At 67.4% G+C, this 55,627-nt stretch carries 57 protein-coding genes (1 of these 57 cut by a window edge); 26 read left to right on the forward strand and 31 right to left on the reverse strand.

Features of this window, described 5'->3' with window-relative positions:
- On the reverse strand, positions 1-249 hold a 249-nt coding region (locus tag QOJ24_RS11675), incomplete at its 3' end, for a methyltransferase domain-containing protein (protein ID WP_526261265.1).
- 23 nt (positions 250-272) lie between these two features.
- Between QOJ24_RS11675 and QOJ24_RS11680 the strand changes: the two genes are divergently transcribed.
- From QOJ24_RS11680 to QOJ24_RS11690, 3 genes are read left to right on the forward strand one after another with little or no spacing between them, the layout of a single operon-like run.
- A complete protein-coding gene (locus QOJ24_RS11680) occupies positions 273-1,004 on the forward strand; it encodes a YqjF family protein (protein WP_526261267.1) in 732 nt (243 codons plus the stop codon).
- Positions 1,005-1,049: 45 nt separating this feature from the next.
- Positions 1,050-2,597: an aldehyde dehydrogenase family protein gene (locus tag QOJ24_RS11685; protein ID WP_526261269.1), complete on the forward strand. Its 1,548-nt coding sequence runs from the start codon at positions 1,050-1,052 to the stop codon at positions 2,595-2,597.
- Positions 2,594-3,757, forward strand: coding sequence for an NDMA-dependent alcohol dehydrogenase (locus QOJ24_RS11690; protein ID WP_526261271.1), 1,164 nt, complete (start codon positions 2,594-2,596; stop codon positions 3,755-3,757). Before QOJ24_RS11685 ends, QOJ24_RS11690 begins: the two co-directional genes overlap by 4 nt.
- Here QOJ24_RS11690 and QOJ24_RS11695 read toward each other — a convergent pair.
- Both QOJ24_RS11695 and QOJ24_RS11700 read right to left on the reverse strand, forming a co-directional pair.
- Positions 3,754-4,680 (reverse strand): HTTM domain-containing protein, encoded by a 927-nt coding sequence (locus QOJ24_RS11695; protein ID WP_526261273.1) that lies wholly within the window; start codon positions 4,678-4,680, stop codon positions 3,754-3,756. The two genes, QOJ24_RS11690 and QOJ24_RS11695, sit on opposite strands and share 4 nt — an antisense overlap.
- Positions 4,677-5,201, reverse strand: coding sequence for a hypothetical protein (locus QOJ24_RS11700; RefSeq protein ID WP_526261275.1), 525 nt, complete (start codon positions 5,199-5,201; stop codon positions 4,677-4,679). The genes QOJ24_RS11695 and QOJ24_RS11700 overlap by 4 nt, the downstream gene beginning before the upstream one ends.
- A gap of 136 nt (positions 5,202-5,337) precedes the next feature.
- On the opposite strand from QOJ24_RS11700, the gene QOJ24_RS11705 reads away from it, so the two are divergent.
- A complete protein-coding gene (locus QOJ24_RS11705) occupies positions 5,338-6,369 on the forward strand; it encodes a hypothetical protein (RefSeq protein WP_526261277.1) in 1,032 nt (343 codons plus the stop codon).
- Here QOJ24_RS11705 and QOJ24_RS11710 read toward each other — a convergent pair whose 3' ends face one another.
- The gene (locus tag QOJ24_RS11710; protein ID WP_526261278.1) at positions 6,370-7,218 is read right to left on the reverse strand and encodes an SDR family oxidoreductase; all 849 of its coding nucleotides are present in this window, start codon (positions 7,216-7,218) and stop codon (positions 6,370-6,372) included.
- An 81-nt stretch (positions 7,219-7,299) separates the two neighbouring features.
- Entirely contained in the window at positions 7,300-7,794 is a 495-nt protein-coding gene (ybaK, locus tag QOJ24_RS11715) for a Cys-tRNA(Pro) deacylase (RefSeq protein ID WP_526261280.1), read from the reverse strand.
- Between the two features lie 252 nt (positions 7,795-8,046).
- Here ybaK and QOJ24_RS11720 point away from each other — a divergent pair, with 252 nt between their 5' ends.
- Positions 8,047-8,709 (forward strand): sigma-70 family RNA polymerase sigma factor, encoded by a 663-nt coding sequence (locus QOJ24_RS11720; RefSeq protein ID WP_526261406.1) that lies wholly within the window; start codon positions 8,047-8,049, stop codon positions 8,707-8,709.
- Positions 8,706-9,008: a mycothiol system anti-sigma-R factor gene (rsrA, locus tag QOJ24_RS11725; RefSeq protein ID WP_526261282.1), complete on the forward strand. Its 303-nt coding sequence runs from the start codon at positions 8,706-8,708 to the stop codon at positions 9,006-9,008. Before QOJ24_RS11720 ends, rsrA begins: the two co-directional genes overlap by 4 nt.
- Here the strand turns inward: rsrA and QOJ24_RS11730 are convergent.
- Positions 9,005-9,097, reverse strand: a complete 93-nt coding sequence (locus QOJ24_RS11730; RefSeq protein WP_003882799.1) for a 50S ribosomal protein bL37 — start codon at positions 9,095-9,097, stop codon at positions 9,005-9,007. The genes rsrA and QOJ24_RS11730 overlap by 4 nt on opposite strands.
- A gap of 146 nt (positions 9,098-9,243) precedes the next feature.
- Between QOJ24_RS11730 and QOJ24_RS11735 the strand changes: the two genes are divergently transcribed.
- Together QOJ24_RS11735 and pdtaS are read left to right on the forward strand one after the other, a co-directional pair.
- Positions 9,244-9,459 (forward strand): biotin/lipoyl-binding carrier protein, encoded by a 216-nt coding sequence (locus tag QOJ24_RS11735; RefSeq protein ID WP_066978033.1) that lies wholly within the window; start codon positions 9,244-9,246, stop codon positions 9,457-9,459.
- 24 nt (positions 9,460-9,483) lie between these two features.
- Complete coding sequence (gene pdtaS / locus QOJ24_RS11740; protein ID WP_526261284.1) at positions 9,484-10,980, forward strand: two-component system sensor histidine kinase PdtaS; 1,497 nt, start codon at positions 9,484-9,486, stop codon at positions 10,978-10,980.
- A gap of 111 nt (positions 10,981-11,091) precedes the next feature.
- Here pdtaS and whiB1 read toward each other — a convergent pair whose 3' ends face one another.
- The 11 genes from whiB1 to QOJ24_RS11795 all read right to left on the reverse strand — a co-directional run bounded on the left by whiB1 (position 11,092) and on the right by QOJ24_RS11795 (position 20,633).
- On the reverse strand, positions 11,092-11,346 hold the full coding sequence (gene whiB1 / locus QOJ24_RS11745) for a transcriptional regulator WhiB1 (protein WP_003882795.1): 255 nt from the start codon (positions 11,344-11,346) through the stop codon (positions 11,092-11,094).
- Between the two features lie 249 nt (positions 11,347-11,595).
- Positions 11,596-12,555 (reverse strand): diacylglycerol/lipid kinase family protein, encoded by a 960-nt coding sequence (locus QOJ24_RS11750; RefSeq protein WP_526261286.1) that lies wholly within the window; start codon positions 12,553-12,555, stop codon positions 11,596-11,598.
- A gap of 37 nt (positions 12,556-12,592) precedes the next feature.
- Positions 12,593-13,264: a 3-oxoacid CoA-transferase subunit B gene (locus QOJ24_RS11755; protein ID WP_526261288.1), complete on the reverse strand. Its 672-nt coding sequence runs from the start codon at positions 13,262-13,264 to the stop codon at positions 12,593-12,595.
- Positions 13,261-13,929 (reverse strand): 3-oxoacid CoA-transferase subunit A, encoded by a 669-nt coding sequence (locus QOJ24_RS11760; protein WP_526261290.1) that lies wholly within the window; start codon positions 13,927-13,929, stop codon positions 13,261-13,263. The genes QOJ24_RS11755 and QOJ24_RS11760 overlap by 4 nt, the downstream gene beginning before the upstream one ends.
- On the reverse strand, positions 13,926-15,092 hold the full coding sequence (gene pcaDC / locus QOJ24_RS11765; protein ID WP_526261292.1) for a bifunctional 3-oxoadipate enol-lactonase/4-carboxymuconolactone decarboxylase PcaDC: 1,167 nt from the start codon (positions 15,090-15,092) through the stop codon (positions 13,926-13,928). Before pcaDC ends, QOJ24_RS11760 begins: the two co-directional genes overlap by 4 nt.
- Positions 15,089-16,291 (reverse strand): 3-carboxy-cis,cis-muconate cycloisomerase, encoded by a 1,203-nt coding sequence (gene pcaB / locus QOJ24_RS11770; RefSeq protein ID WP_526261294.1) that lies wholly within the window; start codon positions 16,289-16,291, stop codon positions 15,089-15,091. Before pcaB ends, pcaDC begins: the two co-directional genes overlap by 4 nt.
- Positions 16,288-16,857: a protocatechuate 3,4-dioxygenase subunit alpha gene (gene pcaG, locus QOJ24_RS11775; RefSeq protein WP_526261296.1), complete on the reverse strand. Its 570-nt coding sequence runs from the start codon at positions 16,855-16,857 to the stop codon at positions 16,288-16,290. The genes pcaB and pcaG overlap by 4 nt, the downstream gene beginning before the upstream one ends.
- Positions 16,857-17,645: a protocatechuate 3,4-dioxygenase subunit beta gene (gene pcaH, locus QOJ24_RS11780; protein ID WP_526261298.1), complete on the reverse strand. Its 789-nt coding sequence runs from the start codon at positions 17,643-17,645 to the stop codon at positions 16,857-16,859. Before pcaH ends, pcaG begins: the two co-directional genes overlap by 1 nt.
- Entirely contained in the window at positions 17,642-19,000 is a 1,359-nt protein-coding gene (locus tag QOJ24_RS11785) for an MFS transporter (protein ID WP_526261300.1), read from the reverse strand. The genes pcaH and QOJ24_RS11785 overlap by 4 nt, the downstream gene beginning before the upstream one ends.
- A gap of 34 nt (positions 19,001-19,034) precedes the next feature.
- Positions 19,035-19,892, reverse strand: a complete 858-nt coding sequence (locus QOJ24_RS11790) for a shikimate dehydrogenase family protein (protein WP_526261302.1) — start codon at positions 19,890-19,892, stop codon at positions 19,035-19,037.
- Positions 19,893-19,988: 96 nt separating this feature from the next.
- Entirely contained in the window at positions 19,989-20,633 is a 645-nt protein-coding gene (locus QOJ24_RS11795; RefSeq protein ID WP_526261304.1) for a TetR/AcrR family transcriptional regulator, read from the reverse strand.
- Positions 20,634-20,709: 76 nt separating this feature from the next.
- Here QOJ24_RS11795 and QOJ24_RS11800 point away from each other — a divergent pair, with 76 nt between their 5' ends.
- From QOJ24_RS11800 to QOJ24_RS11810, 3 genes are read left to right on the forward strand one after another with little or no spacing between them, the layout of a single operon-like run.
- Entirely contained in the window at positions 20,710-22,518 is a 1,809-nt protein-coding gene (locus QOJ24_RS11800) for a bifunctional sugar phosphate isomerase/epimerase/4-hydroxyphenylpyruvate dioxygenase family protein (RefSeq protein ID WP_526261306.1), read from the forward strand.
- Positions 22,515-22,961: a type II 3-dehydroquinate dehydratase gene (gene aroQ, locus QOJ24_RS11805; RefSeq protein ID WP_526261308.1), complete on the forward strand. Its 447-nt coding sequence runs from the start codon at positions 22,515-22,517 to the stop codon at positions 22,959-22,961. Before QOJ24_RS11800 ends, aroQ begins: the two co-directional genes overlap by 4 nt.
- The gene (locus QOJ24_RS11810; protein ID WP_526261309.1) at positions 22,958-23,389 is read left to right on the forward strand and encodes a hypothetical protein; all 432 of its coding nucleotides are present in this window, start codon (positions 22,958-22,960) and stop codon (positions 23,387-23,389) included. Before aroQ ends, QOJ24_RS11810 begins: the two co-directional genes overlap by 4 nt.
- Here the strand turns inward: QOJ24_RS11810 and QOJ24_RS11815 are convergent.
- The 3 genes from QOJ24_RS11815 to QOJ24_RS11825 are packed head-to-tail and all read right to left on the reverse strand — an operon-like array spanning position 23,335 to position 25,528.
- Complete coding sequence (locus QOJ24_RS11815; RefSeq protein WP_526261311.1) at positions 23,335-23,817, reverse strand: GNAT family N-acetyltransferase; 483 nt, start codon at positions 23,815-23,817, stop codon at positions 23,335-23,337. The genes QOJ24_RS11810 and QOJ24_RS11815 overlap by 55 nt on opposite strands.
- The gene (locus tag QOJ24_RS11820) at positions 23,814-24,911 is read right to left on the reverse strand and encodes an isochorismate synthase (RefSeq protein WP_526261313.1); all 1,098 of its coding nucleotides are present in this window, start codon (positions 24,909-24,911) and stop codon (positions 23,814-23,816) included. The genes QOJ24_RS11815 and QOJ24_RS11820 overlap by 4 nt, the downstream gene beginning before the upstream one ends.
- A complete protein-coding gene (locus tag QOJ24_RS11825) occupies positions 24,908-25,528 on the reverse strand; it encodes an acid phosphatase (RefSeq protein ID WP_526261315.1) in 621 nt (206 codons plus the stop codon). Before QOJ24_RS11825 ends, QOJ24_RS11820 begins: the two co-directional genes overlap by 4 nt.
- A gap of 52 nt (positions 25,529-25,580) precedes the next feature.
- Here QOJ24_RS11825 and QOJ24_RS11830 point away from each other — a divergent pair, with 52 nt between their 5' ends.
- On the forward strand, positions 25,581-26,384 hold the full coding sequence (locus QOJ24_RS11830; protein WP_526261317.1) for a ParA family protein: 804 nt from the start codon (positions 25,581-25,583) through the stop codon (positions 26,382-26,384).
- On the opposite strand, the gene QOJ24_RS11835 is transcribed toward QOJ24_RS11830, so the two are convergent.
- Positions 26,381-27,595, reverse strand: coding sequence for an Rv3212 family protein (locus tag QOJ24_RS11835; protein ID WP_526261319.1), 1,215 nt, complete (start codon positions 27,593-27,595; stop codon positions 26,381-26,383). The genes QOJ24_RS11830 and QOJ24_RS11835 overlap by 4 nt on opposite strands.
- A 16-nt stretch (positions 27,596-27,611) precedes the next feature.
- Positions 27,612-29,075 (reverse strand): DEAD/DEAH box helicase, encoded by a 1,464-nt coding sequence (locus QOJ24_RS11840; RefSeq protein ID WP_526261321.1) that lies wholly within the window; start codon positions 29,073-29,075, stop codon positions 27,612-27,614.
- 287 nt (positions 29,076-29,362) lie between these two features.
- Between QOJ24_RS11840 and QOJ24_RS11845 the strand changes: the two genes are divergently transcribed.
- The gene (locus QOJ24_RS11845; RefSeq protein ID WP_526261323.1) at positions 29,363-30,067 is read left to right on the forward strand and encodes a ferritin-like fold-containing protein; all 705 of its coding nucleotides are present in this window, start codon (positions 29,363-29,365) and stop codon (positions 30,065-30,067) included.
- A 7-nt stretch (positions 30,068-30,074) separates the two neighbouring features.
- Here QOJ24_RS11845 and QOJ24_RS11850 read toward each other — a convergent pair whose 3' ends face one another.
- On the reverse strand, positions 30,075-30,797 hold the full coding sequence (locus tag QOJ24_RS11850; protein ID WP_526261325.1) for a hypothetical protein: 723 nt from the start codon (positions 30,795-30,797) through the stop codon (positions 30,075-30,077).
- Positions 30,798-30,974: 177 nt separating this feature from the next.
- Here QOJ24_RS11850 and QOJ24_RS11855 point away from each other — a divergent pair, with 177 nt between their 5' ends.
- A complete protein-coding gene (locus tag QOJ24_RS11855) occupies positions 30,975-31,232 on the forward strand; it encodes a DUF3107 family protein (RefSeq protein WP_526261327.1) in 258 nt (85 codons plus the stop codon).
- On the opposite strand, the gene fasR is transcribed toward QOJ24_RS11855, so the two are convergent.
- Complete coding sequence (gene fasR, locus QOJ24_RS11860) at positions 31,219-31,872, reverse strand: HTH-type transcriptional activator FasR (protein WP_526261329.1); 654 nt, start codon at positions 31,870-31,872, stop codon at positions 31,219-31,221. The genes QOJ24_RS11855 and fasR overlap by 14 nt on opposite strands.
- Positions 31,873-31,984: 112 nt before the next feature.
- Between fasR and QOJ24_RS11865 the strand changes: the two genes are divergently transcribed.
- From QOJ24_RS11865 to QOJ24_RS11875, 3 genes are all read left to right on the forward strand, one after another.
- Positions 31,985-33,055 carry a DUF3152 domain-containing protein gene (locus QOJ24_RS11865; protein ID WP_526261331.1) on the forward strand — a complete coding sequence of 357 codons (1,071 nt, stop codon included), beginning with the start codon at positions 31,985-31,987 and terminating at the stop codon, positions 33,053-33,055.
- Between the two features lie 113 nt (positions 33,056-33,168).
- Complete coding sequence (gene moeZ / locus QOJ24_RS11870; protein ID WP_526261333.1) at positions 33,169-34,362, forward strand: adenylyltransferase/sulfurtransferase MoeZ; 1,194 nt, start codon at positions 33,169-33,171, stop codon at positions 34,360-34,362.
- 71 nt (positions 34,363-34,433) lie between these two features.
- Positions 34,434-35,288 (forward strand): TIGR02569 family protein, encoded by an 855-nt coding sequence (locus tag QOJ24_RS11875; protein WP_526261335.1) that lies wholly within the window; start codon positions 34,434-34,436, stop codon positions 35,286-35,288.
- A 71-nt stretch (positions 35,289-35,359) separates the two neighbouring features.
- On the opposite strand, the gene QOJ24_RS11880 is transcribed toward QOJ24_RS11875, so the two are convergent.
- Both QOJ24_RS11880 and QOJ24_RS11885 read right to left on the reverse strand, forming a co-directional pair.
- Complete coding sequence (locus tag QOJ24_RS11880) at positions 35,360-35,656, reverse strand: MGMT family protein (protein ID WP_526261337.1); 297 nt, start codon at positions 35,654-35,656, stop codon at positions 35,360-35,362.
- Positions 35,657-35,658: 2 nt separating this feature from the next.
- Positions 35,659-36,456, reverse strand: coding sequence for an alpha/beta fold hydrolase (locus QOJ24_RS11885; RefSeq protein ID WP_526261339.1), 798 nt, complete (start codon positions 36,454-36,456; stop codon positions 35,659-35,661).
- A 63-nt stretch (positions 36,457-36,519) separates the two neighbouring features.
- On the opposite strand from QOJ24_RS11885, the gene QOJ24_RS11890 reads away from it, so the two are divergent.
- Both QOJ24_RS11890 and QOJ24_RS11895 read left to right on the forward strand, forming a co-directional pair.
- On the forward strand, positions 36,520-39,657 hold the full coding sequence (locus tag QOJ24_RS11890; RefSeq protein ID WP_526261341.1) for an ATP-dependent helicase: 3,138 nt from the start codon (positions 36,520-36,522) through the stop codon (positions 39,655-39,657).
- On the forward strand, positions 39,642-42,905 hold the full coding sequence (locus QOJ24_RS11895) for an ATP-dependent helicase (RefSeq protein WP_526261408.1): 3,264 nt from the start codon (positions 39,642-39,644) through the stop codon (positions 42,903-42,905). The genes QOJ24_RS11890 and QOJ24_RS11895 overlap by 16 nt, the downstream gene beginning before the upstream one ends.
- Here QOJ24_RS11895 and QOJ24_RS11900 read toward each other — a convergent pair.
- Entirely contained in the window at positions 42,902-43,297 is a 396-nt protein-coding gene (locus tag QOJ24_RS11900) for a DoxX-related protein (RefSeq protein ID WP_526261342.1), read from the reverse strand. The genes QOJ24_RS11895 and QOJ24_RS11900 overlap by 4 nt on opposite strands.
- Before the next feature lie 48 nt (positions 43,298-43,345).
- Between QOJ24_RS11900 and QOJ24_RS11905 the strand changes: the two genes are divergently transcribed.
- Positions 43,346-44,440 carry a potassium channel family protein gene (locus QOJ24_RS11905; RefSeq protein WP_526261344.1) on the forward strand — a complete coding sequence of 365 codons (1,095 nt, stop codon included), beginning with the start codon at positions 43,346-43,348 and terminating at the stop codon, positions 44,438-44,440.
- The gene (gene nudC, locus QOJ24_RS11910) at positions 44,437-45,375 is read left to right on the forward strand and encodes an NAD(+) diphosphatase (protein ID WP_526261346.1); all 939 of its coding nucleotides are present in this window, start codon (positions 44,437-44,439) and stop codon (positions 45,373-45,375) included. The genes QOJ24_RS11905 and nudC overlap by 4 nt, the downstream gene beginning before the upstream one ends.
- Here nudC and mrx1 read toward each other — a convergent pair whose 3' ends face one another.
- Positions 45,376-45,624 carry a mycoredoxin Mrx1 gene (mrx1, locus tag QOJ24_RS11915; RefSeq protein ID WP_526261348.1) on the reverse strand — a complete coding sequence of 83 codons (249 nt, stop codon included), beginning with the start codon at positions 45,622-45,624 and terminating at the stop codon, positions 45,376-45,378.
- 99 nt (positions 45,625-45,723) lie between these two features.
- Here mrx1 and QOJ24_RS11920 point away from each other — a divergent pair, with 99 nt between their 5' ends.
- The 3 genes from QOJ24_RS11920 (at position 45,724) to QOJ24_RS11930 (ending at position 48,584) form a co-directional block, all read left to right on the forward strand.
- Positions 45,724-47,856: a UvrD-helicase domain-containing protein gene (locus QOJ24_RS11920; RefSeq protein WP_526261350.1), complete on the forward strand. Its 2,133-nt coding sequence runs from the start codon at positions 45,724-45,726 to the stop codon at positions 47,854-47,856.
- 102 nt (positions 47,857-47,958) lie between these two features.
- Positions 47,959-48,132, forward strand: a complete 174-nt coding sequence (locus QOJ24_RS11925; RefSeq protein ID WP_526261352.1) for a hypothetical protein — start codon at positions 47,959-47,961, stop codon at positions 48,130-48,132.
- 143 nt (positions 48,133-48,275) lie between these two features.
- Entirely contained in the window at positions 48,276-48,584 is a 309-nt protein-coding gene (locus tag QOJ24_RS11930) for a WhiB family transcriptional regulator (protein WP_526261354.1), read from the forward strand.
- A gap of 16 nt (positions 48,585-48,600) precedes the next feature.
- Here QOJ24_RS11930 and QOJ24_RS11935 read toward each other — a convergent pair whose 3' ends face one another.
- The 3 genes from QOJ24_RS11935 to QOJ24_RS11945 are packed head-to-tail and all read right to left on the reverse strand — an operon-like array spanning position 48,601 to position 52,206.
- Positions 48,601-49,935, reverse strand: coding sequence for a macrolide-binding ATPase MABP-1 (locus tag QOJ24_RS11935; RefSeq protein ID WP_526261356.1), 1,335 nt, complete (start codon positions 49,933-49,935; stop codon positions 48,601-48,603).
- Positions 49,928-50,791, reverse strand: coding sequence for a bacteriocin biosynthesis cyclodehydratase domain-containing protein (locus tag QOJ24_RS11940; protein ID WP_526261358.1), 864 nt, complete (start codon positions 50,789-50,791; stop codon positions 49,928-49,930). Before QOJ24_RS11940 ends, QOJ24_RS11935 begins: the two co-directional genes overlap by 8 nt.
- Positions 50,792-50,847: 56 nt before the next feature.
- Positions 50,848-52,206 (reverse strand): zinc-dependent metalloprotease, encoded by a 1,359-nt coding sequence (locus QOJ24_RS11945; RefSeq protein ID WP_526261360.1) that lies wholly within the window; start codon positions 52,204-52,206, stop codon positions 50,848-50,850.
- Positions 52,207-52,299: 93 nt separating this feature from the next.
- Here QOJ24_RS11945 and QOJ24_RS11950 point away from each other — a divergent pair, with 93 nt between their 5' ends.
- Positions 52,300-53,322, forward strand: coding sequence for a YlbL family protein (locus QOJ24_RS11950; RefSeq protein ID WP_526261362.1), 1,023 nt, complete (start codon positions 52,300-52,302; stop codon positions 53,320-53,322).
- 79 nt (positions 53,323-53,401) lie between these two features.
- Positions 53,402-55,627: the 5' portion of a UPF0182 family membrane protein gene (locus QOJ24_RS11955; RefSeq protein WP_526261364.1), read on the forward strand. 786 nt of this gene lie beyond the right edge of the window; 2,226 of the gene's 3,012 nt are visible here — the first part of the coding sequence; its start codon is at positions 53,402-53,404; the stop codon falls past the right edge of the window.

Raw genomic sequence — 55,627 nt, forward strand, 5'->3', positions numbered from 1 at the left:
GCCCGACGCCGTCGCCTTCTCCGCGGCGAGTGCGATCAGTTCGGGGGTGATGTCGACGCCCGTCACCAGTGCGCCCGCTGCGCTCGCGGCCAGCGCGACGCTGCCGGTGCCGCAGGCGAGGTCGACAACCGCGGCGCCATCCAGCGGCAACAGACGCGAGACCGCCGAGACCACGTCGGCGCCGATCGTCGCGATGTGATCACCGATCGCGTCGTAGCGGCCGGACGACCACGAGGTGGGGGAGGACACGACGCTCAGCGTGTCACGATGGGGTGGTGACGTGGTTGTCCGGCTATCCCGTGACGGCGCCGCCGCTGCCGCCGCCCGTCGTCTTCCGGCAGTTCTGGGCGGACCTGACGTTCATCCACTGGCCGGTGCGGCCCGAGGACGTCGCGCACCTGCTTCCGCCGGGCACTCGCCCGGACGTGTTCGACGGCAAGACGTATGCCGGGCTGATTCCATTCAGGATGCGGGAGACAGCGGTGGGCACCGCGCTTCGGCTGCCGTACTTCGGCACGTTTCACGAGACGAACGTCCGGCTGTATTCGATCGACGACGCGGGCCGCCGCGGCGTGGTGTTCCGATCGTTGGAGACCGCGCGCCTCGCGGTGGTGCCCGTCGTCCGCGCCACGATGGGCGTCCCCTACACGTGGGCTCGAATGCGCGTCACCAGATCCGCCGATGAGATCTGTTACGAGAGCAGACGCCGATGGCCGCGACGGGGACTGCGCAGCAGGATGACGGTCCGTATCGGCCCCGAGGTGGCGGCGACGGACCTGGAGATCTGGCTGACCGCTCGGTGGGGTGCGCACACCCGCAAGGCCGGACGGACGTGGTGGATGCCCAACGAGCACGTCACGTGGCCGTTGCGGTCGGCCGAGATCCTGGAACTGGACGACGAACTCGTGGCCGCCGCGGGCGTCGAAGTGGCAGGCGATCGCATGCGGGCGCTGTTCACGGGGGGCGTGCAAGCGAGCTTCGGTCGCCCATCGCTGGTTAAGTAGTCGATTACTCAGTCAAAGCCGTCTCTGCTGGGGGACGCTGTGCACATGACCGATCTGCACGCCAAACCGCAGCTCACCGCTATCGACGTACGCAAACCCGCCGATGGCTCCGTCATCGGCTCCGTTTCGACCGACACCGGAGAAGCCGTTGCCATCAAGGCCCGCGAACTGCGACTGTTCCAGCCCGAATGGGAGGCGATGGGCGCAAACGGGCGCAAGGACTGGCTGCTGAAGTTCCAGGACTGGATCCTCGACAACACCGAACGCATCACCGACCTGGTGCAGGCGGAGTCGGGCAAGGCGATGGCCGAGGCGTCCATGGAGCCGATGATGTCGGCCGACATCGTCGGGTACTGGGCGCGCAATGCGGCCGCCTTCCTGGCCGACGGCCATCCCAAGCCGCACAGCCCGCTGATGAAGGTCAAGCGGTTGACGACGATGCACCGTCCGTATCCCCTTGTGGGCCTCATCATTCCGTGGAACTTCCCGTTCATGAATGTCGTCGTCGACGGGATACCGGCGCTGGCAGCCGGCGCGGCACTACTCGTCAAGCCGTCGGAGGTGACACCGCTGTCGGCCGCCGAGTTCGCCCGCGGTTGGGCCGAGATCGGGGCGCCGCCGGTGCTGGAGCTGGTCAACGGCTACGCAGATGTCGGTGCCGCGGTGATCGCCAACTCGGACTACGTGCAGTTCACCGGTTCGACGGCGACCGGACGCAAGGTCGCGGTGGCCTGTGCGCAGCGGCTGATCCCCTACAGCCTCGAGATGGGCGGAAAAGACCCGGCGGTCGTGCTGGCCGATGCGGACCTCGAACGCGCCGCGAACGGCATCGCATGGGCGGGCATGCTCAACTCGGGCCAGGCCTGCGTTTCCGTTGAGCGGGTCTACGTCGAGGCACCCGTGTACGACGAGTTCGTCGCCAAGCTCACCGACAAGGTCAGCCGGCTGCGGCAGGGTGACGACGACCATCGCTTCCGCGTTGATGTCGGCGCCATGGCCACCGAGGTCCAACGCGACAAGGTGGCGCGCCACGTCGACGAGGCAGTCGCCGCGGGCGCGCGGGTCACCACGGGTGGTAAGCCCGGCACGGCGGGCACCTTCTACGAGCCGACCGTGCTCGTCGACGTCGACCAGTCGATGACCTGCATGACGGAGGAAACCTTCGGGCCGACGCTGCCGGTGGTCAAGGTGGCCGACGAGGACGAGGCGATCCGGCTGGCCAACGACTCGGACTATGGGCTGTCGGCGACGGTGTGGACGAGGGACGTCGCGCGTGGGGAACGGGTGGCGCGTCGACTCGAAGCAGGCGCGGTGAACGTCAACGACGCGATGGCCAACGGGTTCAGCTTCGCGCTTCCGATGGGAGGGTGGAAGCACTCCGGGATCGGGGCGCGTAACGGCGCCGCATACGGCCTGCTCAAATATTGCCGCACACAGGCGATTACGGCTCCCCGCATCGCAACCCAATCCCGGGAACTGCTGTGGTTCCCCTACAAGCGACGTACCTACCGGGCGACGATGGCGGTCATCAGAGGATTCGCGGCACGCGGAACGCGACGATTCGGCATCAAGCCAAAGGGAGGTCCGCGATGAAGTGTCGGGGCGCGGTGATGCGAGGCATCGGCGGTGACTGGGAAGTGCAGGAGATCACGCTGGACCCGCCCCGGGACGGCGAGGTGTTGGTGAAGATGGCGGTGGCCGGCATCTGCCACTCCGACGATCACTACTCGAGCGGCGACGGCGTCATGTCCGAGTCGCTCGGCGCGATGATCGAGGCGATGGGCGGTACCGTTCCGGACTTGTTTCCGATGCTCGGCGGCCACGAAGGCGCAGGCACCGTCGAGGAAGTCGGCCCGGGTGTTCGGTCGCTGCGGCCGGGCGACCGTGTCTCGTTCTCGTTCATTCCGGCCTGCGGTAGGTGCCGGTGGTGTGTGTCGGGCATGACGTATCTGTGCGACAACGGCGCCATGATCCTCGACAAGAACATGGTCACGGACGGCACCGCGCGTCGTCACCTCGGCAGCGAGGACCTGACCGCGATGACACAACTCGGCACGTTCGCCGAGTACGCAGTGCTTGCGGAGGAATCGGTCATCAAGATCGACGATTCGATTCCGTTCGAGGCCGCCTCGCTGGTGTCGTGCGGCGTGACGACGGGTTGGGGATCGGCGACGGTCGGGGTCGGGACGCAACCAGGCGACACGGTCGTGATCATCGGCACCGGAGGGGTGGGAATCAATGCGGTGCAGGGTGCCCGCGCGGCCGGCGCGAGAGCCGTCGTCGCGGTGGATCCCGTTGAATTCAAGCGAGATTCGGCCAAGTTCTTCGGCGCCACCGAGACGGCCGCTTCGGCGGAGGAGGCCATCCCCATGGTGCAGGAGATGACCGCCGGGGTGATGGCCGACCGGGTGGTGCTGACGCCGAGCGTGCTTCCCGCCGAACTGCTGGCACCTGCGATGATGCTGACACGCAAGGGCGGCACCTGTTTGATGACCGCGATTCCGAAAATCGACGTGAACATCGTGCCGCTTGTTCTCGCCGACTTCATCCAGTCCAGCAAGACGCTCAAGGGCCTGCTGTACGGCGGGATGAACCCGCGCGCCAGCATGCCGATGCTGTTGTCGATGTACCGCAACGGCAATCTCAAGCTCGACGAGCTGATCACCAACCGCTACCGGCTCGATCAGATCAACGATGCCTTCACGGATATGCGAGAGGGCCGAAACATCCGCGGCATCATCGAATTCGACTAGGGGTCGTCACGCCGCCTCAGTCGTTCCATTCTGTCGGGAAGGGCCTTCACGGTCTCCGGCGACAGCCATGCGAGGTAGAGCACGAACATCGCATAGCTGAAGATGCCGATTCCGATGGTCAGGTCGATCGTCAGATGCATCAGCACGCCCGCGGCCAGCACCCATGGGCGAAACCGGGGGAACCACACCAGGATTCCCACCGCCAACTCGGTCGCGAGCACACTCCAGGTCATCGCGTTCATCACGGGGGCGTTCATCGTCAGCCATTGCGGTACCGGAATCCGTTTCATGTCCTCGATCCGAAGCACATAGGAAACCGCGGTTCCGTCAAGCCATGGCTGACCCGCCAACTTCGATTGCACCGCAGCGAGATAGACGATCGACAGCTGAATCTGAAGCAGCCGTATTGGCCAGTTCGGCCGCGTCTGAGCCGCCCAGAACGATCCCGAACGACGCCGCTCGTCGAGCGACAACGCCGCCCCACATGGTGCTATCGCGAGCAGAAACGCCTCGATCCTGATCAAGGCGTCGCCGGAGTTGAACACCCACGGGCTGCGGCGCTCGAAGGACACGACGAGGACAAACACGATGACGGCCGCGATTCTGCTGTGCCAGCCGACGAGCAACGCGATGGCGGCGACCATAAGGACGGCGATGCCGATCAGGATCGCTTCGTCGCTGTTCCATACTGCGAAGAGCCCCCAGGTGTCCGGGATGGACGGCTGCGCGGTGCTGATGCCGTCGGGACCGAGCAGCGCCTTGCGAACCGGGAGCAGCCACAGAGTCCACACGATGACAAGGGCGCTGAACGCGATGCGCACAAAACCCAGCGTGTACATCTGCTGCGGCTGAAACCAGAACGCCCGCCACGTTTCCCAGCCCGTCGACAGCCCCCTGGCAACGGCGCTGGTGGCCTCGGTCATCGGGGACCCGCCAGGTCCTCGCTGTAGAGCGTCTCGACCCCGGGCTGACCCGTTTCGTCGCTGCCCGGTGGCGGTATGCCGACGGTTCGAAGGATCATTTCGACGTGCACGGCGCGGTCACCGGACGGGGTGAGTGTGCGAACCGCCCAGTGCGCGAAGTCCGGGCGCAGAGTCGGCGTCGTGACAAGGGTCTCCTTGAGCTTGCGCCAGCGGTGGGACGTCGGTACGCCGAACACCGGGTTGGCCCTCGGCAACGTCCACGTCCGCGTGACACCGCTTGCCATCGTGACGTTGACCTCGACGTTGTCCTGGCGGCTCGGCGGCCTCGGGGCGAACACCGCCCAGTTCTGATCGAGCCCGAGGGGCAGCGCGATGGCGTTGACCACCGGCGCCGCGGCTCGGGTGATGGCGCTCGCAGGCAGGTTGAACAGCACAACGACGGCGAGGAGCACGACGATCATCGCGCTTGTCGCGATTTCGCGTACGCGTGACGGTGTTTGCGGCGTTTCGCCTACCTGCACAGAAGGAAATATAGGGAAATACCTCATATCTTGGCGGTGCGTTGTTTGATTAGCTGACTGCGTCGGGGACGGCCTCGCCGTGAGCACGGGCAATCCCGGGTACGCGCGGTGATGAGGATTCAGCGAGGAAAGACCAATGACAGGACCAAGGCCTCCGTATGGCGGCAACCAAGACGATCCGACGATGCGTGGCTACTCGCAGAATCCCGCGGATGCGACAAGGCGGGCGGACCTAGGCGATATTCCGACCGGCAAGGCCGATGCCCTGGCGTGGTCCCACGAAGGCCAACAGCCCAGTGAGGCGCCTACTCAGAACTACGGCGATGCCTACCAGCAGTACCCGCCGTATGGGCAACCGCAATACGACCAGCCGCAGTACCAGCAACCGCAGTACGGGCAGCCGCAATACGGCCAGCAACCGCAGTACGCGCAACAACCGCCTGCGGCACCGGCCAACAAGTTGCCCATGGGCACGATCGCCATCGCAGGCGCGGTGGTCGTCGTGGCGTTGCTCGGCGGAGGACTGGCCTACACGTTGACTGGAAGCAGCGAGCAGGAGCAGGCGCCGCAGCAGGTGCCGCAGACGCTGGTGCCCCAGCAGGCGCCTGCGCCCGCGGCGCCTCCGTCGGTGGCGCCGCCGCCGGCTCCCGCTCCGGCACCTGCCCCGCGCAGCAACGGTTCGTCAGGCGGGTCGAACACCGGTCGCACCACCACCGGCTCGACGACCGGCCGTACCTCGGGCTCGACCACCACGGGGGCCCTTCCAGGCGCGACAACGGGAACTGTCCCCGGGGGAAGTAACGGCGCCACGACCGGCACACCCGCGACGACCACGGGCACGACGACGGGGACCACGACCGGAACCGAGGGCACGACTACCGGAACCGAGGGCACCACGACCGGAACCGAGGGCACGACGACCGGTACAACGACAGGGACCGAGGGCACGACGACCGGCACGACGACGGGCACGACGACCGGGGCCACGACGGGCACGACGACGGGCACGACGGGCACGACGACAGGGGCCACGACGGGCACGACGACAGGCACCACGACAGGCACCACGACAGGCACCACGACAGGTGGCGCCCCGGGGTCGGGGACGTCCAGTACCGACGGGTCGACGACCGGCACGCTCTGCCACCCCGCTCCGCCGCCCTGCTGATCAGGCCGGCGTGTAACCCGGCGGATTTGGAGTGTCGACCCAGAGGTCGACGCCGAGGTCCGAGCCCGGGACGCAGTCGTACACCGACAGGTCGGTGACGCCCGACTCCAGAAGCACGTCTTCACATAGCAGCGCGTTGCCGGTGTACTCGCGCGACGGCTTGTTGAGGACCGCGTACGCCGCGTCGGCGTACACGGCGGGCTTGCGGGCCCGACCCATTGCCTCGTCGCCGCCGAGCAGGTTCTGTACCGCCGCCGTCGCCACAAGGGTGCGCGGCCACAGCGTGTTCGACGCGATTCCCTCACCGCGAAGCTCCTCGGCCAACGCCAAGGCGCACAACGACATTCCGTACTTGGCCATCATGTAGGCGGTGGGCTTCAGCCACTGCGGCTCCAGCCGGATCGGCGGTGACAACGTCAGGATGTGTGGGTTGTCCCTGCCTATCATGTGCGGGATGCATGCCTGGCACACCGCATAGGTGCCCCGCACCTGGATGCCGTTCATCAGATCGAACCGCTTCAACGGCACCTCGGTCGTCGAACCGAGGTTGATCGCCGAGGCGTTGTTCACGCAGATGTCGATGCCGCCGAATTGCTCGACGGCCTTGGCCACCGCGTCGGCCACCGAGTCGCCGTCGCGGATGTCGCCGACGATCGGCAGCGCCTGTCCGCCGGCCACCTCGATCTCCTTGGCCGCGGTGAAAACGGTGCCGTCCAGCTTGGGGTGCGGTTCTGCGGTCTTGGCGACCAGCGCGATGTTGGCGCCGTCGGCGGCCGCCTTCTTGGCGATCGCGAGCCCGATGCCTCGGCTGGCACCGGAGATGAACATGGTTTTGCCGGCAAGCGTCATGGGGCCACCCTATTCGCCGCGAAACGGAATTCCAGCACCCACTTACTCGCACTTTTGGTGCCGGAATTCCGTTTCGGCGGGTCAGGACGCGCGGATGTCGGCGGTCACCGCATCGGTGAGCGCAATCAGGTCCTTCGGGTGCAGCGCCACATCCCAGCCGCGCTTGCCCGCGCTGCACAGCACCCGGTCCCACTGCAATGCAGAGCTGTCGACCACGGTGGGCAGGCGCTTGCGCTGGCCCAACGGGGATATCCCGCCGATCACATAGCCCGACGACCGCTCGGCTGCCGCCCTGTCGGCCATGGTGGCCTTGGCAACGCCGAGGGTCGCGGCGGCGGCCTTGAGGGACAGCTGAAACGGCACCGGCAGCACCGCGACGGCCAGCCCGTTATTCGGCAACGCGACGACCAGCGTCTTGAAGACCTGCTGCGGGTCGACACCACCCACCCCCGCGAGCCGGTTGACGGCCTCATCACCGAATGACTCGTTGTCCGGGTCGTGCTCGTATCGCAGCACCTCATGGGGAATCTCGGCAGCCAGAAGGGCCTTGATCGCCGGGGTAGCCGCACGCGCCACGGATCCAGCCTAGAACCGGCGCGAAGGCCGCCGGCGCCGGTGTGGCGGGGAACAAGTGTGGCCATCGGTGCTGTTGATGGGGTGGTGAAGGCCTTGCGCCATGCCAGCGAAGAAAAGATGTCGACCTCAACCTCTAGGATCAACGAAGGGGGTACTCAGGTGCCAACCTTGGCCATAGACGGCCCAGTGCGTCAGGTGCAGTTACTCGACGTGATTGGTGGCGCCTCGACGGAAGGGACGGTGTTCCCCAAGATGACCGACATCGACGCTTCGGGGCAAGACTCAGCGCCGGAGACGTCGGCGCCCGTGAGAGCCGAAGAGAGCGACGCCGAGCTGACCGCGCGCTTCGAGCGCGACGCGATTCCGCTGCTCGACCAGCTCTACGGCGGTGCGCTTCGGATGACGCGCAACCCGGCCGACGCCGAGGACCTGCTGCAGGAAACCATGGTCAAGGCGTACGCGGGCTTCCGGTCGTTCCGCGAAGGAACGAATCTGAAGGCCTGGCTGTACCGCATCCTGACCAACACCTACATCAACAGCTACCGCAAGAAGCAGCGCCAGCCCGCGGAGTATCCGACCGAGGAGATCACCGACTGGCAGTTGGCGGCCAACGCCGAACACACCTCGACCGGCTTGCGATCGGCCGAGGTCGAGGCGCTGGAGTTACTGCCGGACAGCGAGATCAAGGAAGCCCTGCAGGCGCTGCCCGAGGATTTCCGGATGGCGGTGTACTACGCCGACGTCGAAGGCTTCCCGTACAAGGAGATCGCCGAGATCATGGACACGCCCATCGGCACGGTGATGTCCCGGTTGCACCGGGGCAGGCGCCAACTGCGCGAGTTGCTGGCCGACGTGGCCAAGGAACGTGGTTTCATTCGGGGACAGCTCGACACCCCCGAGGAGGTGTCGTCATGAGTAACCGTGACGATGACGCGCGCTGGTCCCCACCGTTAGGCCCGGTAGATCCCGAGCACCCCGAGTGTGCAGCGGTGATCGCCGAGGTGTGGACGCTGCTCGACGGCGAATGCACCGCAGAAAGCCGCGACAAGCTCAAACATCACCTCGAGGAGTGCCCGGCATGCCTCCGGCACTACGGCGTGGAGGAGCGTGTCAAGCGGCTGATCGCCACCAAATGCAGCGGTGAGAAGGCTCCCGAAGGCCTGCGTGCGCGGCTGCAGATCCAGATCAGCCGCACGACGATCACCCGCGGCTAGCGCACCGACTTCGAGCCGGCGTTGGGCCGCTTGCCGTGGTTGGCCTTCGAATGCTTACGGTCACGCTTCTTGCGGCCACGCTTGGCCATGGTGCTACCTCCGTGTGATCAGGGGAAGTGTGCGTCCGCATCCTGCGGGCACGTTTGATCCATTCTCTCATGAGCCGGTGAGCACGCTGCCCCCATGTGGTTGTGGTTCGATAGAGCGGCAGGCAGCCGAAGTGAATGAGGTGAAGATGGCCGAGGATGTTCGCGCCGAGATCGTGGCCAGTGTGCTCGAGGTCGTGGTGAACGAGGGCGATCAGATCGGTGAGGGCGACACCCTGGTGCTGCTGGAGTCGATGAAGATGGAGATCCCGGTGATCGCCGAGGTGGCCGGGACGGTCAGCAAGGTGAGCGTGTCCGTCGGCGACGTCATCCAGGCCGGCGACCTCATCGCAGTGATCAGCTAGCGCTGATCCTCCTCTCGAGCCCCGATGTCCACTCTCGGTGATCTGCTCGCCGAGCACACGATGCTGCCCGGCAACGCCGTCGATCATCTGCACGCCGTGGTCGGGGAGTGGCAGCTGCTGGCGGACCTGTCGTTCGCCGACTACCTGATGTGGGTGCGCCGCGACGACGGCGCCCTGGTTTGCGTGGCGCAGTGCCGGCCCAACACCGCACCCACCGTGCTGTTGGCCGACGCCGTCGGGACTCTGGCCGGACCCACCGAGATGCCGTTGGTCACCGCGGCCTTCAAATCCGGCACAATCGGACGCGAAAGCGAAGAGGGACAACGTGATTCAGTGGGGTCGGACTGCATCTCGATCGAGGCCGTGCCGATTCGCCACGACAATCACATCGTTGCGGTTCTGACGCACCAGACTGCGTTCGCCGCACGTAAGGCGAGTCCGCTGGAGCGCGCCTATCTCGACTGCGCGGGCGATCTGCTGCACATGCTCTCCGAAGGCACCTTTCCCAACGTCGGCGACCTGTCGATATCCCGGTCCAGCCCTCGCGTCGGTGACGGGTTCATCCGGCTGGACGTGACGGGTGTGGTGGTGTTCGCCAGCCCGAACGCGCTGTCGGCCTATCACCGCATGGGCCTGACCGCCGAACTCGAGGGGCAGAACCTGGTGGCGGTGACCAGGCCGCTGATCTCCGACCCGTTCGAGGCGCAGGAAATGGCCGACCACGTGCGGGACTCACTGGTCGGCGGTTCCAGCATGCGGATGGAGGTCGACGCGGGGGGTGCGGCCGTCCTGCTGCGCACCATGCCGCTGGTGGTGCACGCCGAAGCGGTGGGAGCGGCGATGCTCATCCGCGACGTCACCGAGATCAAGCGTCGCGACCGTGCGCTTTTGTCCAAGGACGCCACGATCCGCGAGATCCACCACCGGGTGAAGAACAACCTGCAGACCGTCGCGTCGCTGCTGCGGCTTCAAGCCAGGCGCACCAACAACGCCGAGGGCAGGGAGGCGCTTATCGAGTCCGTGCGGCGGGTGTCATCCATTGCGCTGGTGCACGATGCGCTGTCGATGTCGGTCGACGAGGAGGTCAACCTCGACGGTGTGGTGGACCGGATCCTGCCGATGATGAATGACGTTGCCACCGTTGACACTCCGATCCGCATCAGCAAGACGGGCGACTTCGGGGTGCTCGACGCGGACCGCGCGACCGCCTTGGTGATGGTGATCACGGAGCTGGTGCAGAACGCCATCGAGCATGCTTTCGACGGCACGGCCGAGGCCGGCGAAGTGACCATCCATGCGGAGCGGTCAGCGCGGTGGCTCGACGTCGTCGTGCACGACGACGGACGCGGCCTGCCTGAGGGCTTCAGTCTGGAGAAGGCCGACCGGTTGGGGCTGCAGATCGTCCGGACGCTGGTGTCGGCCGAACTCGACGGTTCGCTGGGGATGCATGCCTCGGCCGCCGGCGGCACCGACGTGGTGCTGCGCGTTCCGATCGGCAGGCGCGCGCGACTGGCACAGTAGAGCCGCCGTTTACGCGAAATGGCTAACGTTGCGCAAAACGGACAATTGCAATTTCACACAGTTACGGCCCCGACATTTCGCCGGGGCCGCCTCCGTGGGATTTCGGTGTGGCTAGACGCCGGTGCGGGCCTTCGTGCGGGCGTTGCGTCGCTTGAGTGCGCGACGCTCGTCTTCGCTCATTCCGCCCCACACGCCTGCATCCTGGCCGGAGTCCAATGCCCAGGTCAGGCACTCGGTCGTGACCGGGCAGCGGTTGCACACGAGCTTCGCGTCAGCAATCTGGGCAAGTGCCGGGCCGCTGTTCCCCACCGGGAAGAACAGTTCCGGATCCTCGTCGCGACAGACCGCCTTGTGGCGCCAATCCATGGTTCAACTCTCCTCACTATGTGCGCAGCGGGGCGCACGAGCTTTTCTTCGGCTGTTAACGCATGCGAACAAATTGTTTCTGCACTGTTGCTTACTTCGATGCTCCCACACGCTGAACAGGTGTCAATACCGTTCGGTAACTCGTGGGGTATCTCACTAAGGCAATCTGTTCGCAATCGCCTCACTCGTTTGTACTACACTCAACCCACTTGCGCTCTCGAAGCGCCGCCCCCCTGGTATCTCTGCAGATCAGAGGCGTATTACCGGTGGCGCGACCACGCCGAGAGCCTCCGGCACCGCCCGGAACGTCATGTCTTGCCGCAATCCGAGGTAATCCCCGTCGATCTGGCAGGCCACCGGGATGTCACTGGTCACCCTCACCCACGCGAGGTCGTCGTCGCGGATCAGGTGCTTGGCGCGGATCTTGGGCTTCTTCGACAGCATCTGCCGGACCAGCCACAGGTTGGCCCAGACGTTCATGCTGGTCGTCGCGAAAAGGCCGAGGCCGGTCTCGAATGTGGTGTTCGGGTTAGTCCACACCGGCCTGGTGTTGGCATAGGTCCACGGGCTGGAGTTGGACACGAACGCGAAGTGCACGCCGGCCACCGGGTCACGATCGGGCAGGTGCAGCGTCAGCGAGGGCTCCCTGCGGGCATGGGCCAGCATTTCGCGCGTTGCCACCCGAATGTAGCGCGACGCGGTGACGTTGCGCCCCTTGTCCCGCTGCGCCTCGACGGCCGCCACCACGTCGCCGTCCACGCCGAGGCCCGCGGTGAAGACGCCCCAGCGCTCGCCGCAGTCCATCAGGCCGATGCGGCGCCACGACTTGGTCCGCTTGTGAGCGCCCAGCAGGTCGATCAGCTGGTTGGTGGCCGCGATCGGGTCGGGACTGATGCCGAGCGCGCGGGCGAACACGTTCGCCGAACCGCCGGGCACCACTGCGACAGCGGGCGCTTCTGGATGCGGGCTCCTGCCGCAGTCCCCGAGGACGCCGTTGACGACCTCGTTCACGGTTCCGTCGCCGCCGTGCACGATCAACAGGTCGATGCCGTCACGGGCCGCGTCGCGGCCGATCTCGATGGCGTGGCCGCGGTGGTCCGTATGCGCGATGCTCAGCTTGACCCGGCTCTCGAGCGCGTGGGCCAGCAGGTCGCGAGTGGCTGCCGTGGTCGACGTTGCATTGGGGTTGACGATCAGCACGGCGCGCACGAGCCAAGAGCCTATCCGGCGGGAGCGGCCTGTCGGTTCAGCTCAGCTCGATGGTCATCCGCTCACGCAGATCGGTGACCGAGATGCCGAAGGTGTCCCTGACACGTACGGCGTCGGCGTCGATGTCGAAGACGGCGTGCTCGGTGTAGACGCGCCGTACGCAGCGCAGCCCGGTCAGGGGATAGGTGCAGGTCGGCACGATCTTTGCGGAGCCGTCCTTGGCGAAGAGGTTCATCATCACGAAGACGCTCTTCGCCCCGATCGCCAGGTCCATCGCGCCGCCGACGGCGGGAATGGCATCCGGTGCGCCGGTGTGCCAGTTGGCCAGATCGCCGTCCCTGCTGACCTGGAACGCGCCGAGTACGCACACGTCGAGGTGCCCCCCGCGCATCATCGCGAACGAGTCGGCGTGATGAAAGTAGGACGCTCCCGGCGGTTCGGTGACCGGCACCTTGCCCGCGTTGATCAGGTCGGGGTCGACATCGTCGCCGGACGCCGCGCCGCCCATGCCGAGCATGCCGTTCTCGGTGTGCAGCACCACGCCGGCCTCGGGTGCCAGGTGGTCGGCGACCAGGGTGGGTTGGCCGATCCCGAGGTTGACGTACGAGCCGGCCGGAATGTCGCGTGCGATGACGGCGGCCAACTCGTTTCGGTCAAGCGGGCCGCGGTCGAGGTGCTCGACGGTCCGGTGGCCGGTGGTGGCGGTCACGGCTTCACCTCGAGGATGCGGTCGACGTAGATGCCGGGTGTCACGACGGTTTCCGGATCGATGTCGCCGATGTCGACGACCCGCGACACCTCGGCGATGGTGAGCCTCGCGGCGGTGGCCATCACGGGCCCGAAGTTGCGAGCGGTCTTGCGATACACCAGGTTTCCCGCCCGGTCGCCGATATGCGCGCCGATCAACGCGACGTCGCCGCGGATTGGGTATTCCAGCAAGTAGTCGCTGCCGTCGATGGTGCGGACCTCCTTGCCGTCGGCCAGGGGTGTGCCGACACCGGTGGGACAGAAGAACGCCCCGATGCCCGCGCCTGCTGCGCGCATCCGTTCGGCCAGGTTTCCCTGCGGCACGACCTCGAGGGCGATCTTGTCCGCACGGTAGAGCCCGTCGAACACATAGGAATCGGACTGACGTGGGAACGAGCAGATGACCTTGCGCACCCGTCCTGCTGCGAGCAGCGCGGCAAGGCCGGTGTCACCATTGCCTGCGTTGTTGCTGACGATGGTCAGGTCGGTCGCGCCCTGGTCGATGAGCGCGTCGATCAGACGGGTGGGCATGCCTGCCATGCCGAATCCGCCAACGAGAACCGTTGCACCATCGCCGATTCCGGCGACCGCTTCGGCGGCGTCATCGCAGATCGCCGTGCGGCTCATAGGTTCTCCTCCGCCGAGTCGTATTCCATCAGCACCTTGTTCGCGATGCGGAATGCGGAATTGGCCTCCGGCACACCGCAATAGATGGCGGTTTGCAACAACAGCTCCTTGATCTCGTCGATGGTCACACCGTTGCGGCGAGCCGCCCGCACGTGCATCGCCAGCTCTTCATGGTGCCCGCGCGCCACAAGCGCGGTGAGGGTGATCAGTGATCGGCTGCGCCGGTCGAGTCCTGGCCGCGTCCAGATGGATCCCCATGCGTAACGAGTGATCAGTTCCTGGAAGTCGGCGGTGAACTCGTTGGTTGCCGCGAGGGCGCGGTCCACGTGGCTGTCGCCGAGCACCTCGCGGCGCACCGCCATGCCTGCCTCGTACAGGTGATCCGACTGATTGCGCGCCAGCTGGCCCGCGATGAGGTCGGCCACCCGGTCGGGAGCTTCGGCAGGGGCGAGATGTCCGACACCGTCCAGCACGATCAGCCGCCCGTCACTGACCCCGGATGCGATCTGCGCCAACCCTTCCGGCGGCGTCGGGATGTCCTGGGCGCCCGCGATCGCCAACACCGGCGTAGTGATCTGCGGCAGCCTGTCGACGACGTCGAACACGGCCAGTGCCTCGCATACCAGCGCGTAGCACTCGGCGTTCGTGTCACGCAGCGCGTCGAGGAGGGCCGCGGCGACGGCGGGCTCACGGTCTGCGAACCCGGCCGCAAACCAGCGCTCGGCGGACAACAGGACCACCGACTCGGTCCCCGATTCCCGCACGGTCGCTGCGCGAACACGCCACAGCTCGGGATCGCCGATGACTGCGCCGGTGCAGAGCAGCGCAGCCGACGCCACGCGTTCGGGCGCGTCCAACAGCAGCTGCAGCCCGACCGCACCGCCGACGGAATCGCCTGCGTAGGAGAACCTCTGCCCCGGTGCGATGTCGTCGGCGAGCGCCAGCACGGCGGCGGCCAGCTCCGACATGCGAAACGGACCGGATGCCGGGCTTCGGCCGTGCCCGGGCAGGTCCCAGGCCACTACGCGGGCGCGCTCGGCAAGGCGTTCGGCGACTGGTTTCCACAGGGTCGCGGCCGATGTGCCAAGGGATGGCCCGAGCAGCAGCAGCCCCGCGCCCGGGGGCCCACCGAAGTCGGTGCCGACTATGCGTGGCGTGGTCATGTCACCGCCTTGAGGTGATGGCGGGCGCGTTGGAGAACGGCGTCGACGAGGTGCTCAATTGCCCCGAGATAGTCGGATCGCGGCGGCAGGCCCGTCAACTCGGCCATCGTCTGCTGTTCGGCGAGTACGTCATCCGCCGCGGACAGATTGGCCTGTGCGCGCTCGGCGTCGACCTCGAGGGCGGCGATCAGTTCCGTCGTCTCGGCGGCAGCCACCACGGTGTGCCGCGTCAGGGTGCGCAGGGTGGCCCATTCGGCGTGCCAACCACCGTCGGAGCGCTCGTCCACTCCGGCCGCCGACGCCGTGTGCAGCGTCGCGCCGAGCGCAGGCGCGGTGAGAGCGGCGCGGCGAATCAGGATGGACAGCACGGGATTCGCCTTGTGCGGCATCGTTGACGAGCGACCCGTTGCGCCCTCGGTCATCTCGCCGATCTCGGTCCTGCTGCCGGTCGCGACGTCGTTGGCGATGTGGCCCCACGCGTCGCAGCAACTGACCATCGCATCGCCTCCCCTGGTGATGACCGACCGCGTGGTGTGCCACGGGGTGGCGGCCGTGAGACCGACGGCCGACGCGAACGCGTCGCACAGGCTGAGTGCGGCATCGGCCGAACCGGTCAGTTCGGTTGCGGCGGCGAGTGTTCCGGCCGCACCGCCGGCCTGCACGGGCAGGGGACCCACGGCGGCAAGGATATCTGCGGCGTCAAGCACACCCGAGAGCCAATTGGCCATCCTCGCTCCGATGGTGCTCGGCAGCGCCGCCTGCGTCAGTGTGCGGGCCAGCATCGGCGAGTGCTGGTTGGCCTCGACCAATGTGGCCAGCGAGCGCACCTGCGCGGCGAGTTCGCCTCGAATTTTTGACATCCCGTCGCGCAGGCACAGCATCAACGCGGTGTCGACGACGTCCTGGCTCGTCAATCCGCGGTGCAACCACCTGCCGGTTTCGCCACCCGTCCGGTCCCGCAACAGCGCGACGAGGCCCAGCACCGGGTTGCCGTCGGCCTCTGCGCCCGCGGCGATCGCCTCGATATCATCCGCGGACACCACCGCGGCCAGGTCGGTTCGGGCGGCTGGCGGTGCCACCCCTGACTCGACAAGCGCTGCAAGCCAGGCAGTTTCAATGTCGACCATCGCGGAGAAAAGCGCTGAGTCGCTCATCACGTCGGCCGCCCTGTGATCTCCTGGCCAGAACAGATCGGTCATGCTCGGTGGCCCGGGTAACGCAGGAACACCGTCTCGGGGACGCCGTCGGTGCCCGCCTGCAGACGGATGTCGAATCGCATGCCGTTCTCGTCGCGCACGGCAACCAGCGTGTTTCGCCACTCGGCGGGCAACGAGCCCAGCAGCCGGTCTGCGCCCAGTCGCTCGCCCGGCACGTAGGCCCTGGTGAAGAGCCGGTTCAACAAGCCCCGACCGAACACCGTCACTGCGAAGAACGGCGCCGTATCGTCGCTCGTCGCAGCGGGTTCGACCGTCGTGAAGCTGTAGTTGCCCTTGAGATCGGTGCCTGCCCGACCCCAACCGGTGAACGTCGCGCCGTCGCGCCGCAACGATCCGGTGGCCGACGGGACGGCGCCGTCGGCGCCCGCCTGCCAGATCTCCAGCAGGGCATCGGGCACGGGTGCGCCCGCACCGTCGGTGACGGTGCCGTGCAGCCGGATGGCACCTGGTGATCCCGGTGCGACCAGTTCGTTGGACCGCTCGAACGGCAGCGCGTAGCCGAAGAACGGGCCGATGGTCTGGCCGGGGGTCGGTGTCAGCGTGCTCATCAGGACTGCTCGCTTTTCTCGAAGGGAGTTTCGTGGCTGCCGGTCAGCACGACGTCCCACCGGTAGCCGGTGGCCCACTCATGGGTCGTCACGCCGTGGTCGTAGCTCGCGACGAGCCGGTCGCGGGCCTTCTGGTCGGTGATGGACTGGTAGATCGGGTCCAGGTCGAACAGCGGGTCGCCGGGGAAGTACATCTGGGTGATCATCCTCTGCGTGAATTCGGTTCCGAACAACGAGAAGTGGATGTGCGCGGGCCGCCACGCGTTGTAGTGATTCTTCCACGGGTACGGCCCGGGCTTGATGGTCGTGAAGCGGTAGGTGCCGTCGTCGTCGGTCAGGCACCGGCCCACTCCGGTGAAGTTCGGATCAAGCGGGGCGGGATGCTGGTCGCGCTGATGCGCGTAGCGGCCGCTCGCGTTGGCCTGCCAGATCTCGACCAGCTGACGGCGCACCGGGCGGCCGTCGCCGTCGACCACGCGGCCCGTCACCACCATGCGCTCGCCGATCGGCTCGCCACCGTGGCCGGCCGTCAGATCCGCTTCCTGCGCTGCGACGTCGCGCTCGCCGAAGCACGGCGTCCAGAGCTCCACTCCTTCAGGATCTGCATGCTGCAGATCCTTTGTGGGGTGGCGAAGCAGGCTGCTGCGGTAGGGCGAGTAGTCCAACCGCGGCTGGGTCTCCTCGATCCCGCTGGCCTGGTAGTCGGACTCGATGGCCGCGATCTCGTCGCTGATCTGGGCCTGGGTGGCCGCTGCGGCGTCGGGGTTGGTGTCGATCGGTGTTTTCATCGTCGGCCGTTCACCATCACCTTCTGCGAATCGACCATGTGCCCGAGCAGTGCGGTGGGCACGTCCTTGGTCTCGCGTGCGGTCAGTGCGGACACCGTCGCGATGACGCAGACCACCGCGGTGAAGATGCTGATGACGACCCAGCCGCCCTCGCGGACGCCGCCGAGCGCGGTCACGATCGACGGCGCGAAGCCTGCGACGAGGAAGCCGAGCTGGGTGCCGATCGCCATGCCGGAGAACCGCACCTGGGTGCTGAACATCTCGCCGTAGAAGGACGGCCAGACCGCGTTCGCGGCGCCGTATCCGAAGGCGAACGTGAGGACGGCCAGCGCGAAGGTGAGCACAGTGTTGTCGCCGCTCATGGACAGCAGGTAGAAGGGCAACATGATCGCCGACGACAACGCGCCGTAGATGAAGACCGGCTTGCGCCCGATCCGGTCGGCGAGCATGCCGAACAGCGGTTGGGTGCCCAGCGCGAAGACATTGGCGGCCACGACCAGCCAGACCGTGATGGCCGAATCCAGGCCGATCTTCTTGCCGTAGGCGATGGCCAGAGTCGTGATGACTGTCGAGACAGCAGCGATGAACGCGCAAAAGAACACCCGCAGCACGTCTTTCCAGTGGTTCTGCAGCAACGGCTTGAGCGGCATGCGTGCGATCGCGCCGGTGGCCTTCGCCTCGTCGAACTCGGGTGTTTCATGCAGGCGCCGACGAATGAAGAATGCCACCACGACGACGATTGCACTGAGCCAGAACGGGACTCGCCAGCCCCAGGACAGCTCGGCGTCGTCGGGCAGCGACACGAACGGAATCATCACCAGCGAGGCCAGGATCAGGCCGCCCTGCGTGCCGGTCAGCGTCCATGACGTGAAGTAGGAGCGGCGGTGATCCGGGGCGTGTTCGAGGGTCAACGAGCTGGCGCCGGCCTGCTCACCCGCGGCAGAGAAGCCCTGCAGCAGCCGACAGAGGACCAGAAGCACAGGCGCGAGCCAGCCGACGGCGCCGTAGGTGGGCAGGCAGCCGATCGCGAAGGTCGACACCCCCATCAAGACCAGCGTGAACATCAGCACGTTGCGCCTGCCGATGCGATCGCCGAAATGGCCGAGGACGAACGCGCCGACCGGGCGTGCGACGTACGCGACACCGAACGTCGCGAACGACAGCACCTGTGACGCTTCGTTGCCCGACGGGAAGAACACCTTCGGGAAGATCAGCGCCGCTGCAGTGCCGAAGAGGAAGAAGTCGTAGTATTCGACGGCGCTGCCCATGAAGCTGGCCAGCGCGGCACGCCCGGGGGTTCGCCGTTGCGAATCACCGCTTGTGCCATCGGGTTTGGTGGTCTCGATGCCGCTCATGATTCTCCTGTTTCTTCTCTCGGTGGTTGTTCGTTCAGCCGACGAGGCGGCGGAATTGACGGGACATGCGTTCGGCATCGGGGGTGATGCCGGTGATCAAGGCGAATGCCTCGGTGGCCTGATGCACGGCCATGTGGCCGCCGTCGCAGACGCGGCATCCCGCCGCGAGTGCCGCATGCAGCAGCTCGGTGTCCAGCGGCCGGTAGACGATGTCGGTCACCCAGAGGCCGGGGTGCAGCAGCTCGGGGTCCAGCGGCATGCCCGGGTGGTCGGCCATGCCCGTCGGGGTGCAGTGCACTACGCCGTCGCTGGCGGGCAGCAGCACGGCCAGCTTCTCCGGGGACGAGGCATCGACGCGGGCCTCGGGACGCATGGCGGCGAGTTCATTGGCGAGCGCGGTGGCCCGTTCGACGTCGACGTCCACGACGGTGAGGTGGTCGGCACCAAGGCGCAGCAGCGCGTCACCGACGGCGGCTCCGGCACCGCCCGCACCGATCAGCACCACGTTGTCGGTGGCCGCACCGGGCAATCCCTCGGTGAATCCGAGCGCGAAACCTGTCGTGTCGGTGTTGTAGCCGACCGCACGAGGCCCATCGAAGATCACGGTGTTCACCGCGCCGAGCTCGGCGGCCACGTCGTCGACCTCGTCGAGGTGCTCGATCACCAGGCGCTTGCACGGATAGGTGATGTTCAGGGCGTCGAAGCCGAGGGTGCGGGCCCAGTCGAGCACCTCGCCGATGCGCTCGGGCGCCACGCCGGCCGCGGTCAGGTCAATGGTCCGGTACAGGTACTCCAGACCCTGGGCGCTCGCCTCGGCCATGTGCAGCGCCGGGGTGAGCGACGGGCCGACGCCCGTGCCGACCAGCCCGACCAGGAAGGGGCGATGCGTCATGGAACTCCGCTCAGTAATGTACTAACTAGTACGTACGTGAAGTCCAACACAGTAATGCGGGCAGCGTCAAGGGCTGAATGTGATCCGGGTCGCGGTCTATTGCTTGGACGTCAGCCAGCCGACGACCACGTCGCCGAGCATCCGCCGCAGATGGGCGTGCGTGTCGCGTTCGGTGAAGTCCACGTCGAATAGGTGGCCGAAGGTGTACCGGTTGGCCACCTGGAACACGCAGTACGAGCTGATAAGGATGTGCACGTCGAGCGCATCCACGTCCTCGCGGAAAACGCTCAGCTCACGGCCCTGGTCAAGGATCTGTCCCAGCAGCGACGTTGCCGGCGCACCCAGCGTGCGCAGCGTCTCGAGGCGGGCGATGAACTGTCCGCGGTGAATGTTCTCGATCGCCACCAGCCGGATGAAGTCCTGATGGGCGATGTGGTGGTCGAAGGTCATCTCGGCCACCGCTCGGATGGCGTCGACCGGGTCGACATGGTCGACCTGCAATCGCTGCTCGGCCTCGCGGATGCCGCGGTAGGCGTTCTCGAGCACCGCCAGATAGAGCTGTTCCTTGCCGCCGAAGTAGTAGTAGATCATCCGCTTGGTGGTTCGCGTCCGCTCAGCGATCTCGTCGACGCGGGCGCCGGAGTAGCCCAGTTCGGCGAACACGGCGGTGGCCACTTCAATGAGCTCGGAGCGCGTGCGCACGGCGTCGCGCAACGGTTCGGGACGCGGCTCGGCGGTCACACCGGGCAGCCTACCGCGTACCCTTGTGATGTAACTAACCATTCCGTACATTAATCTCGTCGGAAGGTTGAGCCCAATGAAGACGTCCATCGCCACGGTCTCGCTGAGCGGGTCGCTCATCGAGAAGCTGCACGCCTGCGCGGCCGCCGGATTCGACGGGGTGGAGCTGTTCGAACCGGACCTGATCGCCAATGACCACAGCCCGGAAGAGATCCGGGCACTGAGCAGGCGGCTCGGGCTGTCGCTGGACCTCTATCAACCGTTGCGCGACATCGAGGGCGTCGACGAGGAGATGTTCGGCGAGAACCTGCGCCGCGCCGCCGCCACGTTCACCACCGCGCAGCGCCTCGGCATCGGCCTCGTCCTGGTGTGCAGCAACGTGGCGACCGCGACCGTGGACTCCGATGAGGTATCGGTCGACCAACTGCGTCGCCTCGGCGACCTCGCCGCGCGATACGACATCAGGGTCGCCTTCGAGGCGCTGGCATGGGGCAGGTTCGTCGACGACTACCGGCGCGCATGGCGCATCGCCGACCTCGCTGACCACCCGAACGTCGGCGTCTGCCTCGATAGTTTCCACGTGCTGTCCCGCGGCCACGACCCGTCTGCGATCGAGAACATCCCCGCCGACAAGATCTTCTTCCTGCAACTCGCCGACGCGCCCGCGCTGAGCATGGACGTGCTTTCGTGGAGCCGCCACCATCGGCTGTTCCCCGGCGAGGGCGCCTTCGACCTTCCTCGTTTCCTCTCCCATGTCCTGGCCACCGGCTATGACGGGCCCCTGTCACTCGAGGTGTTCAACGACACCTTCCGGCAAACCGATCCCGAGCGCACCGCCGTGCACGCCCTGCGCTCACTGCTGTGGTTGCAGGACAGAACCGCCGCGCTCGCCCCCGAGGGCTGGCGTCGCGACCTGGCCACCCTCACCGAGACCAAGGCGCCGACCGGGTTCGACTTCGTCGAAATCAAGGCCGAGGACACCAGCGAAGTCGAGGTGCTGCTGGCCCAGGTGGGCTTCACGCCGAGTGGGCGGCATCGCACCAAGCCGGTGTCGCTGTGGTCGGCAGGTGACGCCCGCGTAGTCCTCAACGAACAGCAGGCGCGCGATCAGATTCCGCACGTCGCGGCCGTCGGCGTGCAGGTACCCGACGCCGTCGCCACCTCACGCCGTGCGGCCGAGCTGATGGCGCCGGTCGCCTACCGCAGGACCTATGCCAGGGAACAGGCGCTGGGCGCCGCCGTCGCACCCGACGGCACCGAGGTGTACTGGGTCAGCGACTCCGCATGGGTCGACGAGTTCGAGAACGGCCTGGCGGCGGCGCCAACACCGGTGTGCGGCATCGACCACGTCAACCTGGCGCAGCCCTGGCAGACCGTCGACGACGCGGTGTTGTTCTTCACCAGCGTGTTCGGTTTGTCGGCGGACACCCCGGCGGAGGTGCCGGGTCCCAACGGGCTGGTGCGCAGCCAGTCGATGCGCACCGCCGACGGTGCGGTGCGGTTGATACTGAACGTCGCGCCGCACATCCTCGGCGAGGCCAATATGCCTCAGCACGTGGCGTTCTCGTGTTCCGACGTCGTCGGGCTGGCCCGCACGGCGCGGGCCAACGGTGCACAGCTGCTACCGGTTCCGGACAACTACTACGACTACCTGTCCGGCCGCTTCGGTCTCGACGACGCGACCGTCGACACCTACCGCGAACTGAACCTGCTCTACGACAGGGACCCCGGCGGCGACTTCGTGCACTTCTACACCCGCACGGTCGGCACGGTGTTCTTCGAGTTCGTGCAGCGGCGCGGACGGTACGACGGCTATGGCGCCGACAACGCGCCGGTGCGGTTGGCTGCCCAGCGCGGCGCGCGTGTCGGTACCGTACGCACGTGACAGATCGGCACAGGCTGCTCCTCGTCAACGGGCCGAACCTGAACCTGCTCGGCAGCCGCGAACCCGAGGTATACGGCACCGTCACGCTCGCCGACATCGAGAAGCTCGCGACCGCGACCGCCGCCGAACACGGGCACGACCTGCGTGCGGTGCAGAGCAACCACGAGGGCGCCTTGATCGACGAGATCCACAATGCCCGCCACGACTGCTGCGGGATCGTGATCAATCCCGGTGCGTTGACACACACTTCGGTTGCCATCGCCGACGCGTTGAGTGCGGTGAACCTGCCGGTGGCCGAGGTGCACCTGTCGAACATCCATCGCAGGGAGCCGTTCCGGCACCACTCGTATGTGTCCGCTGTCGCCCAGATGGTGGTGGCGGGCGCGGGTCCGGAGGGTTACGCGGCCGCCGTGCGGTATCTCGCCCAGGAGCACACACCGTGACGGTGCCGTCGCCGACGACTGTTCGGCGGGCCGCCGTTCTGGTGGCGCTCGAAGGGATTGCAGGCGTGCTGGCCGCGGTCGTCTACGTCGTCAGCGGTATCTCAGGCGGCGACGAACCCGGCCTGAACATGTACGGCACGGCCGCCTATTTTGTGATCATCGGCGGGGCGGTGCTTGCGGCCGGCTGGGCGTTGTGGACCGGCCGCCGCTGGGGGCGCGGTGTGGCCGTGTTCGCCCAGCTACTGCTGTTGCCGGTGGCGTGGTATCTCGCCGTCGGCTCGGGGCAGTGGATCTACGGCATCGGTGTCGCCGTTGTCGCGCTCGTCACGCTGGTGCAGTTGTTCAGCCCGTCGGCCGTGCAGTGGCTCAGCACTCAGGATTCGGGCGGCCCGGCGAGCGCGGACAGCTCGGGGCCCGACACCCGATAGGTGATCCACTCGTTCATCTGATGTCCGCCGACGGCGTCGTAGAGCGCGATCGCGTTCACGTTCCAGTCGAGCACCGCCCACGACAACCGGGTATAGCCGTTCTCGACGCATTCGCGGGCCAGTGCGGCCAGCATCTCACGGGCCAGCCCGCGACGGCGGAACTGCGGACGGACGAACAGATCCTCAAGGTAGATCCCCGCAACGCCGTCCCACGTCGAGAAGTTACGGAACCAGAGCGCGCCGGCGGCGGCCTGCCCGTCCTCCTCGGCGATGTGGCCGTGCACCGTCGGCGAGTCGCCGAAAAGCGCCGTGCGCAAGTCTGATTCGGTGACCGTGCATTCGTTGCCTGCGCGCTCGAACTCGGCGAGCTCGTGAATCATCGCCGTCAACTCGACCTCGTCGCCGGGCTCGGCACGCCGGATGATCATGGTTGGGCCTCCAAGGCCGACAGGATGGTGGTGAATTTCGTTGTAGTCTCGTCTACTTCGTCGTCGGGATCGGAGTCGGCGACGATTCCGCCGCCCGCGTGCGCGACGGCGGTGCGGCGGTCGGCCGACAGCACCGCGCCCCGGATGGACACTACCCAGCGTCCGTCGCCGCGTTGGTCACACCAGCCAACGGCGCCTGCATAGAATCCTCGTTCGCCTTCGATTTCGCCGATCAAGTCAGCCGCCGCCTTGGCGGGGGCTCCACCGACCGCGGGGGTCGGGTGCAGGGCGAGTGCGAGATCCAAAGCGGTCGTGGATTTTTCGCGTAGCCGGCCGCTGATTGGCGTGGACAGATGCCATAGCGCGGCGGTGCGGCTCAGTTGCGGGGTCGACGGAATCTGCAGATCGACGCACAACGGATCGAGTGCTGCGCGCATCGCGTCGACGACGAGAGCGTGCTCGTGCCGGTTCTTGTCCGACGCGGCGAGCGCGTCACCACTGGCCGCGTCGGCATCCGGATCCGGCATTCGCGGCGCCGAACCCGCAAACGGTGCGCAGACCACCCGGTCGCCCTGGCGGGCCACCAGCAGCTCGGGGCTGGCGCCGATCAGCACCGTCCCCGAATGGTCGGCGCCCGCGGCCGTCAGGTCAGCGAGATAGGCGTTGGTGGCCGGGTCCGCCGCGAGGAGGCGGTCGAGGATCGTGCGCGCGTCGAGCGGGCCGTCGGCCACCAACCGCAACGCGCGGGCGAGCACCACCTTGTGCAGTCCGCTCGCGGGGTCGCGCAGCCGTTGCACCGCCGCAGCGACCCTGGCGCGGTGCTCATCGGGGTCGGGCAGCGTCTCGGCCACCCGCACACCGGGCAGCGGCCGCAGCGGCCACTTCGGAAGCGCGTCGAGGAAAGCCACGTCCTGCGGCCGGATCAGGGCGGCGGGCCTGGAGAGGTCAAACGGCAAGGCGCCCACGATGATCGGGGTGCTGTGCGAAGTCAGCGATGTGCGCGCATCCGCGATGCTCTTGTACGCGGTGTGCACCCCTTCGGCGACGACAGCACTGCCACCGGTGGCGAGGACGAACGCCGGTTCGCGGGTCACGTGAACACGGTCGGGTTCGGATATCCGGTCAACCCGAGTCCGCTGAGCTGGCGCGCGCCGTGCTCGTAGCCGCACACGGCGATCGACGCCGCGGCCATCGCGAACCGGATCCCCTCGTACACGGGCAGCTCCACCCACCGGGTGATGACGGCGCGGGAGAAGTGCCCGTGTCCCACGAAGACGACGTCGCGGGTCTGCATGTGATCCAGGGCCAGTGCGATCGCCCGGTCGGCGCGTTCACACACCGCGGCGGTGGTTTCGCCGCCAGGACAGCCGTGCGTCCAGACGAGCCAGTTCGGCACGGTCTCGCGGATCTCCAGGGTCGTGGTGCCCTCGTAGTCGCCGTAATCCCATTCGCTGATGAGCGGATTCACCTCGTCGACATCGAGGCCGGCCAGGTCGGCGGTCACGACGGCGCGCTTGCGCGGGCTGCTGATGACGTAGGGGTTGTTCAGGTTCAGCTGGGCGATCGTTTCGCCCGCCGATTTCGCCTGACCTCGCCCGGTCTCGGTGAGCTCGAGGTCGGTGCGGCTGGTGTGCTTGCCGCTCTTGGACCACTCGGTTTCGCCGTGTCGCAGCAGAAGCAGCCGGTGCTGCAGCCTGGTGTCGCCGGTCACTCTGCCGATTCTGCCCCACGCGGTGCGTCGACGTGACCGATGTCGTGCTTGTATGGACGGCGTGACGCGAGTACTTGCGGTCGCCAATCAAAAGGGTGGGGTAGCCAAAACGACGACGGTGGCGTCGTTGGGTGCGGCGATGGCGGAGAAGGGGCGACGGGTCCTGCTCGTCGACCTCGACCCGCAGGGCAGTTTGACGTTCTCGCTCGGCCACGACCCCGACAAGCTGGCGGTCTCGATCCATGAGGTGCTGCTCGGCGACGTAGAGCCGTCGGCGGCTTTGCTGTCGACGTCGGAGGGAATGACGTTGCTGCCGGCCAACATCGATTTGGCAGGCGCCGAGGCGATGCTGTTGATGCGGGCCGGCCGCGAATACGCGCTCAAGCGCAGCCTTGCCAAAGTCCGCGATGACTACGACGTGATCATCATCGATTGTCCGCCGTCGCTGGGAGTGCTGACACTCAACGGGCTGACCGCCGCCGACGACGTGATCGTGCCGCTGCAGTGCGAGACCCTGGCACACCGCGGGGTCGGCCAGTTCCTGCGCACCATCAACGACGTCCAGCAGATCACCAACGCCGACCTCACGCTGCTCGGCGCGCTACCGACGCTGTACGACTCACGCACCACCCACAGCCGCGACGTCTTGCTCGACGTAGCCGACCGCTACGACCTGCCGGTGCTTGCGCCGCCGATCCCACGAACCGTGCGCTTTGCCGAAGCCACCGCTTCGGGTGCGTCGATACTTGCAAGCCGCAAGAACAAGGGCGCGGGCGCCTACCGCGATCTGGCAGCCGCGCTGCTCAAGCACTGGAAGTCGGGCAAGGAGCTGGCGACCTTCGCGCCTGAGGTCTAGCCGCCCAACGCAACAAGGGAGCCGCCGCGCTGCTCGAGCAGCACGGAGCCGGCCACGGCGGGTACCACCGCGGACTGCGCGGGCTGGCGCCGCAGCGGGATGAAGCGTTCGTTGACACCCGTCGTGGGGTCGTAGACGCCGACGCCGTCGCTGACCGGGATGATCAGCCGGCCCGCCATCATCGTCGCCGGACCGATCGGCACATGGGTGCCTGCCGGGCCGATGGTGTAGCGGTACTGCACGCCGCTGGAGGCGAACACCATCACGGCGTCACCGGTCCACCATGTGATCAGGTCACCGGCGCGGGTTGCGGCGGCCTCCGGCGACGGGGGCTTGGGCAGCGGCAGGTTGGCCGTCGTCGATCCGGTTTCGTCGACGATCATCAGAGACGGCCGCGGCGCTGGCACGTAGACCGCGGTGGTGGTCTCGGAGACGGCGACAACCTTGGCGCCGGAGTCTTCCTTGACGCCGGGCAGTGGCACGTACTTGAGGTCGGGCGTGTCCTCTTCCTTGGCGGGACGCAACACCGTCAGCCGTATGTCGGGCTGGTCGGGACACGCTTCGAGCACGGCCACCGCTGCCGTGCTGGCCGCCGCGGATCCCAGCCGGCACAACACCGGGCCGGGAACGCCGGGTTTGATTCGGGCGTCCAGCGCGCCGTGGCTGATCATCCGGACCATGTCGGAGCGCCAGAGCTCGAGCCTGCTGTCGCCCGCCGCGAGCACGGTGGTGCCGTCGGAGGACAGCGCGATCTGAGGATCGGCGTAGGCGGTGCGGCTCGGGCCGCGCATACCGGTCTGGCCGTCGATGGTGGTCACCTGACCGCAGCCGCGGCTGTCGGGATAGACGGCGACCGCGTAGTTGTACACCGCGGTGACCCCGCACAGGTCGAGGTCGCGGGCGTAGCTCCACAGCACCGACCCCTTCACGGGATCTCGGCCGTCGACCTGATGGCCGTTTCCGGTCACCACGCTGCCACCGGCCAGCACCGGCGTCCTGGTCTTCGGGCTCGGCGCCGTCCACAGCTCCCGCAGTGACGCCGGAACGACCTTGGCGGGTGTCAGGGTCTTCACCGGCGACGCGGCGGGCCTGCTGATGGTGGCCCTTGCGTCGCTGGTCCACCAGATCAGCGCGGCGACGACTGCGACCACGACGGCGATCGCGGCGGCGGCGATCAGGTCGGCCCGGGTGCGACGCTCGGGTTTGACCATCGGTGGACGGGTCGCGCTAGTTGGCGGTCGCCGAAGCGGCCTTGCGCGGGCGACGACGACGACGCTTGCGGGTGGCCCCTTCGCCCTCTGCGGCGGGTTTGTCGCCGTTCTCGGGCGTCTCGGCGGACTTGTCGCCGTCGGGGTGGCTGCCCACCGGCTGGCCGCCGCGCGTGCGACGGCGCGACTTGGTGCGGCTGCGGGCGGGCGCCTCGGCGGTGTCCCGCGGGGGGCGCTTGGCGGCCTTGGCCGGCTGCGCCGGACCGATCCTGCCCGTCGCGTCGCTCGGGATGTCCAACTCCTCGTACAAATGCGGTGAGCTGGAATAGGTTTCGGCCGGATCCGGGTGACCGAGGCCCAGTGCCTTGTTGATCATCTCCCAGCGTCCCAGCTCATCCCAGTCGATCAGGGTCACCGCGACGCCGCTCTTACCGGCGCGGCCGGTGCGGCCGATGCGGTGCACGTAGGCCTGTTCGTCCTCGGGGATCTGGTAGTTGATGACGTGGGTGACGTCGTCGATATCGATGCCGCGGGCGGCCACGTCGGTGGCCACCAGCACGTCGATGTCACCGGTGCGGAAGGCCTTGAGGGCCTTCTCGCGGGCGCTCTGGTTCAGGTCGCCGTGCACGGCGCCCACCTTGAAGCCGCGCTCGCCGAGCTCGTCGGACACCTTCTGCGCAGTGCGCTTGGTGCGGGTGAAGACCATCGTGGAGCCGCGACCGCGGGCCTGGAGTAGTCGGCTGACCATTTCGACCTTGTCCAACGCGTGGGCGCGGTAGGCGAACTGATCGGTGGTGGTGTGCACGGCCGACGACGCAGCAGACTCGGCGCGGATGTGCGTCGGCTGGTTCATGAAGCTGCGGGCCAGCGTGATGATCGGATCAGGCATCGTCGCCGAGAACAGCATCGACTGCCGCGTCTCGGGGATCTGCCTAAGGATTCGTTCGATGTCGGGCAGGAAGCCGAGGTCGAGCATCTCGTCGGCCTCGTCGAGCACGAGCACGGAGATGCCGCCCAGCTGCAGGTGTCCCTGCTGAGCGAGGTCGAGCAGCCGCCCGGGGGTGCCGACGACGACGTCGGCCCCTGCCCGCAGCGCGTCGATCTGGGGCTCGTAGGCGCGCCCGCCGTAGATCGACACCACCGACAGCTTGCGGTCGCCGACGGTCAGGTACTTCGCGGCAAGGGCGAGGTCACCGTAGACCTGGAAGCACAGTTCGCGGGTGGGCACCACGACGATGGCCCGTGGCGCGCCGGTCAGCGGCCTTTCGGTGTCGGTGGTGATCGTTTGCAGCAGTGGCACGCCGAAAGCCAGCGTCTTGCCCATGCCGGTGCGGGCCTGCCCGATCAGGTCGTCGCCCGCCATCGCCAGCGGCAGGGTCAGCTCTTGAATGGCAAATGTGTGTTCCTTGCCGTCTTCGGCGAGTGCGCGGACTATTTCGTCGCGAACCCCGAGTTTGGCAAATGTTGGATTGAGTGCAGTCATGCTTGGTAGACGAAGCCTTTCGATTCATTCCTCGTTGCGTCCACGCGCGCACGAGTATGTCGAGAAGACTTCGCGAGGCCCTGCGCTGAGGTAGGCGGGCCGACGTCGTGCACGCACATTTCTTAGGAAGCGAGCCGCTGTCCGCGGCCACTGCCTATGGCCATGATACCGGTAGGGTTTGCCGGCCGGTCGGCCTACCGGTCGCCGTCTACAGTTGGGCGCATGAGCGACGCTTGCGAGCGAATCATTGGCACCGCATGCGGCGACCGAGCCTGCGAGGGGGCCGCATGAGTTCGACGCAGCCTGCGGCATCGTCTGAGCGCATCGCCCCATCGGCGACGTCAGGCGTGTCGGCCGACCATCCCGGGGTCAACGAGCTGTTCGCGCTGCTGGCCTACGGCGAGGTGGCCGCGTTCTACCGGCTCACCGAAGAGGCTCGGATGGCGCCCAACCTGTTGGGCAAGATCAACATGGCCAGCATGGCGGCAGCCGAGATGGCGCACTACGAGATGCTGCACGACGAACTCGCCCGGCGGGGCATCGACGTCGTTCCCGCCATGACGAGATACGCATCGGCTTTGGAGAACTATCACCGGCTCACCACTCCGAGCACCTGGCTGGAGGCGCTGGTGAAGACGTATGTCGGCGACGCCCTTGCGGCCGACTTCTATCTGGTGATCGCTGACGTGCTTCCGTCGGAGGTCGCCGACGTCGTCCGCGCGGTCCTGGCCGAAACGGGTCATTCGCAGTTCGTCGTCGCCGAGGTCCGCAAGGCGGTCACCTCGAGCCAGCGGCAACGTCACCGGCTGGCGTTATGGTCGCGCAGGCTGCTCGGCGAGGCCATCACCCAGGCTCAATTCGTCCTGGCCGATCACGACGAGCTCGTCGACCTGGTCGTGTCGGGCACCGAAGGCCTCGGCCAGCTGACCGAGTTCTTCGAGCGTCTTCAGCACACCCACAGCACCCGCATGCAGGAACTCGGCCTGGCCTGACGTCGGCTCAGCGGGTGCAGTTGGTGATCATCGTGTTGTTGTTCTGCGCCGCCAGCGTCTCGCCCGCCGCATCGGTGATCGAGCAGTTGAGCTGACCGCCCACGCTGGTGGCGGTGACCGAGCTGAGCGAAACTCCTGGATCGAGCGTCACCTGCTTCGTCCACGGCAGTGCGACGTTCACGTCGGTCTGCAGCGCGCCCTGCTGGTCGGTCCAGATTATCGTGACCAGATCGAAGAGCTGGCGGTTCCCGGTCACGGTGTAGGTGACGGTGCCCGGGTTGGCCGCGGGCGCCGGCGCCGCCTCCGTCGGCTCGCCGATGGCGCTGGGCGGCGCGGCGGTCGGGGTCGGCGTGACGCTCGTGATGGTCTCCGGCGGCAGCGCGGTCGCCGACGGTTTCCGGGTCGACACATCGTTGGGATACGGCACGGCCCGACTCTCGGACGGCGACACCGTCGCCGAGGTGGTGCCGCTGTCGCCGCCGCTGAGAATCATCAACGTGCCCGCCACGGCGATCAGCAGCACGATCCCCGCGACGCTGGCCACCCAGAGCCAGCGCTTGTCGTCGTGATCGGTGTAGTACCGGACGTCGTCGTAGTCGCCGTCGAAGTCGTCGTCGTCGTAGTCGGCGTACGCGTCGTAGTCCTCGACGTCGGCGAATTCGTGATCCGCGTCGTCGGGAATCCGATGGGTCGCCGATCCCGGTGCCCAGGGCGAAGAAGGCCTGTTCATGCGCATAATCCTCGTCAGTTCGAGTGGTGCAGACCTGATGCTATCGATGCAGAAGTGACAGATGAGGTCACCGGCGCAGCGTGTTGGTAACGGTCCGGACTCAGTTCATCGTGCCGGGTCCACTAGCCTTTGAAAGCGAGAACGAATTCGACGGCGAGAACTGAGGAAGGACCCAGCGTGGAGGTCAAGATCGGTGTCACGGACAGCCCGCGCGAGATCAGCTTCAACAGCGCGCAGACGCCCACCGAGGTGGAGAAGCTGATCACCGATGCGCTGAGCGAAGATTCAGGCGTGCTCGCGCTGACCGACGAGAAGGGTCGTCGATTCCTGGTTCAGGCGGCCAAGATCGCCTACGTCGAGATCGGTGCCGCCGACATTCGGCGGGTTGGATTCGGCGTCGGCGTGGTGGGTGCCGAGGCGGTCAAGAACGGGTAAGCGGCACGTGTGACAGGCCGCCCCAGGCGAACTGCACGGTCCCCTCGACTGCGGCTTCCTTAGTGGTCGGCCGCTCGTTGTTGAGCCAGTATCGGGCGGAGTCGACGCTGATCGCCACCAACCCGACCGCGATCATCCTGGCGCGGTGCGCCTCGAGGCCGGAGTCTCTGCTGATCAGGTCGAAAACCGCATCGGTGCACGACTCCGTGGCGACCTTGACCTGCGCGGCCACCTGCGGTTCGGTCACGTAGTCGTTCTCGAAGATCAGCCGATAGCCCTGGCCGTCGTGATCGATGAAGTCGAAGAACGCCTGCACGGCGGCGCGCAGCCGCTGCCGGTTGTCCGTTGTGGTCCGCAATGCCTGGCGCACACCGGAGACCAGGTTGTCGACGTGCTGGGCCAGCACCGCGAGGTAAAGCTCCAGCTTCGACGAGAAGTGTTGGTAGAGAACAGGTTTGCTGACACCGGCCCGATCTGCGATCTCGTCCATGCCGGCGGCGTGATAGCCGCGGTCGACGAAAATCTCGCTGGCAGCGCCGAGTAACTGTCCGCGGCGCTCGTCGCGCGGCAGCCTGCTGCCACGCCGATTGCCTGCCGCCCCGCCACCCCTCGATTGGGTGGCATTGGCGAGATCGCTCATCTCTCCCTACTAACTGGCCGCATCCGGCCTCGTTCGCATCGACACTACTACCCGTTGGTGGTGGTACGCGTCAGGACGGCGTCGCCGGGCAGGTCTATGCCATCCTGTTCCGGTGACCTACGACCCGGGGCGTCGCATGCGGAGCGCCGGAGGCCATCTGCGTCGGGACCCCGAGTCCAACAGGGCTCGCGTACCTGTGCTGCGCGACGAGTTGCGCGAACCGCTGCGCGCTCAACGCGATCCGCTCGCCGAGGATTCGGGGCGGCCCAGAGCCAATCGGGAAGAGCGGCGCCGGTGGCGTAAACAGAGCTGGCTCGGCCGGTTCACCTCGACATACGGGTGGCGTGCCTACGCGCTGCCCGCACTCGTCGCGCTCACGGTGTGGGTGGTGTATTCGACCGTCACGGGAACAAGTGGTTCGAGCACCGATGAGGACGCCGGTCCTGCGCAGGGCCCGCCCACCATCGGCGCGGCGAGCACGGCGATCATCGGCGCACCGCCCAAGGGGCTGACCCAGTTCGACGCCAGCCTTCCCACCGGCATGCTGCCCGACGGCGGCCCCTACACCGATGTGGGCGCCAAGACCTGGCACATCGTTCCGGGGGCCGACCAGAAGGTCGGCGAGGGCACCACCAAGACGTTCACCTACACCGTCGAAATCGAGGACGGCATCGACACCACCTCGTTCGGCGGCGACGACAACTTCGCGCGGATGGTCAGCCAGACCCTGGCCAACCCGAAGAGCTGGACGCACAACCCGCAGTTCGCGTTCACCCGGATCGACAGCGGCGAGCCGGACTTCCGGTTGTCGCTGACCACGCCGATGACGTTGCGTGAGGGCTGCGGCTACGAGATTCCCATCGAGACGTCCTGCTACAACCCGGCCTTCGCCCCAGACGGCCAGCCGCGGGTGTTCATCAACGAGGCGCGCTGGGTCCGCGGGGCGGTGCCTTTCCAGGGTGATGTCGGCGCCTACCGCCAGTATCTGGTCAATCACGAGGTCGGCCACGCGATCGGCTACCAGCGCCACGAGCCGTGCGCCGAGAACGGGCAGCTGGCACCGGTGATGATGCAGCAGACGTTCTCCACCAGCGACAACGACAACGCCCGTTTCGACCCGGAATGGGTCAAGGCGGACGGCAAGACCTGCAAGCCCAACCCGTGGCCGTACCCCATCCCATAGCCCTGCGGAAGCGACAAGCATCGGGCCTCGGGAAGCTCCCGGCGGTCATTGCCGTTGTGCTGGGTAACTGCTGAGATGGAAAGAGCCCCGACTTCGAATCGAGGAGGGTATCGGTGTCCACACCGTTGCCGCCGCTGGTGACACCTGCGGCCGAACTGACGCGCGAAGAGGTGGCGCGATACAGCCGCCACCTGATCATTCCCGACCTCGGGTTGGACGGTCAGAAGCGGCTGAAAAGCGCGAAGGTACTGGTCATCGGCGCCGGTGGGCTCGGGTCGCCGACGCTGCTCTACCTGGCGGCCGCGGGCGTAGGAACGATCGGCATCGTCGAGTTCGACGTCGTCGACGAGTCCAACCTGCAGCGCCAGATCATCCACGGGCAATCCGACATCGGCAGGTCGAAGGCCGAGAGCGCGCGCGACTCCATCCGGGAGATCAACCCGCTCGTCGATGTGCGGCTGCACGAGGTCCGGCTGGAGCCCGACAACGCCGTCGACCTGTTCGAGCAATACGACCTGATCTTGGACGGAACCGACAACTTCGCGACCCGCTATCTGGTCAACGACGCGGCGGTGCTGGCGGGCAAGCCTTACGTGTGGGGATCGATCTATCGGTTCGAGGGCCAGGTGTCGGTGTTCTGGGAGGACGCCCCCGACGCGCCCGACGGGACGAAGCGGGGCCTCAACTACCGCGACCTGTACCCGGAGCCGCCACCTCCCGGCATGGTGCCGTCCTGCGCGGAGGGTGGCGTGCTCGGCATTCTGTGTGCGTCGATCGCGTCGGTCATGGGCACCGAGGCGATCAAGCTGATCACCGGCATCGGTGACCCGCTTCTCGGCAGGCTGATGGTCTATGACGCGCTCGACATGAGCTATCGCACCATCAAGATCCGCAAGGATCCCGCTACCCCGAAGATCACCGAGCTGATCGACTACGAGGAGTTCTGCGGTGTGGTCTCCGACGCTGCCGCCGAGGCCGCGGCCGACTCCACCCTCACCCCGCGCGAGCTGCGCGAGATGATCGACTCCGGCAAGCCGGTGTCCCTGATCGACGTCCGCGAGCAGGTGGAGTGGGACATCAACCGCATCGAGGGCGCCGAGCTGATCCCGAAGGGGGAATTCGAGTCGGGCGAGGCGCTTGCCAGGCTGCAGGTGGACCGCACCCCGGTGTTCTATTGCAAGACCGGCGTGCGTTCGGCAGAGGTGTTGGCCATCGCGAAGAAGGCCGGTTTCTCCGATGCGCTACACGTGCAGGGCGGAATCGTGGCCTGGGGTAAGCAGCTCGAACCAGACATGGTCATGTACTGACGCGTCAATAGAGACACGACACAGCTGGTCAGCGAAGGCTTTCCGGCGCGGGCCGACGGTAGCCTGGCGCTGTGACCGATGAACGCCCGCCGGACCATGTGCTGGCTGCGTTCGGTGTCAGTGGCCTGCGCCCCGTGCTGCTCGGCGCTGGCTGGGAGGGCGGCTGGCGCTGCGGCGAAGTCGTGCTGTCGATGGTTGCCGACCACGCCCGCGCCGCCTGGGCGGCGAAGGTCCGCGAGACGCTTTTCGTCGACGGTGTGCGGCTGGCTAGGCCGGTCCGATCGACCGACGGACGGTATGTCGTGGCCGGCTGGCGCGCGGACACCTTCGTCGCGGGTACACCGGAGCCGCGCCATGACGAGGTGGTGTCGGCCGCGGTGCGGCTGCATGAGGCGACGGCGAAGTTGGAGCGACCCCGGTTCCTGACGCAGCCACCGGTCGCGCCGTGGGCGGACGTCGATGTGTTCGTCGCCGCCGACCGGGCGGCGTGGGAGGAACGGCCGCTGCAGTCGCTGCCACCAGGCGCACGGGTTTCTCCGGGATCGACGGACAGCCAGCGGTCGATCGAACTGATCAATCAATTGGCCGGACTTCGCAAGCCGACGAAGAGCCCCAGTCAGCTGGTGCACGGCGATCTCTACGGCACAGTGCTTTTCGCCGGAACGGCTGCGCCGGGCATCACCGACATCACGCCCTATTGGCGTCCGGCGGCGTGGGCGGCAGGCGTTGTGGTGGTCGACGCGATCTCGTGGGGCGAGGCAGACGACGGCCTGGTCGAGCGGTGGGCCCCGCTGCCGGAGTGGCCGCAGATGTTGTTGCGCGCGTTGATGTTCAGGCTTGCCGTGCACGCGCTGCATCCGCGGTCGACGGCTGCGGCTTTTCCCGGATTGGCCCGCACCGCATCGCTCGTGCGACTGTTGCTTTGACGCGCGATTCCGCGAAATTGCATTCCTGGTCGTGATTGAGCGCGAGTCACGACCAGGGGCTCCGTTCGCGGTCAGAAGTCGTGGCGCAGTTGCGCCAACGGAATCCGTCCGTCCTCCGCGAACACCCCTTCTGCGCGCAGCAGTTCGAGCTGTCGGGTCCTCAGGTGCTCGGCGGGTCGGCCCGACGCGGTGATCACCCGGTGCCACGGCAGGTCGGAGGAATCCGTGCGCATGATCCAGCCGACAATGCGCGCGCTCGACAGCCCCGCCGCGTGCGCGATGTCGCCGTAGGTGGACACCCGGCCGGGCGGGATCGACGCGACGAGCGCGCGCACCGTCTCGACCTGTTCGTCGGTGATCGCGGCCATGGCTAGGCCTGCTCGAGGCGGTCCCGGATCACCGCGGCGGTGTCGACAGGCTTGGCCTGAGCCACCATGTGGTCGCAGTCGAAATCGACGAGCGAGAACCGCGGACCGAGTTTCTCGGCAAGCGCGGTGACCAGGGCGTCGGTCACATAGGGCGGGTTGGTGCGGGTGGCACGGATCAAGGTCGTCCGTATTCCCCTGTGCGGCACCACAAAGTCACGGGCCAGTTCGCTCCAGTACGACATCATCGCGGGGATGCTGATCCGCCATCCGCACCGGCCGTCCGGCCGCTCGATCAAATGCTCGTCGAGTTCGGCGTCCAGTTCGGCGGCATCCACGTCGGCCCACGAGCCGTGCGCCTTTTCGTTGCGCGCCTCGTCGCGGTCCAGGTAGAACGGCGAGGCCATCATGTCGTCGGCGATATTCGCCATCCACGCGCCGTCGAGGCCGACGGCCGGGTCGAGAAGGACCAGCGACGCGACGAGATCGGGGCGTGCGACGGCGAGTCTCAGCGCGACCGCACAGCCGAAGGAGTGCCCGACGACCACGACGGGGCGGTTGGTCTCGCCGGCCAGCAACTCCGCGAGCGCGGCGACGTTGGACTCCAATGTCCACGGCGCTTCCCATGACGACCTGCCGTGCCCGAGCAGATCGGGTGCCAGGACCGAGAAGCCGGGCAGGTGCTCGGTCGCCAGCGTGCGCCACCGAAGTCCGTGTCCCGTCAGCCCGTGCACGGCAAGGATCTGTGCCGGTTGCTCGGGGCCGAATCGATGCACGTTGAGGAAATGCGTGTTGCTGGCCACGGCGTTGATGCTAAGCGCAAGCCGTCAGCAAGACTTGTCGGACCCTCGTGGTGTCATGCCACCATGTCCGCACCACACATCGCGCTCGGTTCGACGGCGTTGGCACAATCCGGCATTCGCGGTGTGGTACGGCTACTCGGTGGCCCGGGCACCGGCAAGACCGGCGCGCTGATCGAGGCAGCGGCCGCCCACATCGCGGCCGGTGCCGAGCCGGAAACGGTTCTGCTGCTGACGGGTTCGGCCCGGCTTGGCGCGCAGGCGCGGGCGGCCATCACGTCGGCGCTGCTGCAGGCGGGCAGTCGCGCCGTCGTTCGTGAGCCCCTTGTCCGCACGGTGCACTCATATGCGTTCGCGGTGCTGAGGCTCGCCGCCCAGCGCAACGGGGACCCGCCGCCGCGCCTGATCACCACCGCCGAGCAGGACGGCATCATTCGCGAACTGCTCGCGGGCGACCTGGAGGACGGCGACAGATCCGCCGTCGCGTGGCCCCGCGTGCTGCGCCCCGCGCTGAGCACGGTCGGATTCGCGACCGAGCTGCGCGATCTGATGGCACGGTGCACCGAACGCGGGGTGGATCCCGTTGCGCTGCAGCGCATCGGCCGGATGTCCAACCGTCCGGAGTGGCTGGCGGCCGGACAGTTCGCCCAGCAGTACGAGGAGACGATGCTTCTGCGGTCCGCGGTGGGGATGGCCGCCCCGCAGGCCACCGTGCCCGCGCTGGGCGCCGCCGAACTCGTCGGCGCCGCACTCGAAGCGTTCGCCGTCGACCCCGAGCTACTCGCCGCCGAACGCACGCGGGTGAAGCTGCTAATTGTCGACGACGCCCAACACCTCGACCCCCAGGCCGCGCGCCTGGTGCGGGTGCTCGCGGCGAGTGCCGAGCTGACCGTCATCGCAGGCGACCCGAACCAGTCGGTGTTCTCCTACCGGGGCGCCGACCCTGCCCTGTTGGCGGGCGACGACGACGATCCGGTCATCACGCTTCGTGAGTCGCACCGCTGCGCTCCCGCGGTGGCGCACGCCGTCACCGGCGTCGCGCGGCGGTTGCCGGGGGCGAGCGAGGCCAGGGAACTGCTTGGCGCGGGCGAGGATCTCGGCTCGATGTCGGTGCGGCTGGCCGCATCTCCCCACGCCGAGGCGGCGCTGATCGCCGACACGTTGCGCAGGGCCAACCTCATCGACGGCGTGCCATGGTCGGAGATGGCCGTCGTCGTCCGCTCGGTGCGGCACAGCGGCGCGCCGTTGTCCCGGACCCTCACCGCGGCCGGTGTGCCCGTGCTCATGCCGCCATCGGGTGTGCCGGTCGCCGAGCAGCCCGCGTCGCGGTCGCTGCTGACCGTGCTCGAGGCCGTTGCCGACGGCCTTGACGGTGACCGCGCCACCCAACTGCTGACCGGGCCGATCGGCGGGGTCGACCCCGTGTCACTGCGCCAACTCCGAAGGGCGCTGCGCCGCGCAGATCCAAACAGCCCGCCACGTGACTTCGGCGAACTGCTCGTCGATGCGCTGGAATCCGAGACCGCCGGTGTGTCAGGCAATCTCGCTCGTCCTCTGCAAAGGGTGCGAGCCGTGCTCGCCGCCGCGCGGCGCAGCCAGGCCGACGGCGCGGACCCCCGCTACACCTTGTGGCAGGCATGGCAGCGCACCGGTCTGCAGAAGCGTTGGCTGGCCGCAAGTGAGCGCGGCGGCGCGGCCGGTGCGAAGGCCGATGCCGATCTGGATGCGGTCACGGCGCTGTTCGATGTGACGGAGCAGTACGTGTCACGCACGGCGGGAGCATCCGTTCGCGGCCTCGTGGAACACGTGAGCGCCCTTGGTGCGCTGCCCGCGGCCGGCGATCCGCCGTCCAATGTCGACGGCGTGACGCTCGTCAGCGCGCATGCGGCCCTCGGCGGGGAATGGGACATTGTGGTCATCGCAAGCCTGCAGGAGGGGTTGTGGCCCAACACGACCCCGCGGGGCGGTGTGCTCGGCACCCAGCACCTCGTCGATATCCTCGACGGAGTGGTGGGAAACGGCGCGACCGCAGGCGTCTCCAGCCGCGCGCCGCTGCTCGCCGAGGAGCGCAGGCTGCTGATCGCCGCCATGGGGCGTGCCCGCAGCCGTCTGCTGGTGACGGCGGTCGACGGCGGGTGCGGTGACGACGCGATGTTGCCGTCACCGTTTTTCGCCGAGCTCGCGCAGTTCGCCACCGATGGCGACACGTACACCGCCGAGCCCGTGCACGCCCCGCCGGTGTTGGCTCCGGCGCCTCTTGTCGGCAGGCTTCGCGCGGTGATTTGCGCGCCGGAGGGCGAGGCTTCTGACACGGTACGGGCCTGTGCGGCGGCACAATTGGCCCGCCTTGCCGCGGCGGGAGTGTCTGGTGCCGATCCCACGCAGTGGTACGGCATGACGTCGCCGAGCACTGACGAACCGCTGTGGACCGGCGACGAAAATGTGGTTCGGCTGTCGCCGTCGACGCTGCAGACGCTGGCCGACTGCCCCCTGCGCTGGCTGCTGGAACGACATGGTGGCAGCGACGGACGTGACGTGCGCTCGGCGATCGGCTCATTGGTGCACGCCTTGGTCGCCGATCCCGGTATGACCGAGAGCCAGATGGTCGCTGAACTCGAAAGGGTGTGGGGGAAGCTGCCTTTCGAGTCGGCCTGGTATGCGGACAACGAGCTGGTGCGGCACCGGTCGATGCTGTCCACCTTCGCGCAGTGGCGGCAGCAGTCGCGCAACGAGCTCACCGAGGTGGGCACCGAGGTCGACGTCGACGGCGTGCTCGACTGCGACGGCACGGACGTGCGGGTGCGCGGCAGGCTGGACCGGCTCGAACGCGACGAGGCGGGCCGCCTCGTCGTCGTCGACATCAAGACCGGAAAGAGCCCTGTCAGCCGCGACGATGCGCAGCGTCACGCGCAGCTCGCGATGTATCAGCTGGCCATCGCCGAGGGCATTTTGCAGGAAGGGGATTCCCCCGGCGGCGGCCGGTTGGTCTACCTCGGTAAGCCGGGGACGGCGGGTCCGACGGAGCGCCAACAGGATCCGTTGACACCACAGGCCCGCGGACAGTGGCGCGAGGTGATCGGCAAGGCGGCGGCGACCACCCAGGGACCGCAGTTCACCGCTCGCGTCAACGACGGCTGTGCCCATTGCCCGGTGCGGCCGAGCTGTCCCGCCCAGGCCGTGGTCGACGGATCGGCGACCTCGTGACGGCGAAATTTGCTCCTGCCGAATTAGCCTCGGCTCTTGGGCTTTTCCCGCCGACTGACGAGCAGGCGGCCGTCATCTCGGCCCCGCCGGGTCCGTTGGTGGTGATCGCGGGCGCAGGCGCGGGCAAGACCGAGACAATGGCGGCCCGGGTCGTCTGGCTTGTCGCCAACGGCTACGCCTCGCCCGGTGAGGTGCTCGGTCTGACGTTCACCCGAAAGGCCGCCGGGCAGCTGCTGCGCCGGGTCCGATCCCGGTTGGCGCGGCTCGCAGGCGCAGGGATCGTTCCCGGTGGCCTTGATGCGGCCGACGACCCGGCGACGGTGAGCACGTACCACGCGTTCGCGGGCACGCTGCTGCGAGAGCACGGCCTGCTGTTGCCGATCGAGCCCGACACCCGACTGTTGAGCGAAACAGAACTGTGGCAGTTGGCATTTCGCGTCGTCACCGAGCATCGCGGCGCTCTGGACACTGACAAGACGCCTGCCGCGATCACCAGCATGGTGTTGCGACTGGCCGGTCAGCTGGCCGAGCACCTCGTCGACACCACGCAGCTGACGGACACCCACCTCGAGCTGGAACGGCTGGTGCACACGCTGCCGGCGGGTCCGTACCAGCGCGACCGCGGACCCAGCCAATGGCTGTTACGGATGCTGGCCACCCAGACCGAGCGCACCGTGCTGGTGCCGCTGATCGACGCGCTGCACGAGCGCATGCGGGCCGACAAGGTGATGGACTTCGGCATGCAGATGTCGGCGGCGGCCCGGCTGGCATCGACCTGCCCGCAGGTCGGGGAGCAGTTGCGGCGGCGCTTCCGCGTCGTGTTGCTCGACGAGTACCAGGACACCGGCCATGCCCAGCGGGTCGCCCTGTCGTCGTTGTTCGGAGGCGGGGTCGACGACGGGCTCGCGCTGACCGCTGTCGGCGACCCGATCCAGTCGATCTACGGCTGGCGCGGCGCGTCTGCGACCAATCTGCCGCGGTTCACCACGGACTTCCCGTGCTCGGACGGCAGTCCCGCGCCGACGCTGGAGCTGCGCACCAGCTGGCGCAATCCGCCGCGGACGCTGTATCTGGCCAACGCCGTGTCCGCCGAGGCAAGGCGCAGGTCGGTTGCGGTTCAGCCGTTGCGGCCGAGGCCAGGCGCGCAACCGGGAACTATCCGGTGCGCCCTTCTCGGCGACGTCGAGGCCGAGCGTGACTGGGTCGCCGACCACATCGCCCTTCGCTACCGCGAGGCCAGCGACGCGGGTAACGCCGTGCCGACCGCCGCGGTGCTGGTCAGGCGCAACGCCGACGCAGCGCCGATGGCCGACGCACTGACGGCACGGGGCGTGCCGGTCGAGGTCGTCGGGCTGGCGGGGTTGCTCGCCGTCACGGAGGTCGCCGACGTGGTGGCCATGCTGCGGCTGGCCGCTGAACCTACCGCGGGTGCGGCCGCGATGCGTGTGCTGACGGGGCCGCGCTGGCAACTCGGCGGCCGCGACATCTCCGCGCTCTGGCGCCGCGCCGTCGAACTGGACGGCGTCGGCGGGGCGCGCGAGTCCACGTCGAGCGAGCAGATCGTCGCCGACGCCGCCCAGGACGCCGACGCCGCCTGCCTGGCCGACGCCATCGACGACCCCGGAACCGCGGCCGCCTATTCGCCGGAGGGTCATCGGCGGATCACGGCGCTCGGCCATGAGTTGACCGGTCTGCGTTCGCATCTCGCGCATCCGCTGCCCGAGCTCGTCGCCGAGGTGCGGCGGGTGCTCGGCGTCGACGCCGAGGCCCGTGCAGCTCGGCCGGCGTCGGCAGGCTGGACCGGTACCGAACACCTCGACGCCTTCGCCGATGTGGTGGCCGGCTTCGCGGCCTCGCGGCCGGGCGCGGCGGTGTCCGATCTACTCGCCTACCTGGATGCCGCCATGGTGGTGGAAAACGGGCTGGCCCCCGCCGAAGTCACGGTCTCGCACGACCGCGTGCAGATCCTCACCGTGCATGCCGCCAAGGGCCTCGAGTGGCAGGTGGTCGCCGTGCCTCATCTGAGCGGGCGGGTCTTTCCTTCGACGGCGGCGATGCGGACGTGGCTGACCGATGCGGGCGACCTGCCGCCGCTGTTGCGCGGTGACCGTGCCAGCCTCGGCGCCCACGGCGTCCCAGTGCTCGACACTTCCGACGTGAACGATCGGAAACTTCTGTCAGACAAGATATCCGAGCATAAGCGCCGGCTCGACCAGCGCCGCGTGGACGAGGAGCGCAGGCTGCTCTATGTGGCGCTCACCCGCGCGGAGGACACGCTTCTGCTGTCAGGTCACCACTGGGGTGCCTCCGAGGGCAAGCCGCGGGGACCTTCGGAGTTCCTCTGCGAGCTCAAGGAGATCATCGACAGATCCGCCGACGCCGGCGAGCCGTGCGGCGTGGTCGAGCACTGGGCGCCCGCGCCCGCCGAGGGTGATCCGAACCCGTTGCGGGACAGGGTAGTCGAGGCGGTCTGGCCGGCCGATCCGGCGGGGGCGCGCCGCGGTGACGTGGATCGCGGGGCAGCCCTGGTGCGCCGCGCGATGACGGGAGGGCTCGACGCGCCTGCCGACGGCGCCGACGACTGGGCCGCCGATGTCGACGCTCTGCTCGCCGAGAGGGACCGCGTCGCGCCGCAACGGCCCGCCACGCTTCCCGCTGCGCTGTCGGTGAGCAGCCTGGTAGAACTGGGCCGCGATCCTGACGCCGCGTTGCGCCGGTTGCGTCGCAGGGTTCCCAGCCGCCCCGATCCGCATGCCTTGCTGGGCAACGCATTTCACGATTGGGTGCAACGGTTCTACGGTGCGGAGCGGCTGTTCGACCTCGACGATCTGCCTGGCGCGGTCGACGGTCAGCTGGCGCGAGAGGACGCGGAGAGCCTCGCCGAACTGCAGGCCGCGTTCATGGCGTCGCCGTGGGCGGCGCGCACACCGGTCGACGTGGAGGTGCCCTTCGACATGGTCATCGGCGGCACGGTCGTGCGGGGCCGTATCGACGCGGTGTTCGCCGACGCCGACGGCGCCACGGTCGTCGACTGGAAGACGGGCGACGCGCCGGACACCCCGGAGGCCAAGCGCCACGCCGCGGTTCAGCTGGCCGTCTACCGGTTGGCGTGGGCGGCGCTGCGCGGCGTGCCCGCCGAGTCCGTCCGCGCGGTGTTCCACTATGTGCGGTCGGGGCAGATCGTCGTCCCCGATCGGCTGCCGGATACTGACGACCTGGCGGCCCTGCTGGAGTTACCCGCGGCCTAGGAGTTGCGGTAGATCTTCAGCGCCTCGGTGATCATTGGGATCTGCAGCGGCAGCCGGGCAATCGCGCCGATCCGCATCGGCAGCGGCTTGTCCTTCCACTGCCGGACCATGTTGACGTTGGCCGGGAACACCGACACGAACAGCGCGACCGCAGCCAGCGCGCCGAGCTTGCGGGTGCGCGGCGCGAGTAGCAGCCCGCCGGCGACGGCCTCTGCGACCCCCGAGGCGTGGGTGTAGAACCGCGCGTTGCCCGGCAGTTCGGCGGGAATGATCGAGTCGAAGGGCTTGGGCGCCGCGAAATGCAGCAGTCCCATGCCGACGAGCATCGCGCCCATCCGGGTCGCGCGCGTGGCGTTGGCGATCTGCTGCGATTCGGCTGCGGGGGAGGTCATGATTACATAATGGCGTGCGCACCCCACCGGCATCGATGACGGGGTCTCGTGGCCAAAGGTAGGTTGCGTCGGCGGCTGGCCGCTATCGACGCGGGTCTGACCACTCGACCCGACGCCGATCTTGTCGATGTGCTGCGGATTCCCGAGCCGTTCGTCAGCCCGACGCAGCGCATCGTCCGGCGCATCATCTACGCGATGTCGGCGCTGATCCTGGCCGTGTTGATCGTCTACCTGGACCGCCACGGTTACCGTGACGTCGAGGCCAGCCCGGACGCGAACAACCCGTTGTCGCTGCTGGACTGCATTTATTACGCCACCGTGTCGCTGTCGACCACCGGCTACGGCGACATCACCCCGGTCACCCCGTCGGCCCGTTTGGTCAACGTTCTGGTGATCACGCCGCTGCGGGTGGCGTTCCTGATCGTGCTGATCGGAACGACCGTCGAGACCCTGACCACGCAGTCGCGCCAGGCACTGAAGATTCAGCGATGGAGGAGCAGAGTGCGCAACCACACCATCGTCGTCGGCTACGGCACCAAGGGCAGGACGGCGGTGGCCGCGATGGTCGGCGACGACATCGCGCCCGCGGACATCGTGGTCGTCGACGAGGATCCCGCGGCCCTCGAGCGGGCTAAGAGCGCCGGACTGGTCACCGTCCGAGGCAGCGCGACCGACTCCGAGGTGCTGCGCCTTGCCAGTGCCCAGCACGCTAAGGCGATCATCGTGGCCACCAACCGCGACGACGCTGCAGTTCTCGTCACGCTCACCGCGCGTGAGTTGGCGCCCAACGCCAAGATCATCGCCGCGGTCCGGGAAGCCGAGAACCAGCATCTGCTCGAGCAGTCCGGGGCGGACTCGACCGTGGTGACGTCCGAGACGGCCGGTCGGCTGCTGGGCATAGCCGTGCAGACGCCGAGCGTTGTGGAGATGATGGAAGACCTGCTGACGCCGGACGCCGGATTCGCCATCGCCGAACGCGAGGTCGAGACCAAGGAGGTCGGCGGGTCGCCGCGGCACAACCCCGACATCGTGCTCGGTGTGGTGCGCGGCGGAAAGCTGCTGCGGGTCGACGATCCGCAAGTCGATGCTCTGGAACTCGGGGACCGGCTGCTGTACGTCCGCAGCGCCGAACCCGACCGATGAGCGACCGGTTGACTTCTTTCTCGTTGCGCAATGTGCCACTGCTGTCGCGTGTCGGCGCCGATCGAGCCGACACGCTGCGTACCGACATCGACGCGGCGGTGGCCGGCTGGCCCGATGCCGTTCTGCTGCGGGTCGATTCGCGCAATCAGGTGCTGATCGCCGACGGCCGCGTGGTGCTGGGCAAGGCCACCGCGCTGGGGGACAAGCCCCCCGACCATGCCGTGTTCCTCGGCCGGATGACCGACGGCAGGCACGCCTGGGCGGTGCGCAGCGCGCTGGTGGCGCCCGAGGACTCCGAGCAGGAAACCGAAGTGCTCGACCTCCGCAGGGCCGGACACATCTTCGACGACGTCAGCGCTCAGTTGGTGGCCACCGCGACGGCACTGCTGAACTGGCACGACAGCGCGCGGTTCAGCGCCGTGGACGGCTCTGCGACCAAGCCCATCAAGGGCGGCTGGTCGCGGGTCAACGCGGCTAACGGCCACGAGGAGTTCCCGCGGATCGACCCCGCGGTGATCTGCCTCGTGCATGACGGCTACGACCGCGCGGTGCTGGCCCGCCAGACCCTGTGGCCCGAGCGGTTGTTCTCGCTTCTGGCCGGGTTCGTCGAGGCGGGCGAGTCGTTCGAGGCGTGTGTGATGCGCGAGATCGCCGAGGAGGTCGGTCTGACGGTGCGCGACGTCACGTACCTGGGCAGCCAGCCGTGGCCGTTCCCGCGCTCGCTGATGGTCGGCTTTCACGCCATCGGCGACCCCGAGCAGCCGTTCGCCTTCCATGACGGGGAGATCGCCGAGGCGGCGTGGTTCACCAGGGCCGAGATCCGCGAGGCGCTCGAACACGGCGACTGGAGTAGCGACTCGCCGTCGCGCCTGCTTCTGCCAGGCTCGATCTCGATCGCCAGAGAGATCATCGAGTCCTGGGCGGCCCTTGACTGACTACTTGAGTTTAGCCTTGACGTCGCGCGCGCTCGGATTGGTCAGGGTGGACCCGTCGGCGAACTTCAAGGTCGGCACCGTCTGGTTTCCCCGGTTGACCGACATCACGAATTCCGCAGCGGCCGGGTCGCTTTCGATGTCGACCTCGGTGTAGGAGATGCCCTCGGCCGCCAGGGCCGTTTTGAGCCTGAAGCAGAAGCCGCACCACGATGTGGTGTACATGGTGACCTGCGCGTCGCTGACTGTCATAACGCTTTCAACGTAACCGAGCCCGGTAAAAATGCCCAAACTCACCCCACGCGGCTCACCGTCCCCGCATTGTCGGTGAGCCCTGCCATGATGTAGCCCATGTCGGTCGATGCTCCCGCGCACGCGGGCAGCGAATTGGATCCGGCCTCACACCTCGATGAGCTCGACGACGAGCAGCGCGAGGCGGTGCTGGCCCCGCGTGGTCCGGTGTGCGTCCTCGCCGGCGCGGGCACCGGCAAGACCAGGACGATCACCCGGCGTATCGCACAGTTGGTGACGGCGGGACATGTGGCCGCGAGCCAGGTGTTGGCAGTGACGTTCACCCAGCGCGCAGCCGGCGAAATGCGTAGCCGGCTGCGCGCGCTGGACGACGGATCCGGTACCGGCTCGGTGCAGGCGATGACGTTTCACGCCGCGGGACGTCGCCAGCTGCAGTACTTCTGGCCGAGGGTGGTCGGTGACACCGGCTGGCAGCTGATGGACAGCAAGTTCTCCGTTGTCGCCCAGGCCGCCAGCCGGGCCGGATTGCAGGCCAGCACCGACGACGTGCGCGACCTGGCGGGCGAGATCGAATGGGCCAAGGCATCGCTGATCAGCCCGGAGGACTATGCGGCCGCCGTCGCCAAGGTGGGCCGCGACATTCCGCTCGACGCGGCGAAGGTGGCCGGGGTGTACGCGGGCTACGAAACGCTGAAGGCGCGCAGTGACGGCACGGCGCTTCTCGACTTCGACGACCTTCTGCTGCATACGGCCGCCGCGATAGAGAACGACGCGGCGGTGGCCGAGGAGTTCCGTGATCGCTACCGCTGCTTCGTCGTCGACGAATACCAGGACGTCACCCCGCTGCAACAGCGGGTGCTCAACGCTTGGCTCGGCGAGCGCGACGACCTGACGGTGGTCGGTGATGCCAACCAGACCATCTATTCGTTCACCGGCGCCACCCCGCAGTACCTGCTGAACTTCTCGCGGCGCTTTCCCGACGCCGCCGTGGTGCGGCTCGAACGCGACTACCGGTCGACGCCACAGGTGGTGTCTCTGGCCAACCAGGTGATCGCCGCCGCCAGGGGCCGGGTGGCCGGCAGCAAGCTGCACTTGATCGGCCAGCGTGACCCGGGGCCGAAGCCGTCGTTCGCCGAGCATCCCGACGAGGTCGCCGAGGCGGCGGCGGTCGCGAAGAAGATCGCGCGCCTCATCGAGAACGGCACCCCGGCATCGGAAATCGCTGTGCTGTATCGGATCAACGCCCAATCGGAGGTATATGAGGAGGCGTTGACCGAAGCGGGCATCGCGTTCCAGGTGCGCGGCGGGGAGGGTTTCTTCAGTCGCCAGGAAGTCCGGCAGGCCCTGCTGGCGATGCAGCGCGCGGCCGAGCGCGGCGCCGACGCGTCGGGCGTCGTACTGCCCGCGTTGGTGCGCGGACTGCTCGAGCCGCTGGGACTGACGGCCGAACCGCCGTCGGGCACCAAGGCAAGGGAACGGTGGGAGGCGCTGACGGCACTAGTCGAACTCGTCGAAGACGAAGTGGCGCAACGGCCTTCGCTCGACCTGCGTGCGTCGCTCACCGAGCTGCGGCAGCGCGCCGACGCTCGGCATCCACCTGTCGTGCAGGGCGTCACCTTGGCCTCGTTGCATGCGGCCAAGGGTTTGGAGTGGGATGCCGTTTTCCTCGTTGGCCTCGCTGACGGCACCCTGCCCATCTCGCACGCTTTGTCGCACGGCCAGGACAGCGAGGCCGTCGAGGAAGAACGACGGCTGCTCTACGTCGGGGTCACCAGGGCGCGAGTGCATTTGGCGCTCAGCTGGGCACTGGCCCGCAATCCCGGCGGCAGGCAGGGGCGGCGACCGTCGCGCTTTCTCAACGGCATCGCACCGAACTCGCAGACCGACAACCCGGGCAAGCCGAGAAAGGCTCGCGGCCCGACTCCGCGCTGCCGCGTCTGCAACAACGCTCTGACCACACCTGCGGCCGTCATGCTGCGCCGCTGCGAGGCCTGCCCGTCCGACATCGACGAGAAACTGCTCGCCGACCTCAAGGACTGGCGACTGCGCACCTCCAAGGACATGGGCGTGCCCGCGTATGTGGTGTTCACCGACAACACGCTTATTGCGATCGCCGAGACGCTGCCGACCGACGAGGCCGCGCTGGTCGCGATACCCGGCATCGGCGCGCGCAAGCTGGAGCAGTTCGGGCCGGACGTGCTCGCCTTGGTCAAGGGCCGCCAATCCCCGTAAAAATCGTGCCAAATGCGCAGGTCAGAAAATTGGTTGTGCAAAACGGCTGCTACGCTTAGCCTCAAGATCATTCGAGCGGGCGAGAGGAGGGTTGCTGCAATCATGACGAACATCAATGCGTTTTCCAGCGTTGGCGTAGCCGGCATGGCGCGGACCCTCCATGTCATCGCTGCAGACGCTGCCGCGGCGCACGCCGCCGCCGCTGCTGCGATTACGCCGCGCAAGCCGCGTACCGCCACCGCGATTGTCGCGTCCGTGAATCGGGGCCACATCTAGAAAGCCCTCGAAAGCGCCAAATGGCCACGGACCCGAAATCACCGGATCCGTGGCCATAGTTTTTGGGACACCACCCGAAAACCTGGTCACAGATCCGAAAGAAACGAAAAAGATCTAGGACCAGGAAGCAGGTGAATAGAGCCATGTCGGCAACGATGAGCGCTTGCGCGAAGAGCATCGGGCTTGATACATGCCGAAAGAGGACGCTGCCGGACGTGCCATGTCATGTCGGAAATCCCGACTTGTGGTTCGCGGAAAGCCCCGTCGATCTGGAGCGTGCCAAGGCACTGTGCACAGATTGCCCGATTCGACGGGAGTGCCTGGCAGCGGCGCTGGACCGTGGTGAGCCGTGGGGCGTTTGGGGCGGGGAGATCCTCGAACGCGGCACGATCGTCGCGCGCAAGCGTCCGCGTGGGCGTCCACGCAAGACCGAGGAGCCGGCGGCCGCATGAGGCCGCCGGCTTCCGGCTAAGCCGCTTCTTCGGCGAAACCCGGAACTAGTTCGGCCGCAATGGATCTGACTGGCACGTGGGCGTCGAGCTGACAGGAGATTGCGACGATCGACGCGATCACCCGCATCGGAATCGCCAGCTTGACCGGAATGTCCATCTGTCGCGCGGCCTTAATCTGGCCCGCCGCCTTGTCCATGTTCAATGCGGTCATCCGCTGCAACCACTTGCGGTTGTAGTGAAACACCTCGACCTCGACCGGCTCGACGTACTGGCGCAGCATCTCGTCGATTTCGCGAACCGAAACCTGCTCACCCTTCTGGATGAACCCGCCCTGCTCCATCGTCGGCAGTAGATGGTCGTAGTCCTTGTTCAGCGCGTATCGCAGCATCAGGCCCAACTCGACGGGCAGCCCACCCGGCAGCGGCGCGACGGCGCCGAAGTCGATGACGCCCATCTTGTCGTCGGGCATCAGCATGAAGTTCCCCGGGTGTGCGTCGCCGTGCATCATCTCCAGCCGGCGCGGCGCGTCGTGGGTGAGCTCGAAGAGCCGGGTGCCCATCAGATCGCGCTGCTCCTGTGTGCCCTCGCGGATGATCACCGACATCGGGATGCCCTCGATCCATTCCTGGATCACCACCTTGGGCGCACTGGCCACAATGTGCGGGACGATGAAATGCGGATGTCCCGCATAGGCTTTCGCGAACGCGCGCTGGTTGTCGGCCTCCAGCCGGTAGTCGAGCTCCATCTCGGTGCGCTCGATCAGCTCGTCGACCACGCCCTGCACATCGGCGCCGGGGGAGAGCTGCTTAAGCACCCTGACCATCCGCTGCATGGTTTTCAGGTCGGCGCGCAGCGCCTCGTCGGCGCCCGGGTACTGGATCTTGACCGCGACTGGGCGGCCGTCGGACCAGACCGCTTTGTGCACCTGGCCGATGCTTGCCGATGCGACCGGGGTGTCTTCGAACGACGAGAACCGTTCTCGCCACTTCGTTCCCAGCTGACCGTCGAGCACGCGGTGCACTTTGGGAGCGGGCAGTGGCGGGGCTTCGCGCTGCAGCTTGGTGAGCGCCTCGCGGTAGGGCTTGCCGTACTGCTCGGGGATGGCGGCCTCCATCACCGAGAGCGCCTGACCAACCTTCATCGCGCCGCCCTTGAGCTCGCCGAGAACGGTGAACAGCTGCTGGGCCGCCTTGTCCATCAGCTCGGCGTTGACGTCGTCCCTGGACTTGCCGGTAAGCCGCTTGCCGAATCCGAGCGCCGCGCGTCCCGCCATGCCGGCGCCAAGGCCCGCAAGCTTGGCGTTGCGTGCTGCGCCGCCGCGTTTGATGTCGCTCACCAGTCCATCATCCATGACGGCCGGAGCACTGAGTGCACCGCGGATGCCGCGCCCACCGGCGTGCCAGGGTCGACCCGGTGCTGATGTCGAACTCCAGCGTGGTGTTCAACGTCGACGGCGGATGCGGTGCGCGGTCGATGTCGGCGATGCGCACGCCGTCGCGGACCGCCGCGATGACGCGGTCGACCTGGTTGAGCGCCAGCGCCGCGGTGGCAAGCACGGTCGCCCGGTCGGCGTTGCCGACGGTGTCGCGGAGCTGGGCGGCGACGACGGGCCAGCCCGCATCCTTGTCACTGCGATGCAGGTCCGCGCACCTCAGGCAGCTGGTCACGGACGGCACCACCAGCGGCCCGACCAGACCGGCGCCGTCGCGCACCCGCACCGCAAGGTGCGGGATCCGGGCGGCGTGCAGGTCCCGCAGCATCCGCGGATCTGCGACAAGTGAATCCGAAAGCACCACAAGGTCGGTGGTCTCCGCGGTGACCGCGGCGTGCGGCTGGTTACTGTTCTTGATTCGGGCGCCCGAGCAGCGCAGCGCGCTGGTCAGCAAGTCCGAAAGCGGACCGCGGCCGTGGATGCGGATCGAGGCCGAGCGTGTGCGGGGCCGCGGCATCGCCTTCACCACTCCCGCGTCGACCAGTCCGGCGACGAGGTCGGCGATCGCGGTCGCGTCGACGCCGTCGCTGCCGCCCTGGACATCGGCGAGGGTGGCGCCGCATTGCAGGGCCCGCAGCAGGTGGCCGAGCGCCGCGGTGGTCATCCCGGCCGGCGGACGAATCAGCAGTGCGCGCCGGGGATCCCAGCCCACCTGGACCACTCCGTCGGGCCGGGACAACACCGGTGTGGCCGGATTGAGCGCGTAGCGCGTCATGGACCGACTCTGCCACGCAGGCGATCGCCGCCCGGAGTTATCCACAGGCGCGCGGCTCAGTCCTTCTCGTTCTCCTTATCACCTTCGCCCTTGTCGAGATCGGCGATGGCCTCATCGAAGCTGGTGTCACCCCCGATGATGCGGTCGATGAAGCCGGCGGGCTCGTCAAGGTCGCCCGATGACGGCATCAGGTCCGGGTGCTGCCACACGGCGTCGCGTGCGTCGACACCGGCGGCCTGCGTCAACTTCTCCCACAGCGCGGCGGCCTCCCGCAGCTTCCGGGGACGCAGTTCGAGGCCGACGAGGGTGGCGAAGGTCTGCTCGGCCGGACCACCAGTCGCCCGACGGCGGCGCAGCGTCTCGCTCAGCGCGGAGGCGCCGGGGATCCGCTCACCCAGCGCGTCGTTCACCACGGTCTGCACCCAGCCTTCGATCAGCGCCAGCATCGTCTCGAGCCGTTCCAGCGCCGCCGTCTGCTCGGGGGTGGCCTTCGGCTCGAAGATGCCCTGATTGAGCAGTTCCTCCATTTGCGACGGGTCGGTCAGCGATGCCGGGTTGAACCCGGCCGCGAACTCTTCGATGCCGCTCATATCGATCTTCATGCCCTTGGCGAAGGCTTCCACGGCGTTCATCAGCTGGCTGGCCAGCCACGGCACATGGCTGAACAAACGATGGTGGGCGGCCTCGCGCGCGGCCAGGAACGTCATGATCTCGCTGCGCGGCTGCTCCAGCCCTTCGGAGAGCGACTCGATGGCATCGGGCATCAGCGCGGCGATGCCCTTGGGGCCCAGCGGCAGACCGATGTCGGTGGAGGTGAGCACTTCGCTGCTCAGCTTGCCCAGCGCCTGCCCGAGCTGCGAACCGAACGCCATGCCACCCATCTGCGTCATCATCGACAGCAGCGGGCCCGCCATGGCCCTGGCCTCCTCCGGCAGCGCCGACGCCCACACCGTCGAAATCTGTTCCGCCACCGGGTCACACAGGCGTTTCCAGCGCTCGAGCGTGTTGTCGACCCAGTCGTTGGGCGTCCAGGCGACGGCCTTGGTGGTGCCTGCGGGCAGCGCGGTCACCCCGTCCAACCAGGTTTCGGCGAGGCGCACGGCGTCGCCGATCGCCGCGCTGGTCTTTTCCGGAATGGGTGCGGCGAAGCCGATCGAGCTGGATGCCAGCTGGCGGGCGAGGTCGTAGTTCACTGGGCCGGACTGCTGCCCACCGCCCATCACGTTGCCTGCGCCGCTGAACATGTCGCCGAGGCGGCTGAAGATCTGACCGAGCGCCGACATGTCGAATTCACCGCCGCCGAAGCCGAACGGGTCGCCCCCAGGGCCCGAGCCGGACCCCGAATCGGGATCCTTTTTGCGCTTGTCGCGCTCAGGGTCGTCTTCGGGCGAAAAGCCGAAGGGCAGGTCAGACATGTCCACAACGGTACTCACCATGGCAGCGTCGTGTTGGCCGCACCGTCACGCTCTGAGTGAACCCCGAACCGCGCGCCGTCTACTGTTGCTGGCGTGAACAGGCGGATTTCTACACTGCTGGTGGCAATAGTGCCGATCTTCGCCTTCGGTCTGCTGCTGGCCTTGGCGACGGTGCCGTACGTCTCGCTGGGCCCCGGCCCGACGTTTCCCACCCTCGGCGAGGTCGACGGCAAGGAAGTCGTCGACATCGAGGGCACCAAAGTGCACCCGACGACCGGAAACCTCAACATGACCACCGTGTCCCAGCGCGACCAACTCTCGCTCGGCGAGGCGTTAACCCTGTGGATGTCGGGTCGTGAGCAGTTGGTGCCGCGCGATCTGGTCTACCCGCCGGACAAATCCAAGGACGAGATCAACGAGGCCAACAATCAGCAGTTCAAGAATTCCGAGAACAACGCCGAATACGCCGCGCTCGGCTATTTGAAGTACGCGCCCGCGGTCACGGTCGCAACGGTCAAAAAGGACGGCGCGGCGGCGGGCAAGCTCCAAGAGGGCGACGCGATCGACGCTGTCAACGGCACCTTGGTCACCGACTCGAAGCAGTTTCAGTCGCTGCTGGCCAAGACAAAGCCGGGCGACGAGGCGGTGCTCGACTTCCGAAGGAAGAACGCGGCGCCGGGCGTCACCACCATCAAGCTGGGCTCCGCGCCGGACAAGAAGCAGGGGGTCCTCGGCATCTCCGTCGACTATGCCCCGTGGGCACCGTTCACCATCAAGTTCAACCTGGCCAATGTCGGGGGGCCGTCGGCCGGCCTCGTCTTCAGCCTGGCCGTGATCGACAAGCTGACCACCGGTGATCTGACCGGGTCCAAGTTCGTCGCGGGCACCGGAACCATCGACGCCGACGGCAAGGTCGGCGCCATCGGCGGCATCACCCACAAGATCCTGGCCGCCCGCGAGGACGGTGCGACCGTGTTTCTGGTCCCCGCCGCCAACTGCGAAGAGGCCAAGTCGGCGAACGAGGACGGCGTGGATCTGGTCAAGGTCGAGAAGCTCGGGGACGCGGTCGATGCGCTCAAGGCGCTTTCTGCCGGTGGCGAAGCGCCACGTTGTTGACCGGGGCCGCGTGAAACCGATGCGTAGAGTTGGGGCACGTCAATCAAGACGTGCATGGGCAAAGACCGGGAGTTGACGAGTGGGTATGCGGCCCGCGGCCAAGATGCCGAAGCTGACGCGACGTAGCCGAATTCTGATCACGGTCGCCCTGGCGGTCGTTTTGCTGTTGCTGATCGGGCCCCGCCTCGTCGACGCCTACGTCGATTGGTTGTGGTTCGGCGAGTTGGGCTATCGCTCGGTCTTCACCACGCAGTTGGTCACCAAGCTCGTCGTCTTCCTCGTGGTGTGGGCGCTCGTCGGGTCCATCGTCTTCGGAGCGCTGGCGCTGTCGTATCGCACGCGTCCCGTTTTCGTTCCGACAACGGGACCCAACGACCCGGTCGCGCGGTACCGCACCGCGGTGATGTCGCGACTGAAGTTGGTGGGGATCGGCATCCCGGCGGTCATCGGCTTCTTCGCAGGCATCGTGGCCCAGACCTACTGGGAGCGGATCCAGCTGTTCCTGCACGGCGGCGACTTCGGGATCAAGGATCCGCAGTTCGGCATGGACCTCGGCTTCTACGCCTTTCAGCTGCCCTTCTACCAAATGGTGCTGGGCTATCTCTTCGTCGCGGTCTTCCTCGCGTTGATCGCCAACCTGTTGGGCCACTACCTGTTCGGCGGTATCCGGCTCTCGGGTCGGACCGGTGCGCTGAGCCGGTCTGCCCGCATCCAGTTGATCAGCCTGGTCGGAACGCTGGTGCTGCTCAAGGCGATTGCATACTGGTTCGATCGCTACGCGCTGCTGTCGAACACGCGCAGCGGTAAGCCGTTCACCGGCGCCGGCTACACCGACATCAACGCCGTGCTGCCCGCCAAGCTGATCCTGCTGGCGATCGCGTTGATCTGCGCGGTGGCGGTGTTTTCCGCGATTGTGCTGCGCGACCTTCGAATTCCCGCGATCGGCGTCGTCCTGCTGCTGTTGTCGTCGTTGATCGTCGGCGCGGGCTGGCCGCTGGTAGTCGAACAGATCAGCGTCAAACCCAATGCCGCACAAAAGGAAAGCGAGTACATCAGCCGAAGCATCACGTCGACGAGGGACGCCTACGGCTTGACCGACAAGACGGTCACCTATCGCGACTATCCCGGTAACGCGCCTGCCACCGCCCAGCAGGTGGCGGCCGACCGTGCGACGACGTCGAACATCCGGCTGTTGGACCCCACGATCGTCAGCCCCGCGTTCACGCAGTTCCAGCAGAGCAAGAACTTCTACTACTTCCCCGATCAGCTGTCCATCGACCGGTACAACGGTCCCGACGGAAATCTGCGTGACTATGTCGTCGCGGCCCGTGAGCTCAACCCCGATCGGCTGATCGACAACCAGCGTGACTGGATCAACCGACATTTCGTCTACACCCACGGCAACGGCTTCATCGCGTCGCCAGCCAACACGGTGCGCGGGGTCGCCAACGATCCCAACCAGAACGGCGGTTATCCGGAGTTCCTGGCGAGTGTCGTCGGCGCCAACGGCAGTGTCGTCTCGCCGGGGCCCGCGCCACTGGAGCAGCCGCGCGTCTACTTCGGTCCGGTCATCGCCGGCACGTCCGACGACTACGCCATTGTCGGAAAAAGCGGCAACGACCGCGAATACGACTACGAGACCAACACCGAAACGAAGAACTACACCTACAGCGGCAAGGGTGGGGTTCCGATCGGCAACTGGCTGAACCGCGCCGTCTTCGCGGCGAAGTTCTCCGAGCGGAAGCTGGTGTTCCCCAGCCCGATCGGGCCGGATAGCCGGATCCTGTTCAACCGGGACCCATCCGAGCGGGTTAAGGCGGTGGCACCGTGGTTGACCGCCGACACCAGCGTGTATCCCGCGATCGTCAACAAGCGGATGGTCTGGATCGTCGACGGATATACGACATTGGACAACTACCCGTATTCGGAGTTGACGTCTCTATCGAGCGTCACCGCCGACTCCACCGAGGTGGCGTTCAACCGGCTCGCGCCGGACAAGCAGGTGTCCTACATCCGCAACTCGGTGAAGGCCACGGTCGACGCCTACGACGGCAAAGTGACGTTGTACGCACAGGACGAATCGGATCCGGTGCTGCAGGCGTGGATGAAGATCTTCCCCGGTGTGGTCCATCCGAAGAGCGACATCACACCCGAGTTGCAGAGCCACCTGCGCTATCCCGAGGACCTGTTCAAGGTCCAGCGTGCTCTGCTGGCCAAATATCACGTCAACGACCCGGTGACGTTCTTCTCGACGTCGGACTTCTGGAACGTGCCGCAGGACCCGAACCCGACGGCCAGCAGTTAC

Source organism: Mycobacterium sp. (assembly GCF_032159775.1).
GTDB lineage: Bacteria > Actinomycetota > Actinomycetes > Mycobacteriales > Mycobacteriaceae > Mycobacterium.

Excerpts from the sequence above, each read along its gene's own strand:
- QOJ24_RS11685 (WP_526261269.1), top strand. The coding sequence starts at position 1,050 with ATGACCGATCTGCACGCCAAACCGCAGCTCACCGCTATCGACGTACGC.
- QOJ24_RS11690 (WP_526261271.1), top strand. The coding sequence starts at position 2,594 with ATGAAGTGTCGGGGCGCGGTGATGCGAGGCATCGGCGGTGACTGGGAA.
- QOJ24_RS11695 (WP_526261273.1), bottom strand. The coding sequence starts at position 4,680 with ATGACCGAGGCCACCAGCGCCGTTGCCAGGGGGCTGTCGACGGGCTGG.
- QOJ24_RS11705 (WP_526261277.1), top strand. The coding sequence starts at position 5,338 with ATGACAGGACCAAGGCCTCCGTATGGCGGCAACCAAGACGATCCGACG.
- QOJ24_RS11710 (WP_526261278.1), bottom strand. The coding sequence starts at position 7,218 with ATGACGCTTGCCGGCAAAACCATGTTCATCTCCGGTGCCAGCCGAGGC.
- QOJ24_RS11720 (WP_526261406.1), top strand. The coding sequence starts at position 8,047 with ATGACCGACATCGACGCTTCGGGGCAAGACTCAGCGCCGGAGACGTCG.
- rsrA (WP_526261282.1), top strand. The coding sequence starts at position 8,706 with ATGAGTAACCGTGACGATGACGCGCGCTGGTCCCCACCGTTAGGCCCG.
- QOJ24_RS11730 (WP_003882799.1), bottom strand. The coding sequence starts at position 9,097 with ATGGCCAAGCGTGGCCGCAAGAAGCGTGACCGTAAGCATTCGAAGGCC.
- QOJ24_RS11735 (WP_066978033.1), top strand. The coding sequence starts at position 9,244 with ATGGCCGAGGATGTTCGCGCCGAGATCGTGGCCAGTGTGCTCGAGGTC.
- pdtaS (WP_526261284.1), top strand. The coding sequence starts at position 9,484 with ATGTCCACTCTCGGTGATCTGCTCGCCGAGCACACGATGCTGCCCGGC.
- whiB1 (WP_003882795.1), bottom strand. The coding sequence starts at position 11,346 with ATGGATTGGCGCCACAAGGCGGTCTGTCGCGACGAGGATCCGGAACTG.
- QOJ24_RS11760 (WP_526261290.1), bottom strand. The coding sequence starts at position 13,929 with ATGAGCCGCACGGCGATCTGCGATGACGCCGCCGAAGCGGTCGCCGGA.
- pcaDC (WP_526261292.1), bottom strand. The coding sequence starts at position 15,092 with ATGACCACGCCACGCATAGTCGGCACCGACTTCGGTGGGCCCCCGGGC.
- pcaB (WP_526261294.1), bottom strand. The coding sequence starts at position 16,291 with ATGACCGATCTGTTCTGGCCAGGAGATCACAGGGCGGCCGACGTGATG.
- pcaG (WP_526261296.1), bottom strand. The coding sequence starts at position 16,857 with ATGAGCACGCTGACACCGACCCCCGGCCAGACCATCGGCCCGTTCTTC.
- pcaH (WP_526261298.1), bottom strand. The coding sequence starts at position 17,645 with ATGAAAACACCGATCGACACCAACCCCGACGCCGCAGCGGCCACCCAG.
- QOJ24_RS11785 (WP_526261300.1), bottom strand. The coding sequence starts at position 19,000 with ATGAGCGGCATCGAGACCACCAAACCCGATGGCACAAGCGGTGATTCG.
- QOJ24_RS11790 (WP_526261302.1), bottom strand. The coding sequence starts at position 19,892 with ATGACGCATCGCCCCTTCCTGGTCGGGCTGGTCGGCACGGGCGTCGGC.
- QOJ24_RS11800 (WP_526261306.1), top strand. The coding sequence starts at position 20,710 with ATGAAGACGTCCATCGCCACGGTCTCGCTGAGCGGGTCGCTCATCGAG.
- QOJ24_RS11815 (WP_526261311.1), bottom strand. The coding sequence starts at position 23,817 with ATGATCATCCGGCGTGCCGAGCCCGGCGACGAGGTCGAGTTGACGGCG.
- QOJ24_RS11830 (WP_526261317.1), top strand. The coding sequence starts at position 25,581 with ATGGACGGCGTGACGCGAGTACTTGCGGTCGCCAATCAAAAGGGTGGG.
- QOJ24_RS11835 (WP_526261319.1), bottom strand. The coding sequence starts at position 27,595 with ATGGTCAAACCCGAGCGTCGCACCCGGGCCGACCTGATCGCCGCCGCC.
- QOJ24_RS11840 (WP_526261321.1), bottom strand. The coding sequence starts at position 29,075 with ATGACTGCACTCAATCCAACATTTGCCAAACTCGGGGTTCGCGACGAA.
- QOJ24_RS11845 (WP_526261323.1), top strand. The coding sequence starts at position 29,363 with ATGAGTTCGACGCAGCCTGCGGCATCGTCTGAGCGCATCGCCCCATCG.
- QOJ24_RS11850 (WP_526261325.1), bottom strand. The coding sequence starts at position 30,797 with ATGAACAGGCCTTCTTCGCCCTGGGCACCGGGATCGGCGACCCATCGG.
- fasR (WP_526261329.1), bottom strand. The coding sequence starts at position 31,872 with ATGAGCGATCTCGCCAATGCCACCCAATCGAGGGGTGGCGGGGCGGCA.
- QOJ24_RS11880 (WP_526261337.1), bottom strand. The coding sequence starts at position 35,656 with ATGGCCGCGATCACCGACGAACAGGTCGAGACGGTGCGCGCGCTCGTC.
- QOJ24_RS11890 (WP_526261341.1), top strand. The coding sequence starts at position 36,520 with ATGTCCGCACCACACATCGCGCTCGGTTCGACGGCGTTGGCACAATCC.
- QOJ24_RS11900 (WP_526261342.1), bottom strand. The coding sequence starts at position 43,297 with ATGACCTCCCCCGCAGCCGAATCGCAGCAGATCGCCAACGCCACGCGC.
- nudC (WP_526261346.1), top strand. The coding sequence starts at position 44,437 with ATGAGCGACCGGTTGACTTCTTTCTCGTTGCGCAATGTGCCACTGCTG.
- mrx1 (WP_526261348.1), bottom strand. The coding sequence starts at position 45,624 with ATGACAGTCAGCGACGCGCAGGTCACCATGTACACCACATCGTGGTGC.
- QOJ24_RS11920 (WP_526261350.1), top strand. The coding sequence starts at position 45,724 with ATGTCGGTCGATGCTCCCGCGCACGCGGGCAGCGAATTGGATCCGGCC.
- QOJ24_RS11925 (WP_526261352.1), top strand. The coding sequence starts at position 47,959 with ATGACGAACATCAATGCGTTTTCCAGCGTTGGCGTAGCCGGCATGGCG.
- QOJ24_RS11930 (WP_526261354.1), top strand. The coding sequence starts at position 48,276 with ATGTCGGCAACGATGAGCGCTTGCGCGAAGAGCATCGGGCTTGATACA.
- QOJ24_RS11935 (WP_526261356.1), bottom strand. The coding sequence starts at position 49,935 with ATGGATGATGGACTGGTGAGCGACATCAAACGCGGCGGCGCAGCACGC.
- QOJ24_RS11940 (WP_526261358.1), bottom strand. The coding sequence starts at position 50,791 with ATGACGCGCTACGCGCTCAATCCGGCCACACCGGTGTTGTCCCGGCCC.
- QOJ24_RS11945 (WP_526261360.1), bottom strand. The coding sequence starts at position 52,206 with ATGTCTGACCTGCCCTTCGGCTTTTCGCCCGAAGACGACCCTGAGCGC.